The sequence below is a fragment of the Streptomyces sp. NPDC002057 genome (assembly GCF_040296665.1).
In the GTDB taxonomy this organism is placed as follows: Bacteria; Actinomycetota; Actinomycetes; order Streptomycetales; family Streptomycetaceae; genus Streptomyces.
In genome coordinates, this window is sequence record NZ_JBEOXR010000008.1 from 138,208 (window position 1) to 194,000 (window position 55,793).

Annotated in this window: 49 protein-coding genes and 1 other RNA gene (1 of these 50 running past the window's edge); 24 read left to right on the forward strand and 26 right to left on the reverse strand. The window is 74.2% G+C overall.

Annotation, left to right across the window (positions count from 1 at the left end):
* Positions 1-968: HtaA domain-containing protein (locus ABT129_RS09755; protein ID WP_351898823.1), on the reverse strand; the 968-nt coding region annotated here is incomplete at its 3' end.
* 80 nt (positions 969-1,048) lie between these two features.
* On the reverse strand, positions 1,049-2,494 hold the full coding sequence (locus ABT129_RS09760; protein ID WP_351898825.1) for an HtaA domain-containing protein: 1,446 nt from the start codon (positions 2,492-2,494) through the stop codon (positions 1,049-1,051).
* Between the two features lie 134 nt (positions 2,495-2,628).
* Here ABT129_RS09760 and ABT129_RS09765 point away from each other — a divergent pair, with 134 nt between their 5' ends.
* From ABT129_RS09765 to ABT129_RS09795, 7 genes are all read left to right on the forward strand, one after another.
* Entirely contained in the window at positions 2,629-3,642 is a 1,014-nt protein-coding gene (locus tag ABT129_RS09765) for a heme/hemin ABC transporter substrate-binding protein (RefSeq protein WP_351898828.1), read from the forward strand.
* A gap of 194 nt (positions 3,643-3,836) precedes the next feature.
* Positions 3,837-4,898: a FecCD family ABC transporter permease gene (locus ABT129_RS09770; RefSeq protein ID WP_351898981.1), complete on the forward strand. Its 1,062-nt coding sequence runs from the start codon at positions 3,837-3,839 to the stop codon at positions 4,896-4,898.
* Entirely contained in the window at positions 4,895-5,755 is an 861-nt protein-coding gene (locus ABT129_RS09775; protein WP_502981699.1) for a heme ABC transporter ATP-binding protein, read from the forward strand. The genes ABT129_RS09770 and ABT129_RS09775 overlap by 4 nt, the downstream gene beginning before the upstream one ends.
* A gap of 196 nt (positions 5,756-5,951) precedes the next feature.
* Positions 5,952-7,106 (forward strand): iron uptake system protein EfeO, encoded by a 1,155-nt coding sequence (gene efeO / locus ABT129_RS09780; protein WP_351898830.1) that lies wholly within the window; start codon positions 5,952-5,954, stop codon positions 7,104-7,106.
* Between the two features lie 17 nt (positions 7,107-7,123).
* Positions 7,124-8,383: an iron uptake transporter deferrochelatase/peroxidase subunit gene (gene efeB / locus ABT129_RS09785; protein ID WP_351898832.1), complete on the forward strand. Its 1,260-nt coding sequence runs from the start codon at positions 7,124-7,126 to the stop codon at positions 8,381-8,383.
* A gap of 30 nt (positions 8,384-8,413) precedes the next feature.
* Entirely contained in the window at positions 8,414-9,295 is an 882-nt protein-coding gene (gene efeU, locus ABT129_RS09790) for an iron uptake transporter permease EfeU (protein ID WP_351898835.1), read from the forward strand.
* Complete coding sequence (locus tag ABT129_RS09795; protein WP_351898837.1) at positions 9,252-10,292, forward strand: SCO2278 family lipoprotein; 1,041 nt, start codon at positions 9,252-9,254, stop codon at positions 10,290-10,292. The genes efeU and ABT129_RS09795 overlap by 44 nt, the downstream gene beginning before the upstream one ends.
* Positions 10,293-10,324: 32 nt before the next feature.
* Here the strand turns inward: ABT129_RS09795 and ABT129_RS09800 are convergent, their stop codons facing one another.
* Together ABT129_RS09800 and ABT129_RS09805 are read right to left on the reverse strand one after the other, a co-directional pair.
* Entirely contained in the window at positions 10,325-11,104 is a 780-nt protein-coding gene (locus tag ABT129_RS09800; protein ID WP_351898840.1) for a bifunctional DNA primase/polymerase, read from the reverse strand.
* A 103-nt stretch (positions 11,105-11,207) separates the two neighbouring features.
* Positions 11,208-11,828: a TetR/AcrR family transcriptional regulator gene (locus ABT129_RS09805; RefSeq protein ID WP_351898842.1), complete on the reverse strand. Its 621-nt coding sequence runs from the start codon at positions 11,826-11,828 to the stop codon at positions 11,208-11,210.
* 209 nt (positions 11,829-12,037) lie between these two features.
* On the opposite strand from ABT129_RS09805, the gene ddaH reads away from it, so the two are divergent.
* Positions 12,038-12,826 carry a dimethylargininase gene (gene ddaH / locus ABT129_RS09810; protein ID WP_502981703.1) on the forward strand — a complete coding sequence of 263 codons (789 nt, stop codon included), beginning with the start codon at positions 12,038-12,040 and terminating at the stop codon, positions 12,824-12,826.
* Between the two features lie 74 nt (positions 12,827-12,900).
* On the opposite strand, the gene ABT129_RS09815 is transcribed toward ddaH, so the two are convergent.
* The 3 genes from ABT129_RS09815 to ABT129_RS09825 all read right to left on the reverse strand — a co-directional run bounded on the left by ABT129_RS09815 (position 12,901) and on the right by ABT129_RS09825 (position 18,186).
* The gene (locus tag ABT129_RS09815; protein WP_351898847.1) at positions 12,901-15,624 is read right to left on the reverse strand and encodes a patatin-like protein; all 2,724 of its coding nucleotides are present in this window, start codon (positions 15,622-15,624) and stop codon (positions 12,901-12,903) included.
* A gap of 131 nt (positions 15,625-15,755) precedes the next feature.
* Positions 15,756-16,739 carry a small ribosomal subunit Rsm22 family protein gene (locus ABT129_RS09820; protein ID WP_351898850.1) on the reverse strand — a complete coding sequence of 328 codons (984 nt, stop codon included), beginning with the start codon at positions 16,737-16,739 and terminating at the stop codon, positions 15,756-15,758.
* Between the two features lie 88 nt (positions 16,740-16,827).
* Positions 16,828-18,186 carry a Bcr/CflA family multidrug efflux MFS transporter gene (locus tag ABT129_RS09825; RefSeq protein ID WP_351898987.1) on the reverse strand — a complete coding sequence of 453 codons (1,359 nt, stop codon included), beginning with the start codon at positions 18,184-18,186 and terminating at the stop codon, positions 16,828-16,830.
* A 50-nt stretch (positions 18,187-18,236) separates the two neighbouring features.
* Here ABT129_RS09825 and ABT129_RS09830 point away from each other — a divergent pair, with 50 nt between their 5' ends.
* The gene (locus tag ABT129_RS09830) at positions 18,237-19,271 is read left to right on the forward strand and encodes a Gfo/Idh/MocA family protein (protein ID WP_351898852.1); all 1,035 of its coding nucleotides are present in this window, start codon (positions 18,237-18,239) and stop codon (positions 19,269-19,271) included.
* 70 nt (positions 19,272-19,341) lie between these two features.
* Here the strand turns inward: ABT129_RS09830 and ABT129_RS09835 are convergent, their stop codons facing one another.
* A complete protein-coding gene (locus tag ABT129_RS09835; RefSeq protein ID WP_351898854.1) occupies positions 19,342-20,973 on the reverse strand; it encodes an alkaline phosphatase D family protein in 1,632 nt (543 codons plus the stop codon).
* 102 nt (positions 20,974-21,075) lie between these two features.
* On the opposite strand from ABT129_RS09835, the gene ABT129_RS09840 reads away from it, so the two are divergent.
* Positions 21,076-21,852 carry an SDR family oxidoreductase gene (locus ABT129_RS09840; RefSeq protein WP_351898857.1) on the forward strand — a complete coding sequence of 259 codons (777 nt, stop codon included), beginning with the start codon at positions 21,076-21,078 and terminating at the stop codon, positions 21,850-21,852.
* Between the two features lie 246 nt (positions 21,853-22,098).
* Here the strand turns inward: ABT129_RS09840 and ABT129_RS09845 are convergent, their stop codons facing one another.
* Complete coding sequence (locus tag ABT129_RS09845; RefSeq protein ID WP_351898859.1) at positions 22,099-22,422, reverse strand: nuclear transport factor 2 family protein; 324 nt, start codon at positions 22,420-22,422, stop codon at positions 22,099-22,101.
* 301 nt (positions 22,423-22,723) lie between these two features.
* Here ABT129_RS09845 and ABT129_RS09850 point away from each other — a divergent pair, with 301 nt between their 5' ends.
* Complete coding sequence (locus ABT129_RS09850) at positions 22,724-23,158, forward strand: ricin-type beta-trefoil lectin domain protein (protein ID WP_351898862.1); 435 nt, start codon at positions 22,724-22,726, stop codon at positions 23,156-23,158.
* Between the two features lie 52 nt (positions 23,159-23,210).
* Here the strand turns inward: ABT129_RS09850 and ABT129_RS09855 are convergent, their stop codons facing one another.
* A complete protein-coding gene (locus tag ABT129_RS09855) occupies positions 23,211-23,939 on the reverse strand; it encodes a response regulator transcription factor (protein WP_351898864.1) in 729 nt (242 codons plus the stop codon).
* Positions 23,936-25,234, reverse strand: a complete 1,299-nt coding sequence (locus tag ABT129_RS09860) for a sensor histidine kinase (protein ID WP_351898866.1) — start codon at positions 25,232-25,234, stop codon at positions 23,936-23,938. The genes ABT129_RS09855 and ABT129_RS09860 overlap by 4 nt, the downstream gene beginning before the upstream one ends.
* Before the next feature lie 166 nt (positions 25,235-25,400).
* On the opposite strand from ABT129_RS09860, the gene ABT129_RS09865 reads away from it, so the two are divergent.
* Positions 25,401-26,582: a serine hydrolase domain-containing protein gene (locus ABT129_RS09865; protein ID WP_351898869.1), complete on the forward strand. Its 1,182-nt coding sequence runs from the start codon at positions 25,401-25,403 to the stop codon at positions 26,580-26,582.
* A 29-nt stretch (positions 26,583-26,611) separates the two neighbouring features.
* Here the strand turns inward: ABT129_RS09865 and ABT129_RS09870 are convergent, their stop codons facing one another.
* Positions 26,612-27,073, reverse strand: coding sequence for a VOC family protein (locus ABT129_RS09870; protein WP_351898871.1), 462 nt, complete (start codon positions 27,071-27,073; stop codon positions 26,612-26,614).
* A 172-nt stretch (positions 27,074-27,245) separates the two neighbouring features.
* Here ABT129_RS09870 and ABT129_RS09875 point away from each other — a divergent pair, with 172 nt between their 5' ends.
* The 3 genes from ABT129_RS09875 to ABT129_RS09885 all read left to right on the forward strand — a co-directional run bounded on the left by ABT129_RS09875 (position 27,246) and on the right by ABT129_RS09885 (position 29,056).
* Entirely contained in the window at positions 27,246-27,797 is a 552-nt protein-coding gene (locus tag ABT129_RS09875; RefSeq protein WP_351898873.1) for an SMI1/KNR4 family protein, read from the forward strand.
* 127 nt (positions 27,798-27,924) lie between these two features.
* Complete coding sequence (locus ABT129_RS09880) at positions 27,925-28,455, forward strand: DUF1203 domain-containing protein (RefSeq protein WP_351898876.1); 531 nt, start codon at positions 27,925-27,927, stop codon at positions 28,453-28,455.
* A gap of 52 nt (positions 28,456-28,507) precedes the next feature.
* On the forward strand, positions 28,508-29,056 hold the full coding sequence (locus ABT129_RS09885) for a GNAT family N-acetyltransferase (RefSeq protein WP_351898878.1): 549 nt from the start codon (positions 28,508-28,510) through the stop codon (positions 29,054-29,056).
* A 111-nt stretch (positions 29,057-29,167) separates the two neighbouring features.
* On the opposite strand, the gene rnpB is transcribed toward ABT129_RS09885, so the two are convergent.
* Positions 29,168-29,566, reverse strand: an RNA gene (rnpB, locus tag ABT129_RS09890) — RNase P RNA component class A.
* 78 nt (positions 29,567-29,644) lie between these two features.
* On the opposite strand from rnpB, the gene ABT129_RS09895 reads away from it, so the two are divergent.
* Positions 29,645-30,415: a MerR family transcriptional regulator gene (locus ABT129_RS09895; RefSeq protein WP_351898880.1), complete on the forward strand. Its 771-nt coding sequence runs from the start codon at positions 29,645-29,647 to the stop codon at positions 30,413-30,415.
* A complete protein-coding gene (locus tag ABT129_RS09900; protein ID WP_351898883.1) occupies positions 30,412-31,494 on the forward strand; it encodes a hypothetical protein in 1,083 nt (360 codons plus the stop codon). Before ABT129_RS09895 ends, ABT129_RS09900 begins: the two co-directional genes overlap by 4 nt.
* Here the strand turns inward: ABT129_RS09900 and ABT129_RS09905 are convergent.
* Entirely contained in the window at positions 31,439-32,890 is a 1,452-nt protein-coding gene (locus ABT129_RS09905) for an RNB domain-containing ribonuclease (protein WP_351898885.1), read from the reverse strand. The two genes, ABT129_RS09900 and ABT129_RS09905, sit on opposite strands and share 56 nt — an antisense overlap.
* Positions 32,891-33,208: 318 nt before the next feature.
* On the opposite strand from ABT129_RS09905, the gene yaaA reads away from it, so the two are divergent.
* Together yaaA and eda are read left to right on the forward strand one after the other, a co-directional pair.
* A complete protein-coding gene (yaaA, locus tag ABT129_RS09910) occupies positions 33,209-33,976 on the forward strand; it encodes a peroxide stress protein YaaA (protein WP_351898887.1) in 768 nt (255 codons plus the stop codon).
* A gap of 64 nt (positions 33,977-34,040) precedes the next feature.
* Complete coding sequence (gene eda, locus ABT129_RS09915; protein ID WP_351898890.1) at positions 34,041-34,745, forward strand: bifunctional 4-hydroxy-2-oxoglutarate aldolase/2-dehydro-3-deoxy-phosphogluconate aldolase; 705 nt, start codon at positions 34,041-34,043, stop codon at positions 34,743-34,745.
* Positions 34,746-34,791: 46 nt separating this feature from the next.
* Here eda and ABT129_RS09920 read toward each other — a convergent pair whose 3' ends face one another.
* The 3 genes from ABT129_RS09920 to ABT129_RS09930 are packed head-to-tail and all read right to left on the reverse strand — an operon-like array spanning position 34,792 to position 37,840.
* Positions 34,792-36,267, reverse strand: a complete 1,476-nt coding sequence (locus ABT129_RS09920; RefSeq protein WP_351898892.1) for a bifunctional RNase H/acid phosphatase — start codon at positions 36,265-36,267, stop codon at positions 34,792-34,794.
* A complete protein-coding gene (locus tag ABT129_RS09925) occupies positions 36,267-37,010 on the reverse strand; it encodes a zinc ribbon domain-containing protein (protein ID WP_351898990.1) in 744 nt (247 codons plus the stop codon). The genes ABT129_RS09920 and ABT129_RS09925 overlap by 1 nt, the downstream gene beginning before the upstream one ends.
* Entirely contained in the window at positions 37,007-37,840 is an 834-nt protein-coding gene (locus tag ABT129_RS09930; protein ID WP_351898895.1) for a Nif3-like dinuclear metal center hexameric protein, read from the reverse strand. Before ABT129_RS09930 ends, ABT129_RS09925 begins: the two co-directional genes overlap by 4 nt.
* A gap of 423 nt (positions 37,841-38,263) precedes the next feature.
* On the opposite strand from ABT129_RS09930, the gene ABT129_RS09935 reads away from it, so the two are divergent.
* Together ABT129_RS09935 and ABT129_RS09940 are read left to right on the forward strand one after the other, a co-directional pair.
* Complete coding sequence (locus ABT129_RS09935; RefSeq protein WP_351898897.1) at positions 38,264-39,430, forward strand: hypothetical protein; 1,167 nt, start codon at positions 38,264-38,266, stop codon at positions 39,428-39,430.
* Positions 39,431-39,478: 48 nt separating this feature from the next.
* On the forward strand, positions 39,479-39,616 hold the full coding sequence (locus tag ABT129_RS09940; RefSeq protein WP_351898899.1) for a hypothetical protein: 138 nt from the start codon (positions 39,479-39,481) through the stop codon (positions 39,614-39,616).
* 176 nt (positions 39,617-39,792) lie between these two features.
* Here ABT129_RS09940 and ABT129_RS09945 read toward each other — a convergent pair whose 3' ends face one another.
* From ABT129_RS09945 to chsH3, 3 genes are read right to left on the reverse strand one after another with little or no spacing between them, the layout of a single operon-like run.
* Positions 39,793-40,767: a 3-oxoacyl-ACP reductase gene (locus tag ABT129_RS09945; protein ID WP_351898901.1), complete on the reverse strand. Its 975-nt coding sequence runs from the start codon at positions 40,765-40,767 to the stop codon at positions 39,793-39,795.
* A gap of 23 nt (positions 40,768-40,790) precedes the next feature.
* Positions 40,791-41,867, reverse strand: a complete 1,077-nt coding sequence (locus ABT129_RS09950; protein ID WP_351898903.1) for a Zn-dependent alcohol dehydrogenase — start codon at positions 41,865-41,867, stop codon at positions 40,791-40,793.
* Between the two features lie 42 nt (positions 41,868-41,909).
* A complete protein-coding gene (gene chsH3 / locus ABT129_RS09955) occupies positions 41,910-42,782 on the reverse strand; it encodes an enoyl-CoA hydratase ChsH3 (RefSeq protein ID WP_351898906.1) in 873 nt (290 codons plus the stop codon).
* 407 nt (positions 42,783-43,189) lie between these two features.
* Between chsH3 and ABT129_RS09965 the strand changes: the two genes are divergently transcribed.
* Complete coding sequence (locus tag ABT129_RS09965) at positions 43,190-43,795, forward strand: response regulator (RefSeq protein WP_351898908.1); 606 nt, start codon at positions 43,190-43,192, stop codon at positions 43,793-43,795.
* A 9-nt stretch (positions 43,796-43,804) separates the two neighbouring features.
* Here the strand turns inward: ABT129_RS09965 and ABT129_RS09970 are convergent, their stop codons facing one another.
* The 4 genes from ABT129_RS09970 to ABT129_RS09985 all read right to left on the reverse strand — a co-directional run bounded on the left by ABT129_RS09970 (position 43,805) and on the right by ABT129_RS09985 (position 50,222).
* Positions 43,805-45,115, reverse strand: a complete 1,311-nt coding sequence (locus tag ABT129_RS09970) for a phospholipase D-like domain-containing protein (protein ID WP_351898911.1) — start codon at positions 45,113-45,115, stop codon at positions 43,805-43,807.
* Positions 45,112-46,587, reverse strand: coding sequence for an MFS transporter (locus tag ABT129_RS09975; RefSeq protein WP_502981700.1), 1,476 nt, complete (start codon positions 46,585-46,587; stop codon positions 45,112-45,114). The genes ABT129_RS09970 and ABT129_RS09975 overlap by 4 nt, the downstream gene beginning before the upstream one ends.
* 71 nt (positions 46,588-46,658) lie before the next feature.
* Complete coding sequence (locus ABT129_RS09980) at positions 46,659-47,849, reverse strand: lipid-transfer protein (RefSeq protein WP_351898915.1); 1,191 nt, start codon at positions 47,847-47,849, stop codon at positions 46,659-46,661.
* 12 nt (positions 47,850-47,861) lie between these two features.
* On the reverse strand, positions 47,862-50,222 hold the full coding sequence (locus ABT129_RS09985) for an acyl-CoA dehydrogenase family protein (protein WP_351898918.1): 2,361 nt from the start codon (positions 50,220-50,222) through the stop codon (positions 47,862-47,864).
* A gap of 180 nt (positions 50,223-50,402) precedes the next feature.
* On the opposite strand from ABT129_RS09985, the gene ABT129_RS09990 reads away from it, so the two are divergent.
* Together ABT129_RS09990 and ABT129_RS09995 are read left to right on the forward strand one after the other, a co-directional pair.
* On the forward strand, positions 50,403-50,993 hold the full coding sequence (locus tag ABT129_RS09990) for a hypothetical protein (RefSeq protein WP_351898920.1): 591 nt from the start codon (positions 50,403-50,405) through the stop codon (positions 50,991-50,993).
* Positions 50,994-51,158: 165 nt separating this feature from the next.
* Complete coding sequence (locus ABT129_RS09995) at positions 51,159-51,563, forward strand: DUF4259 domain-containing protein (protein WP_351898921.1); 405 nt, start codon at positions 51,159-51,161, stop codon at positions 51,561-51,563.
* A 4-nt stretch (positions 51,564-51,567) separates the two neighbouring features.
* Here the strand turns inward: ABT129_RS09995 and ABT129_RS10000 are convergent, their stop codons facing one another.
* Positions 51,568-52,857 carry a hypothetical protein gene (locus ABT129_RS10000; protein WP_351898924.1) on the reverse strand — a complete coding sequence of 430 codons (1,290 nt, stop codon included), beginning with the start codon at positions 52,855-52,857 and terminating at the stop codon, positions 51,568-51,570.
* 115 nt (positions 52,858-52,972) lie between these two features.
* Positions 52,973-55,793 carry the 3' portion of an RICIN domain-containing protein gene (locus tag ABT129_RS10005; RefSeq protein WP_502981704.1) on the reverse strand. Its footprint extends 1,901 nt past the window's final position, so 2,821 of the gene's 4,722 nt are visible here — the last part of the coding sequence; the start codon falls outside the window, past its right edge; it ends in the stop codon at positions 52,973-52,975.

Below are 55,793 nucleotides of genomic sequence, written 5' to 3' on the forward strand. Positions count from 1 at the left end.
GGCTCGGTGGTCGGCGGGGCCGTGGTCGGAGGCTCGGTGGTCGGCGGGGCCGTGGTCGGAGGCTCGGTGGTCGGCGGGGCCGTGGTCGGAGGCTCCGTCGTGGGCGGCTCCGTCGTCGGGGGCGCCGTGGTCGGAGGCTCCGTCGTCGGAGGCTCCGTGGTCGGAGGCTCCGTCGTCGGAGGCTCCGTCGTCGGAGGCTCCGTCGTCGGAGGCTCGGTCGTCGGCGGCTCCGTCGTCGGCGGCTCCGTCGTCGGCGGCTCCGTCGTCGGCGGCGCCGTGGTCGGGGGCTCCGTGGTCGGAGGCACCGTCGGCGGCGGGGTCGTCGGGCGGCCGCCCGCCTTCACCGTGAGCGTGGCCGCGTCGAGCGCGTCACCCTCCTTGTAGAAGCCGGCGAACGCCGCCGCGCCGTCCTTCGTCAGCTTCGCCGGTATGTCCTTGAACACCATCGCGCCGCCGGCGCCCTGACCCGGCCGGATGCCCGTCATGTCGAGCGCGGCGAAGGCGATGTCGTCGCGGGTGCTGACGGAGCCGTCCTTCTCCTTGGTGACGACGTCGGCGGTGATCTCGCCGGTCGGCGCCGAGCCCTTCGTCGACAGCTTGACGTCCGAGATCAGGATGTCGAGGGCGCCCTCGTGGGCCTCGAAGTGGACGCTGCCCTTGAAGCCGGTGGCGGTGCCGTGGGTGCCCATGTCGTACGTACCGGTGCCGTCGACGAAGGTGAAGACGCCGTTGCTCGCGGCCTGTGTGGCGCCGCCCCCGACGGTGATCTTCCCGTGGGCGAAGGGCATCGCGAGGTACGAGCGGAAGGACTGCTTGATGCCCCAGTCCAGGGTGCCGTCGACGAGCGTCACCGGCGGCGCGCCCTCGGCCGCCGCGGGCAGGGCGAGGACGACGGCGCCCGTGCCCAGGGCGGCGGCCGTGGCGACGGCGGCGGCCAGGGTGACGGATCGGCGCAAGGGGATGGCCATGACGGGGTTCTCCTAGGTGGGACGCGGGGCGCAAGGGGGGTGCGCGGGAGATGTGGCGTGGGGGGTCCGACCCTGGAGGGTCAGGCCGAGGGGGTGCCGCCGGTACGACGACGGCGTACGGCGGCGAAGACGGCGAGCGCGGCGGCGAGCAGCACGCCCGCGCCAATCGCGAGGTACGTGCCCGTGGAGGACGAGGAGGACTCGGCGGCGGGTGCGGGGGCCGCGGCGGCGGAGGCGGCGGGGGTGGCCGGCTTCGACGGGGCGGCGGACCGGGTGGCCTCGCTGCCGAGGTCCGGGAGCGCGGGCAGCTTCGCCTTGGCGTCGACGGTGACGGCGAGGGACACCGGGTCCATCGCGGTCCCGGCCCTGTACATCCCGCCGAAGGCCTTGGCGCCGCCCTCGGTGAGGGTGGCGGGGGCCTCGGTGACGGCGGCGAGGCCGTTCTTCGGGGTGAGGTCACGGGCGGCGAAGGTGACGAGGGGGACGGCCTTGTCGGTCTTCCCGGTGCTCGTGACGTCGGCGCTGAGGGTTCCGGTGCCGCCGGTGACCTTCACGGTGACCTTGCCGAGAGTGAGGTCGAGGTGGGCGCCGGTGAAGCGGACGCTGCCCGCGAAGGCGGCGTCGAGGGTGCCCTTCCTCGGGTCGTACGTGCCCTTGCCGCCGGTGAAGCGGAAGAGCGCGCCGCCGTCCTGGGCGCCGTCGGCGAGCGTCCACTCGCCCTGGGAGATGGCGCCGGTGACGTACTCGCGGAAGGTGCGGCGCACCCCCCAGTCGACCGCCGCGTCGCGGAGGCTTCCGGCGGGGGCGCTCGTGGTGGCCGAGGGGGTCGCGGAGGCGCTCGCGGAAGGCTTGGTGGCGGGCGGCGCGGTGGTGGGTGCCGTGGTCGGCGGCGCCTGCCGCGGCGCCTCGACGTCGACGGTCAGGCTGACGGGGTCGAGGGGGGTGCCGGCCGGGTAGTAGCCGGCGAAGGCGGCGGCGCCCTGCGAGGTCAGGGTGGCGGGCACGCCGGCGAGCGAGACGGGGCTGCCTCCGCCGCGCATGTCGATGCCGCCGAGGCCGAGGGTGGCGAGCGGCACCTGGGACGAGGTGGTCACGCGGCCGCTGCCCTTGGCCTTGCTCGCCATGTCGGCGTAGAGGGTGCCGTTTCCGCCCTGGATGCGGATCCGCGGGCGGCTGATGGTGAGGTCGAGCTCGTTGGTGCCGTCGGCCTTGCGGTGGCCGGTGAAGCGGACGCCGCCGGAGAAGGCGGCTTCGAAGGCGCCGGTCGCCGGGTCGTACGAGCCCTGGGCGGAGTGGAAGCGGAACTGGCTGCCGCCGACCGTGGCGGCTCCGCCGGTGAGGCCCCAACTGCCCTGGGCGATGGGGCCGGTGACGTAACTCTGGAAGGAGGACTTGATGCCCCAGTCGAGCCGTCCGCCCTGCACGGTGCGGCTCTCCGCGTGGGCGGCGCTGGCGGGTACGAGGGCGGCGAGCAGCGCCGCGAACAGGGTCACGGCGAGCGCGCGGGCGGGTCTGGACAGCATCATGGAACCCCTCCGAGGGCTGGCAAGCGAGGTAAGGCTAACCTAAGCTACATCGAGCCTCGGAAGGTATCCCCACCGGGCCGAACCTTCACGTACCACCGCAGAACGCAGCAGAACGATCGACAGGACGGTGTCCGGTGCGCAGAACTCGCCTCGCGGGAGCGCTGACAGCAGTGCTCGCCCTCGCCCTCGGGGCGACCGGCTGCGGCGACGGGGGCGGCAGCGCGCCCGGCCCCGGAAGCGGCGCCTCCACCGGTGCTTCCACCGCGCCCGACCGGGTCGAGCCGCTCGCCGCCCCGGCCGTGCCGCGACTGCCCGTCACCGTCGCCTCGGCCGACGGGCGTCGGACCACGGTCACCTCCACCGAGCGGATCGTGCCGCTCAGCGGCTCCCTCAACGAGATCGTCTTCACCCTCGGCCTCGGCGGGCAGGTCGTCGCCCGCGACATCACCGCCACCTTCGAACAGGCCGAGAAGCTCCCGGTGGTGACCCGCGCCCACGACGTCTCCGCCGAGAGCGTGCTCTCGCTCAAGCCCACCGTCGTCATCGCCGAGGGCACCACGGGCCCCGCCGAGGCCATCGCCCAGATCCGGGACGCGGGCATCCCCCTCGTCGTCGTGAAGCCCGCCACGTCGCTCGCCGATGTCGGCACCCGGATCGACGCGGTCGCCGCCGCCCTCGGCGTACCGGACTCCGGCGCCGCGCTCCGCGAGCGCACCCAGGAACGGATCGACGCCGTACGGAAGGGGATCCCGGCCCGCGAGGAGAAGCCGCGCGTGGCCTTCCTGTACGTCCGCGGCTCGGCCGCCGTCTACCTGCTCGGCGGGGCGGAGTCCGGCGCGAGCTCGCTCCTCGAAGCCGCCGGGGCGATCGACGCGGGCAAGGAGTCCGGCCTGACCAAGGACTTCACCCCGATCACCAGCGAGGCCCTGGCGCAGGCCGCGCCCGACGCGATCCTCGTCATGAGCAAGGGGCTCGACTCCGTCGGCGGGATCGACGGCCTGGTGAAGGTCCCGGGCGTCGCCCAGACCCCGGCCGGCGCCGACCGCCGGGTCGTCACCGTCGACGACGGCGTGCTCCTCAACTACGGCCCCCGCACCGACCAGGTACTGAAGTCCCTGGTCGGCCAGTTGTACGGGGAGGGGAAGTGACGGCGCTCCAGAAGACCCCGCGGGAAGCGGAGACGGCCGCCCCGACGGACCCGACCGCCGACGCGAGCGCGGAGGGGAGCTCGGAGACGAGCGCGGAGGCGAGCGCGGAGGCGAGCGCGACCGCGGCGGCCGGTCCCGAGGCCGCCAAGCCCCACCCGACCCGACCGACCGGCCCGTCCGACCCCGAGGCCGGGGTGCCCGGCGCCACGGCGAAGCCCGCCCCCCGCCGCCGTGCCGCCGCCCCCGTCCTCACCCTCTGCCTCCTCGGCGCCCTGCTCCTGCTCGCACTGCTCTCCGCCGGCATCGGCGCGTACGAGATCCCGCTCGGCGACGTCCTCGCCTCCGTCCAGCACCGGATCGGTCTCGGCGGCCACGCGCTCGACCGCACCGCCGAGAGCGTCCTGTGGAACATCCGGCTCCCCCGGGTCGTCCTCGCCGTCCTCGTAGGCGCCTCGCTCGGCTGCGCGGGCGCCCTGATGCAGGGCGTGTTCGGCAACCCGCTCGCCGAGCCGGGCGTCATCGGCATCTCGGCCGGCGCGGCCGTCGGCGCGGTCGGCGCCATCGCGCTCGGCCTCACCTTCCTCGGCAACTGGACGATCACCGTCTGCGCCTTCGTCGCCGGGCTCGCGACCGTGCTCCTCGTGTACGCGATGTCCCGCTCCGGCGGCCGTACCGAGGTGGTGACGCTGATCCTCACGGGTATCGCGGTGAACGCCTTCGCGGGCGCCCTCATCGGTCTCTTCATCTTCTTCGCCGACAACGCGCAGGTCACCCAGATCACCTTCTGGCAGCTCGGCTCGCTCGCCCAGGCCACCTGGCCCAAGGTCCTCGCCGTCCTGCCGTGCGCGCTCCTCGGCCTGGTCGTCGCCCCCTTCTACGCCCGCCGGCTCGACCTCCTCGCGCTCGGCGAGCGGCCCGCCCGCCATCTGGGCGTGGACGTGGAGCGGCTGCGGGTCGCCCTGATCCTCGTGGTGGCGCTGCTCACGGCGGCCGCGGTGGCGGTGGCCGGCATCATCACCTTCGTCGGTCTGCTCGTCCCGCACCTGCTGCGGATGGTGAACGGACCGGGCCACCGCTTCCTGGTGCCGGGCAGCGCGCTGGGCGGAGCGGTCGTCCTCACCGCCGGTGACCTCGCGGCCCGTACGGTCGCGGCCCCGGCCGAACTTCCCCTGGGCGTCCTCACCGCCCTCCTCGGCAGCCCGTTCTTCTTCTGGCTGCTGCGCAGGACCCGTCGTAGGCAAGGTGGTTGGGCATGACGTCCGTACGGATTCGAGGACTGCTCCCGATGCTCCCGAACCGGCGCGCCCGCACGCTGCCCTCCCCCGCCACGCCCGGCGAGGTGGTCGCGGAGGCGGTCGGGGTGCGGGTCGAGCGCGGCGGCCGGCCGGTCCTGGACGGGGTCGGGATCGAGGTGCGGGCCGGAGAGGTGCTCGCCCTGGTCGGACCGAACGGGGCGGGGAAGTCCACGCTGCTCGCCGCACTCGCCGCCGATCTCGCGCCGAGCAGGGGAGAGGTACGGATCGGGGGCCGGCCGGCGGCCGGGTGGACGCCCGGTGAACTCGCACTGCGGCGGGCGGTGCTGCCGCAGGACGCGGCGCTCTCCTTCCCCTTCGCCGTGGCCGACGTGGTCCGGATGGGCCGGGCCCCCTGGGCGGGCACCGAGCGGGAGGACGAGGACGGGGCGGCGGTCGCGGACGCGATGGCGGCCACCGAGGTCGAGGCCTTCGCCGAGCGCCCGTTCTCCGCGCTGTCGGGCGGCGAGCGGGCCCGGGTCGCGCTGGCCAGGGTCCTGGCCCAGCGGACCGGTCTGCTGCTGCTCGACGAGCCGACGGCCGCCCTGGACCTGCGCCACCAAGAACTGGTGCTGCGGGTCTGCCGGGAGCGGGCCGCGGCCGGGGACGCCGTGGTGGTCGTCCTCCACGACCTCGGGCTCGCGGCCGCGCACGCGGACCGGGTCGGGGTGCTGCACGGAGGCCGGGTCGCGGTCGAGGGGCCGCCGTCGGAGGTCCTGGAGGAGGCGCTGCTGAGCCGGGTGTACCGGCAGCCGGTGGAGGTGTTCCCGCACCCTCGGACCGGTGTCCCGCTCGTCGTGCCGAAGCGGGCGGACAGGTAGCGGGAACCGGGGCGATTCCCCTCCCTTGACCCGCCCTTGACCGCCCCATGAGGACTCCGTGGAACCCCTGTGATCCCGCCGTGTCCGGTCCGCCGGATCTGAGAGCCGAATCACTGGACGGGTGGGTATGGCTGAGGTAAGCCTCGGTTAAGTTAGGTCCGCCTCAGTCCCCCGTACCCGTGTTCCTGGAGTCCTCATGCGCGCCGTTCGCCTCTCCGTCGTCACCGCCGCAGCGACCGCGGCGGCGCTGGCCGCCGTCACGGGCTGCACCGAGAAGAGCGACGCCAAGGGGGACGACGGCGCGATCACCGTCGTCGCCAAGGACGACTCCTGCGAGGTCTCCGAGAAGGAGTTCCCGGCCGGTCACCTGAAGCTGGCCGTCGAGAACCGCGGCTCCAAGGTGACCGAGGTCTACGTCCTGTACCCGGACGACCGGATCGTCACCGAGCGCGAGAACATCGGCCCCGGCACCAGGGCCACGATCACCGCCGAGATCAAGGCCGGCGACTACGCGATCGCCTGCAAGCCCGGCATGGTCGGCGACGGCATCCGTCAGCAGGTGAAGGCCACCGGCGGAGCCGCGGGCGCCAAGCGCTCCCCCGAGATGGACGCGGCCGTCGCCGCCTACCGCCAGTACGTCCAGGCACAGGCCGACGCGACCCTGCCCAAGGTGAAGGTCTTCACGGACGCCGTCCGCGCCGGTGACGTCGAGGGCGCGAAGAAGGCCTACGCCGAGTCCCGCATCGGCTGGGAGCGCACCGAGCCGGTCGCCGAGTCCTTCGGCGACATCGACCCCAAGGTCGACGTCCGCGAGGACGGCCTGGAGGCGGGCCAGGACCCGGCGAAGGACTGGACCGGCTGGCACCGCCTGGAGAAGGCCCTCTGGCAGGACAAGAAGATCGGCGAGCGCGAGAAGGAGCTGGCCGGCCTCCTCGACCGGGACCTCGCGGACTGGGTGAAGCGGGTCGGCAAGGCCGAGATCACCCCGACCTCGATGGCCAACGGCGCCAAGGAGCTCCTGGACGAGGTCGCCACCGGCAAGGTCACCGGCGAGGAGGAGCGTTACTCCCACACCGACCTCGTCGACTTCAAGGCGAACGTCGAGGGCGCGCAGAAGTCCTTCGACCTGCTCAAGCCGGTCGCGTCGAAGAACGACCCCGCGCTCGTCGCCGACCTGGAGAAGCGGTTCGCCGCGCTGAACACGCTGCTCGACAAGTACCGCACGGACAAGACGGGCTACGTCTTCACCTCGTACGAGAAGGTCGGCAAGCCCGAGCGCAAGGAGCTCTCCGACGGCGTCAACGCGCTGGCCGAGCCGCTCTCCAAGCTCGCCGCCGCCGTCGTCAAGTAGCGGACGGGCACCCGGACATGTCCGAGAAGCAGGAACAGCCGGCGCGGGGCGCCTCCCGCCGTACGGTCATCGCCTGGGGCGGTGCCGGGCTCGCGCTCGGTGCCGCCGCGGCCGGCGGCGCCGTCGGCCTGACCCGGGACGGGGACGCCTCCGTCCCCGTCTCCGACAGCGGCGCGGCCGTGCCGTTCCACGGCCCGCACCAGGCGGGCATCGCCACCGCCGTGCAGGACCGGCTGCACTTCGCGGCCTTCGACGTGACGACGACCGACCGGGCCGAGCTGGTCCGGCTCCTCAAGGACTGGACGCGGGCCGCCGAGCGGATGACGGCCGGCGCCGAGGTCGGCGAGGGCGCTTACGGCGGTCTGCCGGAGGCCCCGCCGGACGACACCGGCGAGGCCCTCGGTCTCCGGGCCTCCCGCCTCACCCTCACCATCGGCTTCGGCCCCTCGCTCTTCGACGGGCGGTTCGGGCTGAAGGACAGGCGGCCCGGGGCCCTGGTGGAGCTGCCCAGGTTCCCGGGCGACAACCTCGATCCGGCGCGCAGCGGCGGCGACCTGTGCGTGCAGGCGTGCGCGGACGACCCGCAGGTCGCCGTGCACGCCGTCCGCAACCTGGCACGGATCGGCTTCGGCAGGGTCGCGGTGCGCTGGTCGCAGCTGGGCTTCGGCAAGACGTCCTCGACGACCCCGGACGCCCAGACCCCGCGCAACCTGTTCGGCTTCAAGGACGGCACCCGCAACATCGCGGGCACCGAGACCGAGCGGCTGGACCGGCACGTGTGGGTCTCGGGCCGGGACGCCCGGGGCGCCGCCGCCTGGATGGACGGCGGCTCGTACCTCGTCGCCCGCCGCATCCGGATGAACGTCGAGACCTGGGACCGTACGCCGCTCGCCGAGCAGGAGGACATCTTCGGCCGCGACAAGCGCGAGGGCGCGCCGGTCGGCAAGGCGAAGGAGCACGACGAGCCGTTCCTGAAGGCGATGAAGCCGGACTCCCACGTCCGGCTCGCCCACCCGGACACCAACGCCGGGGCGACGATCCTGCGGCGCGGCTACTCCTTCACCGACGGCACGGACGGACTCGGGCGCCTGGAGGCGGGCCTGTTCTTCCTGGCGTACCAGAGGGACGTCCGCACCGGCTTCATCCCGGTGCAGACCTCGCTCGCCCGCGCGGACACCCTCAACGAGTACATCCAGCACGTGGGTTCGGCGCTGTTCGCCGTCCCGCCGGGCGTCCGCGACAAGGACGACTGGTGGGGCCGGGCGCTGTTCGCGTAGCTCTTCACGTATCCCAGGGAGGGAACCGACGTGTTCGGCAACTATCTGATCGGCCTGCGCGAGGGCCTTGAGGCCAGCCTGGTCGTCTGCATCCTCGTCGCGTACCTGGTGAAGACCGGGCGCCGGGACGCGCTCAGGCCGGTCTGGACCGGCATCGGCGTGGCCGTCGCCGTGTCCCTGGCCTTCGGCGCCGCGCTGGAGTTCGGCTCCCAGGAGCTGACCTTCGAGGCGCAGGAGCTGCTCGGCGGCTCCCTGTCGATCGTCGCGGTGGTCCTGGTGACCTGGATGGTCTTCTGGATGCGGCGCACGGCCCGGCACCTCAGGGCAGAGCTGCACGGCAGGCTGGACGCGGCCCTGCGGATGGGCACCGGCGCGCTGGTCGCCACCGCCTTCCTGGCGGTGGGCCGCGAGGGCCTGGAGACGGCGCTCTTCGTGTGGGCGTCGGTGCGCGCCTCGTCCGACGGCACGTACGCGCCGCTGACCGGTGTCCTGCTCGGCCTGCTCACGGCGGTCCTGCTCGGCCGGCTCTTCTACCGGGGCGCGGTGCGGATCAACCTGGCGTCGTTCTTCACCTGGACCGGCGGGATGCTGGTCGTGGTGGCGGCGGGCGTCCTCGCGTACGGCGTGCACGACCTCCAGGAGGCCCGCTTCCTCGACGGCCTCGCGAACAAGGCCTTCGACGTCTCGGCGACGATCCCGCCGGACAGCTGGTACGGCACGCTCCTCAAGGGCGTCTTCAACTTCCAGCCGAACCCGACGGTCCTTCAGGTCACGGTGTGGGCGCTGTATCTGGTCCCGACGCTCGCGCTGTTCCTGGCCCCGATAGGGTCGGGTCCGTCCGTGCGGGTGAAGAAGCAGAAGGCGACCGATGAGAAGGCTGACGCTGAGGCGAGCTCCGGGACGACCGCTTGAGCGGCTGTCGGCACGACGGCCCGCGAGGCTCCTCGCGGCGACGGCCGCGGCGACCGTCCTGACGCTGACGGCGAGCGGCTGTGTGACCGTGCACGGCGAGCTGGCGCTGATGCCCCCGGCCACGGAGGCCGAGGCCGCGCAGGCCCTCGCGGAGTTCACCGCCGCCTACAACAAGGCCGACAAGGCCTTCGACCCCGCCCTGGACGCGGGCCGGGTCACCGGTCCGCTCGGGGAGATCAACCAGGCCGGTCTGCGCGCCCGGGCGGTCACGAGCCCCGGCGGCAACAAGAACCACCGGCCCCTCGAACTGACGGACGCGCGGTTCGTCCTGCCCAAGAAGGCGGGCTGGCCGCGCTGGTTCCTCGCGGACACCGACTCCAACCGGGACACCGACCAGGGGGCCGGCGACAAGCGCTGGCTCCTGGTCTTCGTGCGCAACGGGCCCCAGCAGCTGTGGGAGGTGGCCCACCTGGTGATCCTCGGTTCGTCGCAGGTGCCCGAGTTCGCCGAGGAGGGCGGGTACGCGGTGCCGGTCGCCGCGGGCACCGACGCGCTGGCGGTCGCGCCCGAGGACCTCGGCGCGCGGTACGTCGCGTATCTGAAGGACGGGACGCCGGGGCCGTTCGCGCCGGGGGCGCACACGACCCTGTGGCGGGAGCAGCGGCAGAAGGGCGCCAAACGGCCGGGGCTCGCCACGCAGTACATCGACCGGGCGGCCGACCAGGGGGACTTCGCGCCGCTGGGGCTGCGGACGAAGGACGGCGGCGCGCTCGTCTTCTTCGCGACGCGGTCCTTCGAGCGGCAGACGGCGGCGCCGGGCTACCGGCCCAAGGTCGACCCCGCCGTCAAGGCCCTGCTGACCGGCGAGGTCAAGAACACGGTCACCAAGGAGTGGGTGTCCAACCAGGTGGCCCTGGTGCGGCCGGCGGGCGCGGCCGGCGACGGGGTCACGATCAGCGGCCGGCTGCAGGGCGTGGTGGGCGCGCAGGGCTCGTGAGCCGGGCGGGCTCCTGACGCGTGAGGCCGGCCTCAGCGGGTCAGGGGCCAGGCGATCTCGTGGGCCGTGTGCTCGCCGTCACCCTCCGCCTCGCGCGCCGCGACGTGGCGGGCACAGGCGTCCTGGAGGGTCTCCAGGAGGTTCAGCGGGTCGGGCAGCGGGTGCTCGGGGCCGCGGAGCCAGGCGACGACCGGACGGTCGTCCTCGTCCCCGGGAAGCCGGGCGGGCGGTACGAGGACGTAGCTGCCCCGGCAGTGCCAGCGGAGCCCCGGGTGCTCGTCCATCGTCTCGGGGTGGCAGTCCAGCTCACACGGCCACCACTCGTCCTCGTCCTCGGGGGTGCCGCGGGTGGCGGTGAAGAAGAGCATCCGCCCGCCGACGGTGTCGACGTCGGCGGACTCGGCGACCGGCCCGACCTCGACGCCCTCGGCGAGGAGGCGCTCCAGGGCGGCGCGGCCGGCGGCCATCGGGACGTCGAGGACGTCGTGGACCATGCCGGTGGCGGTGATGAAGTTCGCCTCGGGCTCGTTGCGGGCCCAGCGCTCGATCTGGGCGCGGTCGGTGGTCGACTGCGTCTGCCAGGCGAAGGAGACGGGGTGCCGGGCGGGGGTGGGACAGCCGATCCGCTCACAGGAACAGCTGTAGCCGACGGGGTACGCGGCGGGGGCCAGGGGCAGCCCGGCGGCAGCGGCGGCCAGGAGCAGCGTCTCGCGGTCGTTCTCGTCGTCGGCCGCGGTGCGTTTCGGGCGCCTGCGCAGCCACTGTGCGAGTTTGCTCTCCGTGCCGCGGTAGCGGCCGATACCGTCGCCCATCTATCCCCTCACACCTCATGCTCGCCCGTTCGGCTCTGCCCATGGTCCCACCATCCTGCGCTTCGGGTGACCGGAGTGCGGAACCGGGGTGGGCAGAGACGTTTCAGCCCTTGTGCGCGAGGCCCCGTAGGGCCAGGTCGACGAGGGTGTCGGCGTAGGCGTGGGTCAGGGGAAGGGTGCGGTGGATCCACCGGTGGTGGAGGGGGCCGACCAGGAGTTCGAGGGCGACGCGGGGGTCGACGTCCGGGTCGACGTCGCCGGCCGCCTGGGCGGCCTCGATGCGGCGGACGTAGTGCTGGAGCTGGGGTTCGAGCAGCGCGGCGGTGAAGCGGGCGCCGAGCTCGGGGTCGACGACGCCCTCGGCGGCGAGGGCGCGGGTGGGCCCGTCGACGGTCGGGTCGTTCAGTTCGTCCACGGTGGCGCGCAGGACCTGCTTCAGGTCGGCGGCGAGGTCGCCGGTGTCGGGGATCCCGCTGTCGGCGTCGCCGCCGAGCGCTTCGGCGGTCCGGGTCTGGAGGTCGAGGAAGGCGTCGAGGAGGACGGCCGCCTTGGAGGGCCACCAGCGGTAGATGGTCTGCTTGCCGACGCCGGCGCGGGCGGCGATGCCCTCGATGGTGGTCCTGGCGTAGCCGGTCTCGGTGACGAGGGCGAGGGCGGCGTCGAAGATGGCACGGCGGGAGCGTTCGCTGCGGCGGGAGGCGTCGGGGGCCTTGGTCTCGGACATGGCCCCAACCTAGCAGCGTACGAGACGCCGCGTCTCGCATGAGGGTGGCCGAAGCCGACGGACCCCCCTGGCCGGTTCCGAACCACCCGAACGGTCCACTGCGCGCAGGGCCCGGAAGGCGGACCATGGGGTCCATCCAGTCCCGCCCCTTCCGTGAGGAGCCCTCATTGCGCACCACTCCGCGCACGTCCTCGCCCCGCCGTTACCTGATGTGCCCACCCACGCACTTCGCGGTGACGTACTCCATCAACCCCTGGATGGACCCCACGAAACCGGTCGACCTGCCGTTGGCCCTCACCCAGTGGGAGGACCTGCGCGACCGCTACCGCGCGCTCGGCCACACCGTCGAGCTGCTCACCCCCGACCCGGCGCTGCCCGACATGGTCTTCGCGGCGAACGGCGCCACCGTCGTCGAGGGCCGGGTCCTCGGCGCGAGGTTCGCCCACCGCGAGCGCGCGGCCGAGGCCGAGGCGCACCTGGCCTGGTTCCGGCGGAACGGCTGGGCGGAGGACGACGTACGGGTCCCGGAGCACGTCAACGAGGGCGAGGGCGACTTCGCCGTCACCGCCTCCTGGATCCTCGCCGGGCGCGGCTTCCGCTCCAGCCCGCTCTCCCACGACGAGGTGCAGGAGTTCTTCGGGCGCCCGGTGATCAGCCTGGAGCTGGTGGACCCGCGGTACTACCACCTGGACACGGCGCTGTCCGTCCTGGACGACGCCACCGACGAGGTCATGTACTTCCCGGACGCCTTCTCCCCCGGCAGCCGCAGGGTGCTCGCCCGGCTCTTCCCGGACGCCCTGATCGCGACGGCCGAGGACGCGGCGGCCCTCGGCCTCAACGCGGTCGGCGACGGCCGCAACGTCCTGCTCCCCCAGGCGGCGGTGGGCCTCTTCGACCCGCTGCGCGAGCGGGGCTTCGAGCCGATCGGCATGGACCTGGGCGAACTGCTCAAGGGCGGCGGCAGCGTGAAGTGCTGCACCCAGGAGCTGCGGCCCTAGCGCCCGCCCGCCGGGCCCTTCCCGGGCCCGGCGGGATGCAGGAGTCAGTCCGCGGTCGGCCTTCCGGGCGCCGCCTAGGGGGCGTCCGGGTCCGGACCCGCCGTTCGGCCGTTCTTCCTCCCGGGCCGGCGCGTCCGCCGTCGCCGCCGCGCGGTCCACCAGCTGTGGACCGCGGTGCCCATGAACTCCAGCAGGAAGACGAGGGGCACTCCGAAGCCGACGACGAGCAGCAGCAGCCAGCCCCACGCCTCCTTCCAGGACAGCTTGATCAGGAGCGCGATCGCCATCGTGCCGACGACGGCGGCGAGGTACGTCACGACGGCCGTCAGCATCGTCCACAGCAGGATCCCCGAGGGATTCCTGGTGGCCTGCCGCCACCACAGCCGCCGTCCGGGCAGGCCGGCGAAGCGGGAGGGCCAGGGCCTCTGCAGCGGGGGCACCTTCCGGCCGAAGGCCCGCCAGAACATGGTCCGGCCCGCCTCGGCCCACGGTCCGCTGATCGGCGATCCCTTGCCCACCAGGATGCTGAGCACCGCTTCGAGCATCCTTCCCGCGGTGTGCCGCCCCTTCTCGGTCTTGAGGTAGTTCGTGAAGAGCTTCGTGTCGTCCGGCTCGGCGAGCTCGTCGAGGTTCCGGCGCATCCGCTCGTCGCCGATCTCGGCCGCGAGGATGGCCTCGTGCAGCTCCAGTTCGAGGGCGCGCCGCTCCTGGTGGCCCGCGACGAACAGCCGCAGCAGGTGGTGCGCTCCGTCGAGCCGCCCCCAGGTGAAGTCGGACTCGCGCCAGCGCGGGTCGACGAAGGCCCCGAAGTGGTCGAGGCGGATGCCGTACAGCTTGCGTTCGCCGAGGGGCGCGTACTTGTCCAGGGGGAAGAGCGGACTGTGCTCGTCGGGTCCCAGCCGCAGGAACTCGAACGGGGGCGTGTGCTCCACCAGCTCCTCCGGTGAGGAGAAGGCCTGTGCCACCACCTCCGCGACGAGGCAGGCCTGGAGGATCGTCCGCTCGCGCTCTCCGTCGGGCTCCCCGGGGCCGTCCCCACCGGGATCGGCCGTCGCCGTCACGTAGGCGCGGACGGCTTCCTCGACCTGTTCGCCGAGGATGCGACCCAGGCCGAGTTCCGCGTAGATCGCGTTCATCGTGGCGATCGGCCCCCGGTCGGCCCCCTTCCGGCGCGCGGGGTCACCGCCGGCCGTCTCGACGTTGCGCAGCAGTCCGAACACCCGGTCGGTCACGGCGTGCACGCCCCGTACGCGGGAACTGAGCGCGTCCAGGGCCTCGGCGAGACGGCGCTCCTCCCGCTCCCGTTCCCGCGCCGTCTCCTCGGTCGGGGCGCAGGGCGGCGCGTTCGCCCCGCGCCGCGTGGCCTTCAGCCGCTTCTCGATGTCCGCCGCGAGCGTCCACAGCAGCCGTTCGACACCGTGGACGCCCCACCCCCACGTGCTGTGGTCCGGCGTCGTCAGCGCCGTCGCGGACTCCGGCACCCAGCCTTCGGGCGACGCGCCGTTCTTCAGGATGGCCAGGGCGTTCTCGTGCGGGATGCCGGTCAGGGAGCGGATCCCCCGCCCCTCCTCCCGCAGTTGCCTGATCTTCCACGCGGCGGCCACGATGCGGCTGTCCCGGTATTCGCCGAAGAGCTTCTGGGCGACGTCGAGCAGCTCCACCCGCAGCGTCCTACCCGACTCGGGGTGGAGCTGGCGCTCGAAGAGTTCCTGGTGGCGGGTGTGGGAGTGCCGGCCCATGTGCTCGCGCAGCTCGGCCGTACCGGTCCGGAAGTCCGCCTCGCGCGGGTAGTTGACGGCCGTGCCGAGGACCGACGGCCATTCGGTGGCCTTGGACGGGGCCAGGCTGTCCACGTGCCGCTGGGCCACTCCGGACGAGGGGACCACGAAGACGAGCACCCGCCGCACCGGGCCGTCCACCCGCCGGTCCGAGATCGCTTCGAGCACCGGCCCGAAGGGGGCGTTGTTGAGGAGGCCCCCGTCGACGATCCAGCTGGCCCGGTCCCGGCCGCGGCTCGGGATCTGGGGGTGCGGCCGGACCCGCTGCTCCAGCAGGGGCGACTCGTCGACGGGGGCGAAGGCCAGCGGGAATCCGGCGGAGGCACGGGCGGCCAGGTCGAGCCGGCCCAGGACCTCGTCGTCCAGGAAGTCCTTGCGGCTCCGGGGCTCGATCTTCCAGATCTCGCAGGGGGCGGTGGCCTTGCGGAAGACGACCGCGTCGGGGTCGTGCTGGAACTTGTAGATCCTGCGGTGGTCGGCGACGTCGAAGCGTCCCCCGAAGCCGTCCTGGAAGTCCTCGGGCACGCCGTCGAGCGCCGTCGCGGTGACGAAGAGCGTCACGGGCTCGGCCTTCTTCTCGTTCCCCTCCACGTCGCGCAGGATGTCGCCGATGGTCTCCTGGAAGAACCGCCCGTCCAGGACGCTGTTGTACGGCGGGTTCTTCAGCAGCTTGTCGTCCGTGAGCGCCGCCGCGTCCAGCCAGGTGTCGCGGAGATTCGGCAGCGCCGCGCCCCGGCCGATGGCGGCGGCCAGCAGGGAGCCGTTGAGACCGCCGGCCGACGTGCCCGCGATGACGTCGACGAGGACCTGTGTGTTCGCCTCGCGGACGACGCGCTGCCAGAGCGTGAAGACGGCCCGGTCGGCCGGGTCGACGAAGTTCGGTTCCGAGCTGTCCGCGTGGACGGCCCGGGAGGCCCGCCGGAGCAGGTCGATCTCGTGTGTCACCCCGCCCATCCAGACGGCCAGGCTCACACCGCCGTTGAGGACGAGGGCAAGACGTGTCTGCTCAAGGGCCGCCATGTCCGCAGAGTATGCAGGTGGGCGCGGGTGCCCGGGTCATACCCACGGCGTGTCCGCCGCTCCGGGTCGCCCGACCGGCGGCAGGGGCCCGCCGTCGCCCGACCTGCGGCGGCAGGGTGACGCGCGGACCCTCAGCCCTGGTCCTCCGGCGGCCAGGGGTCGCCCCACGCGGCATCACGGGCCTGCTTGTACAGGGGCCCGTGGCGCTTGGTGACCGTGTCACGGGTCAGGCCGTCGGGGCCGCACAGTTCGAGCAGGACCAGGCCCTTGCGGATCTGGGGCCTGCGGGTGATGCGGGAGGCCGCCGGCGCCGGCGGGAAGCGGGTCGCCGCCACGTAGCTGTACTTCTCGTCCTCGTACGGCAGCGAGCCGCCCTTCACCTGCCGGTGCAGCGAGGAGCGGCTCACCCGGGCCGAGAAGTGGCACCAGTCGGCGCCCGGCTCGATCGGGCAGGCCCCGCTGTGCGGGCAGGGCGCGGCGACGGTGAACCCGGCCTCGACGAGCAGCGTGCGGGCCGCGATGATCCGCTCGTAGCCGTCGGGGGTGCCGGGCTCGACGATCACGACGGTCCGCGCCACCCGCGCCGCCTCCGCCACGAGCGCCGCCCGGTCCGCCGGGGTCAGCTCCTTGAGCACGTACGAGACGGTGACGAGGTCGGTCTCCGCGAGCTTCAGCGCGCCGCCGATCCGGGCGGTGCGCCACTCGGCGTCGAGGGCTCCGGCCGCCAGCTCGCGGCCGAGCGCGAGGGCGGGCTCCGCCCAGTCGAGGACGGTGGTGCGGGGCGGCTCGTCCGCCCAGGCCTCGGCGACGGCCCAGCTCGCCGCGCCCGTGCCGCCGCCGACGTCCGTGTGGGTACGCGGCTCCCAGTCGGGCGCCGCCTCCCGCAGCGCGTCGAGGGCGCCCCGTACCGCCTCGTAGGTCGCCGGCATCCGGTACGCGGCGTACGCGGCGACGTCGGAGCGGTCGCGCAGCACGGGGGCGTCCGTCGGGGTGGTGCCCCGGTAGTTGGCGATCAGCCGGTCGACGGCCTGGGCGGCCTGGCGGGGCGGCAGCCCGTCGAGGAGCCCGGCGAGGGCGGCGCGCAGGGAGTCGGCGGAGGGAGCGGAGGCGTTCACCGCGACAGTCTAGGCGGCCGGATCGGCAGCCCCAGGCGGCTCGGTCCCGGCCGGTCCGGGGCCCCGGTCCCGGCTCCGGCCCGGGCGCTCAGGCGGTCTCGGGCCCGGCCGGGGTCTTTGCCGCGGCCGACTGCCACGGTCGGCAGAGGCCCAGGAAGCAGGCCAGGGCCAGGACGGCGCAGGTCAGCTGGACGACCGCCATGGGGACGGCGGTGTGCTCGCCCGCGATGCCGACGAGCGGGGAGGCGACGGCGCCGACGAGGAACGAGGTGGTGCCGAGGAGCGCGGACGCCGAACCGGCGGCGTGCGGGGTGCGCATGAGGGCCTGGGCGTTGGTGTTCGGCATGGCGAGGCCCATCGCCGACATGAGGACGAAGAGTCCGGCGGCGACCGGGACGAGCCCGACCTCCCCGAAGACGCCGCTGGTCATGAGGAGCAGCGCGAGGGCGGAGACGAGGATCGTGCCGAGGCCCCAGCCGAGCGCCTTGTCGAGGCTGACGCGGCCGATGAGCAGCTTGCCGTTGATCTGGCCGACGGCGACGAGCCCGATCGAGTTGAGGCCGAAGAGCAGGCTGAAGGTCTGCGGCGAGGCCCCGTAGATCTCCTGGACCACGAACGGCGAGGCCGAGATGTAGGCGAAGAGGGCGGCGAAGGCGAGGCCGCCGGTCAGCATGTACCCGGCGAAGACGCGGTCGGTGACCAGCCCCTTCATGGTGCGCAGGGCCTCGCCGACCCCGCCCTCGTGCCGCCGCTCGGCGGGGAGCGTCTCGTCGAGGAAGCGCCAGACGACGAGGGTGAGGAGGACGCCGATCACGGTGAGGACGTGGAAGACGCCCCGCCAGTCGGTGATCCGCAGGATCTGGCCGCCGATGAGGGGCGCGATGATCGGGGCGACGCCGGAGATCAGCATCAGGGTGGAGAAGAACCGGGCCATCTCCACGCCGTCGTACAGGTCGCGGACGACCGCGCGGGCGATGACGATGCCGGCGGCGCCCGCGAGGCCCTGGAGCAGCCGGAAGCCGATGAGGAGTTCGGCGGTGGGCGCGAGGGCGCAGACGGCGGTGGCGAGGACGTACACGACCATGCCGATGAGCAGCGGGCGGCGGCGGCCCCACTTGTCGCTCATGGGGCCGACGACGAGCTGACCGAGGGCCATGCCGGCGAGGCAGGCGGTGAGGGTGAGCTGGACGGTGGCGGCGGGGGCGCTCAGCGCGCCGGTGACCTCCGGCAGCGCCGGCAGGTACATGTCCATGGAGAGCGGGGGCAGGGCGGTGAGGCCGCCCAGGACGAGGGTGACGAGCAGCCCCGTACGGCGGGCGGCGGCGACGGCGGGGGTCGCGGCGGGTCCGGGTGCGGTCGCGGCGGGTCCGGCGGCGGTCGCGGTGTCGGGACCCGAGGCCGTTTCGGTTATGTGCCCTTGTGTTGTTTTCTGGCCGCTCTCCGGCATCGACAGCTCCATTTCGTTGAATCCGCGCCTATGCTCTCAGCTCGATCGGCATGATCGAGACCTCTGTGGGACGGGTGGGGAACGTGGGAGAGACGATTCGCTGGGGAATCCTGGCGACGGGCGGCATCGCGGAGCGGTTCACGACGGACCTCCTGACGCTCGACGGCGCCGAGGTCGTCGCCGTGGCGTCCCGTACGGAGGCCTCCGCGAAGGCCTTCGCGGACCGGTTCGGAATCCCCCGGGCGTACGGCGGCTGGGACGGACTCCTCACCGACGAGGAGGTCGACGTGGTGTACGTGGCGACCCCGCACCACGCGCACCGGGAGGCGGCCGGCCGCGCCCTGGAGGCGGGCAGGGCGGTGCTCTGCGAGAAGGCCCTCACCCTCAACGCCCGGGAGGCGGAGGAACTCGTCGCCCTCGCCCGGGACCGCGGCCTCTTCCTCATGGAGGCCATGTGGATGTACTGCAACCCGCTGGTCCGGCGGATCGCCGGACTCGTCCGCGACGGAGCGATCGGCGAGGTCAGGACCGTCCAGGCGGACTTCGGGCTCGCGGGCCCGTTCGCGGCGGACCACCGGCTGCGGGACCCGGCGGTGGGCGGCGGGGCGCTGCTCGACCTCGGCGTGTACCCGGTGTCGTTCGCGCAGCTCCTCCTGGGCGAGCCCGACACGGTCCACGCGCACGCGCTGCTCTCGCCCGAGGGCGTCGACCTGAACACGGGCATGCTGCTCGGCTGGGACTCGGGGGCCTCGGCCCTGCTGTCCTGCTCGCTCGTCGCGGACACGCCGCTGACGGCGTCCGTGACGGGGACGCTCGGCCGCATCGACGTCCCGCGCGGGTTCTTCTTCCCCGAGCGGTTCACGCTGCACCGCGCCGGCCACGAGCCGGAGGAGGTCACGTCGGACGACGACCCGCACTCCTTCCGGCACGAGGCCGCCGAGGTCATGCGCTGCCTGCGGGCGGGCGGGACCGAGTCCCCGCTCGTCCCGCTCGACGGCTCGCTCGCGGTGATGCGGACGCTCGACGCGGTACGGGACCGCGTCGGCGTCCGCTACCCCGGCGAGACGCCGGTCGCACGGGCCTGATCGCCCGGGCCCGATCACGCGCGCCCGACCGCACGCGCACGATCACGCGGGCCTGATCGCCCGGGTCCGGTCACGCGGGCTTGAGGCCCGGATCGCCCGCCTCCGTGACGAAGGAGGCGGCCGTGGTGACGGGGGCGCCCGGGGTCGTCACGTACGGCACCGTTCGGAAGTCGGCCCGGGCGCCGTCCTCGCCGAGGGCGACCTTCACGTAGCCGCGCCGCCCGTTGAAGAACCTCAGGTGCGGGTTGGCCTGGAAGAGCCGGTCGTAGTTGGACGGCTTGTCGGCACCGTCCTTGCCGCTGGTGATCGAGGTGGCGACGATCTCGGTGCCGACCGTCCGGGAGGCCGGATCGCGGAAGTCGGCCTTGATGTCGAGGCCGTAGCCGACGTGGACGTCCCCGGTGAGCACCATCAGGTTCTCGACCCCGGCGGCCTCCGCCCCCGCGAGGATCCGCCGCCGGGATGCCGGATAGCCGTCCCAGGAGTCCATGGAGAGGGTGAAGTCGGCGGTGGGCCGGTCGCGGCGCTCGGCGAAGACGACCTGCTGCGGCAGGACGTTCCAGCGGGCCCGGGAGTGGCGCCAGCCGTCGAGCAGCCACCGTTCCTGCGCGGCCCCGGTCATCGTCCGCGCCGGGTTCTCCGACTCCGGGCCCGGGACCCGCCAGCCGTCGCCGTACGCCTGGTCGGAGCGGTACTGCCGGGTGTCGAGGATGTCGAACTGGGCGAGGCGCCCGAAGCGCAGCCGCCGGTAGAGCCGCATGTCGGGGCCGTCGGGCCGCTGCGGCGCGCGCAGCGGCTGGTGCTCCCAGTAGGCGCGGTAGGCGGCGGCGCGGCGGAGCAGGAACTCCTCGGGCGGGACGCTGTTCTCGGGGGTGCCGCCGGCGTAGTTGTTCTCGGTCTCGTGGTCGTCCCAGGTGACGACGAAGGGGTGGGCGGCGTGCGCGGCCATCAGGTCGGGGTCCGACTTGTAGAGGCTGTAGCGGAGCCGGTAGTCGTCGAGGGTCAGCGTCTCCCGGTTGAACACGGCCGGGAGGGTGCGATCGGTGTAGGCGCGGGCGCCACCGGTGGCGTTGACGGCGTACTCGTACAGGTAGTCGCCGAGGTGGAAGACGACGTCGACGTCCTCCTGGGCGAGGTGCCGGTAGGCCGTGAAGTACCCGTCGTGGTACGCCTGGCAGGAGACGGCGGCGAGCTTGAGGCCGCTGGTGCGGGCCCAGGGCGCGGGCGCCGTGCGGGTGCGGCCGACGGGGCTGGTCCAGTCGCCGACGCGGAAGCGGTAGAAGAACGGGCGGCCGGGGTCGAGGTGGTCGACCTCGACGTGGACGGTGTGCCGGAACTCCGGGTGGGCGGTGGCCCGGCCGCGCCGCGCGATCCGGGTGAAACGCTCGTCGCGGGCGAGCTCCCAGTGGACCGGGACGCGGTGGGCGGGCAGCCCGCCGTCGGGCTCGAAGGGGCGGGGCGCGAGGCGCGTCCAGAGCAGGACGGAGCCGGGCAGCGGGTCGCCCGACGCCACCCCCAGGGTGAACGGGTCCTCGGTGACGCGCCGCCCGTCGAGCTCGGCGGCGGCGGCCGCGCCGGCGGCGGGCAGCTGGGTGGCGAAGGCGAGCGCGGCGGCGGCCCCGGTGACGGTGAGGAACCCGCGCCGTCCGAAGTGCCGTGCGGCGGCGCGGAGTTCCTCCGAGTGCTGGTGTACGTGGTCCATGTGCCCCTCCCCAGACGGATGCTGTCCGTCCGCCATTCGAGGGGGGTGGGGCGACCGCGTGTTGTCGGGTACAGAACATCCACGTGTCGGAACGATGAGTTCATGGGACACGCGTCTCGCGTACGCTGCGCGCCCATGAGCATCGCAGTGGTGACGGGAGCGGGATCGGGCATCGGCCGGAGCGTGGCCATCGCCCTGGCGGCGGCCGGCTGGTCGGTGGCCCTGGCGGGGCGCCGGGCCGGCGCGCTGGAGGAGACGGCGGCGGCCCTGCCGGCCGGCGACTTCCTGGCCGTCCCGACGGACGTGACCTCGGCCGAGGAGGTCGCGGCCCTCTTCAGGGCGGTGCGGGACCACTACGGCCGCGTCGACCTGCTCTTCAACAACGCCGGTACGTTCGCGGGCGGCGGCGTCCCCGTCGAGGAGCTGGACCCGGACACCTGGCGCGCGGTCGTCGACGTCAACCTGACGGGCGCGTTCCTCTGCGCCCAGGCGGCCTTCCGCACGATGAAGGAGCAGGACCCGCAGGGCGGCCGGATCATCAACAACGGCTCGATCTCCGCGCACGTACCGCGCCCGCACTCGATCGCGTACACGGCGACGAAGCACGCGATGACGGGCCTGACGAAGTCCCTGTCGCTCGACGGACGCCCGTACCGGATCGCCTGCGGTCAGCTCGACATCGGCAACGCGGCGACGGAGATGACGGCCCGCATGCAGACCGGCATCCTCCAGGCCAACGGGGAGCTGGCGGCGGAACCGGTGATGGACGCGGCGGACGTGGCGGCGACGGTGGTGCACATGGCGGCCCTGCCGCTGGAGGCGAACGTGCAGTTCGCGACGGTGATGGCGACGGCCATGCCGTACATCGGCCGAGGCTGACGGCCCGGGCGGTCGGGGCGGTCGGGGCGGTCAGGTCGGGGCGGTCAGGTCGGGGCGGTCAGGTCGGGGCGGTCAGGTCGGGGTGGCCGGGCCCTGACGGGTCAGGGCCGGGCCGGGGTGGTGCCGCCCGCGCCGGACCCGGCGGGTCGGGGCCGGGTCCGGGCGGTCAGGTCGGCGGTCGTCGGACCCTGACGGGTCAGGCCCGCGCCGGGCCCGGCGGGGTCGGGCCCGGCCCGTCGCGGCCGGTCAGGCCTGGCCGGTCTCGAAGCGGGCGACCTTGCCGCCGTCGACGGTGAAGCGCCAGCGGGTGCGCATCTCGCCCCAGGTGTCGTTGCGGTAGCGGGCGACGAGGTCCCGCCCGCCCTCCTTCTCGGACTCGATCTCCATGTGTCCGCGCGAGGAGAAGACCTCCTTCTCCGTCCACTCCTCCAGGTCCCGGTCGGACCCGTCGTCGGACATGGTCGCGCCCGGAGTGAGGGCCGCCTGGAAGGCCGCCTGGTCGTTGGCGTTGAGGGCCGTGACGAACGCGCGCACGGCCGGATCGGTGAGCCGGTCCACGGGGATGGTCATGCCCTACCCGTACACCGCACCGGCCCGCCGGCGCGTGTCGCGCGCCGAAGGAACCCGGCGGGCTGCCCCGGATGACCGACACCGGACGGGGTGGACCCGGTCGCGGGCCTCGCCCCCGCCGCCACGACCGAGCCCCGGCCCGGCCCCGGCCCCGATGCTGCTCCACGGCGCGCGGAACCTGCCCCTCCCTGACGACTTCTCAGCGCCACACAGCCTACGAACCGCGTGTTCTCCGGCGCCCGGCACAGGGCGGTCGGGCATGGTCCCGGTGGCTCCCCGCACACCCACCCCAGGAGGAGAGATGGCGCACGCCGGCAAGGTCGTCAAGCTGTACGCGAAGGGGGCCCCGGTCGGGGTCGAGGACGGAGCGCTGGTCGGCTTCCTCACCGACCCGAAGCAGGCCGGGGAGTGGCTGGTCACCCGCGCGGACGAAGGCTTCCGCCTCACCGCGAAGGGCACGGAGGAGACCATCGCCTCGGCGGGCACCGAGCGCGCCCCCGCGGTCGTGCGCCCCGACGACTCCCCCGCCTCGGTCTGGCGGCTCCAGCGCGTCGACGGCGACGGCTCCACCACGGTCACCTCGCTCGCCGACCTCCGGGACGGCACCTACGTGATCGACCAGAACGGACTGGCCCTCGGCCGGGACCTGTTCGAGGACCGGTCCCCGCTCCCCAAGCGCGTCTTCGTCCGTACGGACGACCGGGACCCGCAGTGGACGATCGAGGTCCTGGCCTGACCCCCGTGCCCCCACCCCGGCCACCCCGGCCACCCCGTCCACCCCACGCGCCTCAGCCGGTGAACCCCGGGACCACCAGACCGGACTCGTACGCGATGACGACCGCGTGGGTCCGGTTCTGCGCGCCGAGCTTGGTCAGGACGTTCCCGACGTGTGTCTTCACCGTCTCCAGGCTCACCGTGAGCGACTCGGCGATCTCCGGGTTGGACAGGCCGGTGGCCATCAGCCGCAGGACCTCCTCCTCCCGCCCCGTGAGCGCCGCCCTGGGCAGCGCCTCCGCCGAGTCCAGCGGACGGGCGGCGACCATGCGGCGCAGGGTGGTGGGGAAGAGGATCGCCTCCCCCGCCGCCACCACCCGTACCGCCTCCGCGATCTGCCGGACCGGAAGCCGTTTCAGTACGAAGCCGCTGGCCCCGGCGCTGAGCGCGGCGGTCACGTAGTCGTCGTTCTCGAAGGTGGTGATCACGACGACCTTGGGCGGTCCGGCCGAACCCGCTTCGGGCGGTCCGGCTTCGGGCGGTCCGGTTTCGGGCGGTCCGGCCGGCTCGGCGAGGAGGTGACGGGTGGCCTCGATCCCGTTGCGGCGCGGCATGCGTACGTCCATGAGGACCACGTCGGGACGCAGCCGCCGCGCCTGTTCGAGCACCTCGACGCCGTCGGCGGCCTCACCGACCACCACGATCCCCGGCTGCGCGGCGAGCAGGGTGCGCAGACCGCTGCGGGTCACCTCGTCGTCGTCCGCGATCAGGAGGGTGACGGGTGCGCCGCCGGGGCCGCTCATGCCGACAACCGTACGGGCAGCCTGACGGCCAGTCGCCAGCGGCGCGGCCCGTCCGGGCCGGCGTCGAACTCCCCGTGCAGCAGCCGTACGCGCTCGGCGAGGCCGGGCAGCCCGTGACCGGACGTGGGGAAGGCGCCCCGACGGCCCGGACCCGGGCCGGCACCCGCCCCGGACCCGGTCGCGGTCTCGTTGACCACACCGAGTTCCAGTGCGTCCGGCGCGGCCGCCACGCGGACCTCGACCGGGCCGCCGGCCCCGTGCCGCATCGCGTTCGTCAGCCCCTCCTGGAGGATGCGGTACGCGGCCCGGGAGAGCGTCCCCTGGACCTGCGCCAGGTCCCCGGACAGCTCCAGCTCCACCACCGCGCCCGTGTGCCGCAACCGGTCGAGCAGCTCGGGCAGATCGGCCAGGGTGCGGGCCGGTGCCGTCTCGGCGTCCCGTTCGCGCAGGACACCGAGCACGTAGTCCAGGTCCTCCAGGGCGGCCCGGGCCGACTCCTCGATGCTGCGCAGGGCGGCCCGCGCCGCGACGGGGTCGGCGGAGAGCACCTCGCCGGCCACCGCCGCCTGGATCGTGGTGGTGGTCAGCGTGTGGCCGATCGAGTCGTGCAACTCGTGGGCCAGCCGGTTGCGTTCGGCCAGCCTCAGCTCGCGTTCGGCCGCGAGGGCGAGCCGTTCGGCCGCGGACGGCCCGAGCAGTCGGGGCGCCGACCACCGCAGGGCCTTCGTCACCAGGGCGCACACGGCCGCCGCGAGGAGCAGACAGCCGAGGGCGACCGCCCAGCTCTGCCAGCCGCCGTCCACCCGCACCGAACGTCCGAACAGGTGCAGTCCCAGCTCCGCTTCGAGCCATCCCCCGGGGAGGGTCAGGCCCACGAAGAGCAGCACGCCGCTCGCCAGGGCGCCCGTCCATCCGAGCGTCACGTGGAGCAGCAGCCAGAGGGGGGTGCGCCAGCGGTCGGCGCGGGACGGCGGAGCGGGAGCCGTTCCGTCGCCGGACGGGCCCACGGACGGGGCCCGTACGGCGACGGGCTCGGGCAGCGACACCCTCAGCAGCCGCCGCGCGGACGCGACCAGCACCCGCCGCGTGGTGCGGGCGAGGCCGACCAGGCCGATCAGTGCCGCCCAGATCAGCAGGGCCACGCCGATCTGCACGCCCTCGGAGGCGGACCGCCACGCCAGCGCGGGCAGCAGCGCGAAGGACAGCAGGGGCAGGCTCGCCAGAACGGCGCCGTAGGCGAACAGCGCACCCGTGTACGTGGAGCGGCGCAGCAGCGGCCGGAGTCCCTTGATCATGATCAACCAGTATGGACGGGCCGTTCGCACGGGGCCTCCCCCGATCGGGGGAGGTGTTTCTCCCGCCTTCCCGCGATGTGCGACGGAGCTGCCGGAATCCATGATCGTGTCCTGCCGGCCGATCCACCGGACCGACACGTTCCCACGACTGCAATGGAGTTGAGCCATGCGTGAGCAGACCTGGCACCAGCACGGCACCCGTTCGTCCGAGCGGCGGCGCGGCGGGCGGCGCGGGGCGTCGGCGGCCGTGGCCGCCGTGGCCGTCGCCCTCGTGACCGCCGGCGTCCTGGCACCGCCGACCGCGTCCGCCACCGCCCGCCCGGACAGCGTGCAGCAGGGCCTGAACGGGCTGGTGCGCGACGGCCGGCCCGCCGCGCTGGCGTCCGTCAGGGGCGAGGACGGCCGCACCCGTACCTACACGGCGGGCGTCGGCGACCTGGCCACCGGCGCGAAGGTGCCCAGGGACGGTCAGGTGCGGGCCGGCAGCAACACCAAGACGTTCGTCGCGGTGGTCGTGCTGCAGCTGGTCGCCGAGGGGAAGATCGGCCTCGACGCCGACATCGACACGTACCTCCCGGGGCTCGTACGCGGCGAGGGCATCGACGGACGGAACATCACCGTCCGTCAGCTCCTCCAGCACACGAGCGGACTTCCCGAGTACGGGAACCACATCAGCGACGACGTGCTCCCGCACCAGTACTTCGAGCCGCGCGACCTCGTCGACATCGCGCTCAAGGAGAAGGCCGTGTTCGAGCCCGGGAAGAAGTGGTCGTACAGCAACACGAACTACGTCCTGGCCGGCCTGATCGTCCAGAAGGTCACGGGCCGCCCCCTCGCCGAGGAGATCGACCGGCGCGTCGTCCAGCGCGTCGGGCTCCGCCACACCTACTTCCCCGCGCCCGGCGACCGGACCCTCCGGGAGCCCCACCCGAAGGGCTACCGCGAGATGACGGCGGCGGGGCCGCTGGTCGACTACACGCGGATCGATCCGTCGGCGGGCTGGGCGGCGGGGCAGATGATCTCCACCGACTCCGACCTCAACCGCTTCTTCACCTCGCTCCTCCGCGGCGACCTCCTCGACAGGGCCCGGCTCGCCGAGATGCGCACCACCGTCCCCGTCGGCGACACCGGCGCCCACTACGGCCTGGGGCTCATGAGCAGGAAGCTGACGTGCGGCGGCGTCTACTGGGGCCACGGCGGTGACATCGTGGGCTACGAGACCCGCGGCGGCGTGACCGCCGACGGCAGCCGCGCCGCGAACGTCACGGTGACGAGCATCCCGACCGACATCGCCGGCACGAGGCGTGTGGAGGCCGTCGTGGACACGGCGCTCTGTCACCGCGGCTGACGCGCCGTCCGGCGGGCACCCGGCACCCGTCAGTCCAGGCAGAACTCGTTGCCCTCGGGGTCGGCCATCACGAGGAAGCCGGTGCTCATCGGAGGCTCGGGCTCGAAGCGGCGCAGCCGCTTCGCCCCGAGCGCGACGAGCCGCTCGGACTCGGCTTCGAGGGCGGCCATCCGCGCCTCTCCCTCCAGTCCGGGAGCGGCGCGGACGTCGAGGTGCACCCGGTTCTTGGCGACCTTGCCCTCCGGCACCTGCTGGAAGAACACCCGCGGGCCCCGCTCGTCCGGGTCCTCGATGGCCGACCGGGTGTTGCGCTCCTCCTCCGGCACGCCGATCCGCGCGAGGAAGTCGTCCCACGCGGCGAGCGGGTCGGCGCCCTCGGGGAGCTCGACCCCGGGCGGCCCCGGATGCACGTACCCGAGCGCGTCCCGCCAGAAGGACGACAGGGCCCGCGGGTCATGGGCGTCGAAGGTGACCTGGAATTGACGGCTCATCGTGCTGCTCCGTTCGTACGGGTCGCGTGGCGCGGACTGAGGACGGCACCGCTCGGACGGCCGCCGCCCGGCTCCAGTCGAGACCGTCCGCGTCCACGAGTCCACCCTGACACCCCCTGCGGACAGAATCGGTCCGCCATCCCCGCTGAGCCACGGGGGGTACGGTCGCCGGATGAGCGGTTGGGACGGGACCGGCGTCCGCGCGCGGATCCGGGACATGGCGGCGGGGGACCCGGAGCGGACACGCTTCGGAGCGAACACCCACCGGTACGAGCTGGCGCCTCCGCTCCCGGCCTCGGCGGTGGGCGGGTTCGAGGCGGAGCACGGCGTCCGACTCCCCCCGGACTACCGGTCCTTCCTCACCGAGGTGGGAGACGGCCCCGCCGGCCCCGCCCACGGATTGATGCCGTTGGCCGCCCCCCGTACTCAGGTGGACGAGGACTGGGCCGTGGACGACGTATGGAGAGAGGACCGGCAACCGGGCCGCCTCGCCACACCGTTCCCCCTCGCCGAACCCCTGGGCGGCGCGCTCGGCGCTCCGGTGGAAGAGCTGACCCCGGGCACGCTCATGCTGGCCGAGGAAGGCTGCGGCATGTATGTCCGGTTGATCGTGACCGGCCCGCGAGCGGGCGAGATCTGGCGCCTCGACCCGGACTGGGGCGGCTTCGTCCCCACCAGCCCCAGCTTCCGCACCTGGTACGCGGACTGGCTGCGAGGCCGGTGACCCCGCGGGGGAACGCACACGACGCCGCACCACCCGGGTGCCGCGCCCCCACACCGCATCCCCCACCGAAGACACCGCGTCCGAATACCGCCAGCGCCCCGGGGCCGCCCCGCGTGACCCTGACCGTATGAGCACCCACACCGCCACCACCTACGCCGCCCGCCCCATCCCGCCGTCCGCGCTCGCCGAGCTGCGGGTCGCCGACGACGCCGGGCGGGCCTGTGTGCCGTTCGTCGTGCCCGTCGACGACGGGGGCGATCCGCTCCGTTGCTGCCTGCGGCCCTCCGCCCCCGGCGAGCGGATCGCGCTCGTCGCGTACGCGCCGCTGCGGCGCTGGGCCACCGAGACCGGGGCCGAGCCGGGTGCGTACGACGAGCAGGGGCCCGTCTTCGTCCACGCCGAGGAGTGCGGCGGCCCCGCGCCCTCGGAGGCGTACCCCTTCACCCGGCCCGGGGCGCTCCGGACCCTCCGTCGCTACGACGCGGCGGGCCGGATCGTCGGGGGGCGCCTCCTGGAGATCCCGGAGGCGGCCGAGGAGGGCTTCGACCGGGCCTTCGCGGAGGCCTTCGCGGAGGCCTTCGCCGACCCGGCCGTGGCCCTGGTGCACGTCAGGGCGGTCGAGTACGGCTGCTTCCACTTCGAGGTCCGGCGCCCCTGACGAGACCGTAAACCCGTGGACACTCCGTCGGCCCCGGGCGACCATCTCCGCGATGGACAACGAACCCCTCCCCACCACCAGACGCGTCCGCTTCGTCGAACTCAACGCCAGGGCCCTGCGGGCGCTCGCCGACGGTGACCTCGCGGCCGGCAGCGCCGAGGCCGGGATCGCCCTCGACGAACACTTCGTCGGCGACCGGGCCCGCTGGATCTTCGGATACCGCGCGAAGCAGCTCGCCGAGGACCCCTCCGCCGCACCCTGGCTCGCGCGGGCCGCCGTGTCCGAGCCGGACGGGGTGGTCATCGGCGACGCCGGGTTCCACGGCCCGCCGGACGAGACGGGAACGGTCGAGGTCGGCTTCACCGTCGCACCCGGCCACCGCCGCCGGGGCTACGCCCGCGCGATGCTGCGGGCGCTCCTCACCAGGGCCGCCGCCGAACCCGGCGTCAGGACGGTACGGGCCCGCGCCAGGGCCGACAACGAGGCCTCCCTGGCCACCATCGCGGGCTTCGGCTTCACCCGCGTCGGCGAGCAGGGCAACGAACAGGACGGACTCGTTCTGGTCTTCGAGCTCCCGGCGACCGCGATACGACCCGACTGACATCGAGGCCACCCCCGGACGAACACCCGCCCACCCCGCCCCGCCCACCCATGGGAAAGGGCCCCCGAACAGGCAGAAACCTGGTCGGGGGCCCTTTCCCACGTGGGCCGACAGACGAGTCGGGCTGTACGCCGGGTTCTGTGCCCCGGGACCTCGCGGTCGTCGGGGCGACGGCCATCCATCTAGGACCGGCGTTGCCGCCGGCCTCCTGCGGTCTACCCGCGGACTCGGGCGAGCAGCCCTCGAACATCCGCGCAGGGACACCGAGGTGTCCCCTCTTGACCTTGCTCCGAGTGGGGTTTACCTAGCCGCCTGAGTCACCTCAGGCGCTGGTGGTCTCTTACACCACCGTTTCACCCTTACCGGGGACCGAAGTCCCCGGCGGTCTGTTTTCTGTGGCACTGTCCCGCGGGTCACCCCGGGTGGCCGTTAGCCACCACCCTGCTCTGTGGAGCCCGGACGTTCCTCGGGAAGATCCGAGGATCTCCACGCGGCCGTCCGCCCGGCTCGTCTGCCGTGCCGACCATGCTACCCGCCGCGCCGTCCCACCCTTGACCTTGCCGCAGCGTCAGGGTTTCTACTGGGCGCATGCGTATCGGCGAGATCGCCGCCCTGGTCGGGGTCACCCCCCGGGCCGTGCGGCACTACCACCAGTCGGGCCTGCTGCCCGAGCCCGTCCGGCGGGCCAACGGGTACCGGGAGTACGGCGTCCGGGACGCCGTCCTGCTCGCCCGGATCCGGCGGCTCACCGCACTGGGCCTCGGGCTCGACGAGGTCCGGGACGTGCTCGCCGACGACGAGGGGCGGGGGCTGGTGGAGGTGCTGGAGGAGCTGGCGCGGGACCTGGCGCGCCAGGAGGCCGTGATCCGCGAGCGCCGCGAACGCCTCGCCGCCCTCCTCGACGAGGCGCGGGCCGGGCGGCTGCCCGCCGACGGTCCCCTGTCGCCGGAGCTCGCCGCGCTGCTCTCGGGTCTTGGCGAGCTGCCCGAGTCCCCGATGGCGGCGAGGGACCGGGAGATCCTGGCGCTGCTCGACGCCGTCGTGCCGGACGGGGAGCGGGCGCGGCTGATGGAGCTGATGCGGGGAACGGCGGAGCACGCGCACGAGGTGTACCCGCTGCTCGACGCCCTCGCCGGGGCCGGTCCCGACGACCCGCGGGTCGCGGAGGCGGCCCGGGTGCTGGCCGCCTGTCTGCCGGACGAACTGGGGGTGGAGATCCCGACCGCGGAGTCGCGGGGGGCCGGTCCCTCCGACGTCTCCCTCGCCGACGCCCTCTTCGCGGACCTCGCCCCGGCGCAGTCCGCGGCCATCCACCTGGCGATGCGCCTGGTCCGGGAGCGACGGGAGCAGAGCCGGTGACGGACCTTCAGGACAGTGGCGCCGCGGGCCCGGGCGGGGTCCGTGCGGCTGCCGGTGCTCCGGTCGCCGGGACGGCGGCCGGGGCGGCTGCCGGTACTCCGGTCGTCGGCGGTCCGGTCGCCGGGGCGGCGGCCGGGGCGGCGGCCGGGGCGGCGCCCTCGGCGCCGGCCGCGCCGTCGGAGGGCGCCGGGCGCGCCCGTCCCCGCTCCCTCCGTCTGCTCCGCCTCCTCGCCTACGTCGTCCTCCCGGCCGAGGTCGTCCTCGCCGTGCTCCTCCTGGGCGGGGTCCGGATTCCCGGGGCCGTGTGGGCCGTCGCCGAGCTGCTCGTCGTCGTGCTCCTGCTCGCCGAAGCCCTCTCCTATCTGCGGCTGCGGCGGCGGGGCCTCTCCCGGCGGGAGGCCGTGGCCGAGTTGGTGCCCCTGCCCGTGCTCCGGATCATGGGGCACGAGCTGCGGATCATGACGAGCCTGGCGCGGTGGGTGGCGCGGCGGCAGCACGGGGTCGACGGCGCGGACGGCGTGTTCCCGCACGCGCGGGACCAGGCGGCGCTCATGTACGGCTTCACCTTCGTGTGCGTGGTCGAGTCCGTCGGCATGTCCTACCTGCTCGCCGACTGGCCGCTCGTCCACGCCATCGTCCTCGTCCTGGACGTGTACACCGTCCTCTTCGTCCTCGGTCTGCACGCCGCCTCCGCGACCCGCCCGCACACCCTCACCGGGGACGTCCTCCGGCTGCGGCAGGCCGCGCACGTCGACGTGCGGGTCCCGCTCGACCGGATCGCGGCCGTCCGCCACGAGCCGCTGTTCTCGCACGAGAAGGCGGAGGGCGAACTGAACCTCGCCGTCGGCTCCCAGACCTCCGTCACGATCGAGCTGACCGAGCCGGTGGACGCGCCCCGACTGCTCGGCGCGCCCCGGCCCGTACGCACCCTCCGCGTCCACGCCGACGACCCGCGCGCCCTGTACCGGGCCCTGACGCGGGCCCTCGGGCGGGCGCGCACGGAACCACCGGCCCCCCAGCCGCTCACGCGGGCGCGAACCGCACCTTCGCCGTCCCCGGGTCCGCCTCCGCCAGTCTGACCCGCAGCCACTCGCCCAGCGGCAGCCGTGTGTCGCCGCCCGCGATCCGGGCGACGACCGCCGGATCGTCCAGGTGGACGGTGCCGACCGAGGGCTCGCGCTCCTTCACGTCGATCACGTACGCGTCGAAGATCTCGCCGATCCGTTCCCGCAGCAGCGCCGCCTCGACGATGTCGACGCTCTCGCGCTCCACGGTGTTGGCGCGGCGGGCGCCCGTGGCCATCTCGTCGGGGAGGGCGGGCAGGGCGGCCCGTACCCACTCGGGCGGTTCGTCGCCCGCCACCGCCGCCACACACAGCTCGCCCGCGTACCGGTCGACGAGCCGGCGCAGCGGCGCGGTGCAGTGGGTGTACTCGTCGGCGACGGCGGCGTGCATCGCGGGCGTGGGGACGAGGCCGTCGGTGAAGACGGTGTACCCGGCGCCGCGCAGCAGGGTGGTGCACTCCTGGAGGAAGGCGGCCTGGCGCGGGTCGGTGGGGTCGGCGGCGCGGACGACGTCGGCGTACGAGACGTGGTGCGGCCAGTCGACGCCGAGGGCCCGCGCGGAGCGGCGCAGACGGGCGACGGCGCCGTCGGGGGCGGTGGGCAGGGTGCGCAGGATGCCGGTGCCGGCGGCGGTCATGAGGTCGGCGGCGGCCATGCCGGTGAGGAGGGAGATCTGGGCGTTCCAGCCGTCGGCGGGGAGCGGGGCCCGGTAGGCGAGGGAGTAGGTGTGGTCGTGCTCGACGATCTCCTGCTCGGGGACGTTGAGGGAGATCCCGCCGCGTTCGGCTTCGAGGGCCTCGCGGAGGCGGCCGATCTCACGGAGGAGGGCGAGCGGCTCCTCGGCCGTGCCCGTGTCGATCCGCCTCTGCACGCCCTCGTAGTCGAGTTTGGCGCGGCTGCGGACGAGGGCGCGGCGGACGTCGGTGGCGACGCGGCGCCCTTCGGCGTCGAGGTCGATCCGCCACAGGAGGGCGGGGCGGACCTCGCCGGGGAGGAGGCTGGCGGCGCCCTCGGAGAGGACGGTGGGGTGCAGGGGCACCCTGCCGTCGGGGAAGTAGAGCGTGAGGACGCGCCGGTGGGCCTCGGCGTCGAGGGCGGAGCCGGGGGCGACGAAGGCGGCGACGTCGGCGATGGCGTAGTGGACGCGGTACCCGCCGTCGGCCCGGCGGGCCAGGTGCATGGCCTGGTCGAGGTCGGTGGAGGTGGGCGGGTCGACGGTGAAGAAGGGCAGATCGGTGGCGTCGTGCGCGGGGAGCCGGGGGGCCTTCGCGGCGGCCTCCGCCTCGGCGAGGACGGCGGGCGGGAAGTCCTCGGGCGACTCGGGGATCCCGAGCTCGGTCCGGAGTGCGCGCAGGGCGGCCCGCAGCGGAGCCTCGGCTGCGCCGGTCACGTGGATGTGGCGGCGGGGCATGGACCGAGCGTATGGGGAGGGGAGGGGGGCGGCACGTCGTGGCGTCCCGCGCCGCGGGTGGGGGAGCCGTCCCGGACGCCCTCACCCGTACGGGACGGCCGCCCCGTCCCGGACGGGTGACCGGCCCTGCGGGTACGGGCAGGGTGGCCTCCCCCGTACGGGCATCCCCCGACAGGCAGGTGGCCTCCCCTGTACGGGCAAGGGCGCCTCGCCCCGTACGGGCCACCGGGTCCCACCTCGTACGCTGGGCTCTTGGAGTCGCGCCGCTGGGCTCCGGGGGCCGCACCCCCATCCCCGTACGGACGAAGGAGAACCACCGTGCTCGTGCTGTTGCCGCCCTCCGAGGGCAAGGCCTCCTCGGGGCGCGGGGCGCCGCTCAAGCCGGAGTCGCTGTCCCTGCCGGGGCTCGCGGAGGCGCGGGCGGCCGTCCTGGACGAGCTGGTCGAGCTGTGCGCGGCCGACGAGGAGAAGGCGCGCGAGGTCCTCGGTCTGAGCGAGGGCCTGCGCGGCGAGATCGCGAAGAACGTGGAGCTGCGGACGGCGGGCGCGCGTCCGGCCGGGGAGATCTACACGGGCGTGCTGTACGACGCGCTCGGTCTGGCGACCCTGGACGCGGCGGCCGGGAAGCGGGCGGGGCGGTCCCTGCTCGTGTTCTCGGGGCTGTGGGGCGCCGTGCGGGTGACCGACCGGATCCCGTCGTACCGCTGCTCGATGGGGGTCAAGCTGCCGGGGCTCGGCGCGCTGGGCGCGCACTGGCGGGGTGCGATGGCCTCCGTCCTTCCCGAGGCGGCCGAGGACGGTCTCGTCCTGGACCTGCGCTCGTCGGCGTACGCGTCGGCGTGGAAGCCGAAGGGGGAGGTGGCGGCGCGGACGGCGACGGTGCGGGTGCTGCACGCGCCGACCCGGAAGGTGGTCAGCCACTTCAACAAGGCCACGAAGGGCCGGATCGTCCGGAGCCTGCTGGAGGCGGGCGCGGCCCCACGGTCGACGACGGAGCTGGTGGAGGCGCTGCGGGACCTGGGGTACGTGGTGGAGGAGAGCGGGAAGCCGGGAGCGCTCGACGTTCTGGTGGACGAGATCCACTAGGGGTTCGTTGCATGCTCCGCAACGCTCGTTGCGGTTAGCGCTCACCGTGGGCAGGATGAGGCCCATGACGAGCGTGTTCGACCTTGCCTCCGAAGCCCTCGGAGCCTCCGGAGCCCTCGGAGCCTCCGAGGCCTCCCCCGGCTCCCCCGCCGTCCCCGTGGTCCCCGTGGTGGTGATCGAGGACCTCGCCGACGCCGTCCCGCTGGCCCGCGCCCTGGTGGCCGGCGGGCTGCCGCTCGTCGAGGTGACCCTGCGGACCCCGGCGGCGCTCGACGCCGTCCGGGCGATCGCGGACGAGGTGCCGGGCGCGATCGTCGGCGCGGGCACGGTCGTCTCGGCGGCCGGGGTCGCGGACGCGGTACGCGCCGGGGCCCGGTTCCTCGTCAGTCCCGGGTGGACGGAGCGGCTGCTCGGCGCGATGCGTGACTCCGGCGCGCCGTTCCTGCCCGGGGTGTCGACGACCTCGGAGGTCGTGGCGCTGCTCGAACAGGGCGTGGACGCGATGAAGTTCTTCCCGGCCGAGGCGGCGGGCGGCGTCCCGTACCTGAAGTCCCTCGCGGGACCGCTCCCCCAGGCCCGGTTCTGCCCGACCGGCGGCGTCTCCCTCGCCTCCGCCCCCGCCTACCTCGCGCTGCCGAACGTCGGCTGCGTCGGCGGTACGTGGATGCTGCCGCCCGACGCCCTCGCGGCCCGCGACTGGGCGCGGGTGGAACGCCTGGCGCGCGAGGCGGCGGCGCTGGCGGACACCGGGGCCCGGCCGGTCTCGTAGTCCCGGTCCGGCCGGGGCCTCGTGGGCGAGGGCCCGACGCCCTCGGCTACCGCAGGTGGGAGGTGTCGTTGAGGAGCCGTACGGACGCGTTGCCGTCTGCGTAGTACGCCACCGCCGAGATCGACGCCGCCGACAGCTCCATCCGGAACAGCGACTCCGGCGGGGCGCCGAGCGCGAGCCGGACCAGGGTCTTGATCGGCGTGACGTGGGTGACGAGGAGGACGGTCCGGCCCGCGTGGGCGGCGGCCAGGCGGTCCCGGGTCGAGGCGACCCGACGCGCGACGGTCGCGAAGCTCTCGCCCCCACCGGTCGGCGCGGCCTTCGGCGAGGCGAGCCAGGCGTCGAGGTCCTCGGGGTGGCGCTCCCGCACCTCGCCGAAGGTGAGCCCCTCCCAGGCGCCGAAGTCCGTCTCGCGCAGCCCCTGCTCGACGCGCACGTCGAGCCCGAGACGGGCGGCGACGGCGGCGGCGGTCTGGCGGCAGCGGGTGAGCGGCGAGCTGACGATCTCCTGGATCGTGCCGCGCGCGGCCAGCGCGACGGCGACGGCCTCGGCCTGCCGCAGCCCGGCCGCCGAGAGCTCGGGGTCGGTCCCCCCGCTCCCGGAGAACCGCTTCTCGGGGGTCAGCGCGGTCTCGCCGTGCCGCAGGAGTACGAAGGTGGCGGGCGCGCTCATGTCGGGCCCGCCGGACCAGCCCTGGCGGGGGGCGGTGGCCGGAGCGAAGGCACGCGCGGCGCTGTCGGTGGCGGTCACCACGGGCGCGGCGCTGTCGGTGGCGGTCACCACGGGCGCGGCCCCGGAGGACGCCACGTCGGCGGACCCGGCGGGCGCGTCGGCGGACCCGGTCGTGGTCGCGGTGACCTCGGTCGGCGCCGCGAGGCCGGCCGGTTCCGGGGCCCGGACCCCGGCCGTACCCGGCGCGCCCGTTCCGCCCGGCCGCGTCCCGAGCGCCGCGCGGGCTCGTGCCGCGCCCGCGGTCGCGTCGCCGGGCGGGCCCGACGGGGGCGGGGCGGCGGCGTTGCGGGCGGCGGAGGCGTCCAGGCCGGCCGTCGACGCGGACGGCTCCCACTGGCGGCCTCGCTTGCCCGCGTCCATCGCCTCGTTGGCGAGCCGGTCCGCGTGCTTGTTGCGCTCGCGCGGGATCCACTCGTAGCGGACCCGGCCCGCCGGGAACACCCGGCCCGCCTCGGCCGCCAGCGGCTTCATGTCCGGGTGCTTGATCTTCCAGCGGCCGGACATCTGCTCCACGACCAGCTTGGAGTCCATCCGGACGTGGACGGTGGCGTCGGGGAACAGCTCCCGCGCCACCTTCAGGCCCGCGACCAGGCCCTTGTACTCGGCGACGTTGTTCGTCGCCACGCCGATGTACTCGGCCGCCTCCGCGAGCGTCTCGCCGGTGACCGGATCCAGGACGACCGCCCCGTAGCCGGCGGGCCCCGGGTTGCCCCGGGAGCCCCCGTCGGCCTCGACGATCAGCTCACGCGGGGCCGCGGACGACCCGGACGCGGACGACGACATCGTCATTACAGGCCGGACTCCGACGTGCGGACCAGGATGCGGCGGCAGTTCTCGCAGCGCACGACCGTGTCACGGGCGGCGGCGCGGACGTCGTTCAGCTCGGTGATGTTGAGCTCGATGTGGCAGCCCTCGCACTTGCGCTGGTACAGCCGGGCCGCGCCGACGCCGCCCTGCTGCTCGCGCAGCTTCTCGTACAGCTTCAGGAGGTCCGCCGGGACGGAGCCCGCGACGAGCTCGCGCTCCTTCGTCACGGAGGCGGCCTCGGCGTCGAGCTCGCCCTCGGCGGCGTCGCGCCGGGCGGTCGCGTCGTCCGTCTTGGCCTGGACGGCCGTGACCCGCTCGGTCAGCTCGGCGAGGCGCTCCTGGACGGACTCGCGGCGCTCCATGACCTCCAGGACGATCTCCTCCAGGTCGCCCTGGCGCTTGGCGAGGGAGACGAGCTCGCGCTGGAGGTTCTCCAGGTCCTTCGGGGAGGAGACGGCGCCGGAGTCGAGGCGCTGCTGGTCGCGCACGGCCCGCTGGCGGACCTGGTCGACGTCCTGCTCGGCCTTGGTCTGCTCACGGCCGCAGTCGCTCTCCTCGGTCTGCGCGGCGACGAGCAGGTCGCGCAGCTGGGTGAGGTCCTTGGTCAGCGACTCGATCTCGGCGTGCTCGGGCAGCGACCGGCGCTTGTGCGCGAGCTGCTGGAGGCGGACGTCCAGCGACTGGACGTCGAGGAGGCGGATCTGGTCGGCGGGCGCGGCGTTCAGTTGGGGGCTCCAGGAGAGGTGTGGTGGGAGGACCAGGGGTCGGTGACCGTCTTCGAGACGTGGACGCGGAGGTCCCAGCCGTGACGGTCGGAGATCGCGTCGAGCTGGGCGGCGGCCTGCTCGCACCAGGGCCATTCGGTGGCCCAGTGGGCGGCGTCGACGAGGCCGAGCGGGCCGGCGGAGGTGTGCGCGGCCTGGGTGGCCTCGGAGACGGGGTGGTGGCGCAGGTCGGCGGTGAGGAAGGCGTCCACGCCCGCGGCCCGTACGGCGTCGAAGAGGCTGTCGCCCGAGCCGCCGCTGACGGCGACGCGGCGGACGGTCATGGTGGGGTCGCCGGCGACCCGGATGCCCTGCGCGGTGGCGGGCAGCCGCTTCGCGGCGCGCGCGGCGAACTCGGCGAGGGTCTCGGGGTGGTCCAGCTCGCAGATCCGGCCGAGGTTGTTCTCGGGCACGAGCGGGCCGGTGACCCGGAGGTCGAGCGCGCCGGCGAGGGCGTCGGAGACGCCGGGGTCGGCGGTGTCGGCGTTGGTGTGCGCGACGTGGAGGGCGATGTCGTGCTTGATGAGGGTGTGCACGACCCGGCCCTTGAAGTGGCCGGCCGCGACGGTCGTCGTCCCGCGGAGGTAGAGCGGGTGGTGGGTGACGATCAGGTCGGCGCCGAGGGCGATCGCCTCGTCGGCGATCTCCTGGACGGGGTCGACGGCGAAGAGCACGCGGGTGACCTGGGCGTCGGGGTCACCGCAGACGGTGCCGACGGCGTCCCACGACTCGGCCCGCTCGGGTGGCCAGAGGGCGTCGAGCGCGGCGATGACTTCAGACAGGCGGGGCACGAGGAAAGGCTACCTGTCCCCGGTGCCCCACGGTCCGGCCCGGTGCCCGACCCGACGCGGGCCCTGCCCCGGGGCACCGGCGGCGGGGTGCCCGGCCCGACGCGGGCGCGGTGCCGGCGGCGGGCCGTCCCCGCTTCCGGCGGCCGGCGCCCGGACCGCCGTGGTCGTCCCCCGCCCCGCCCGACGAGGGCTCCGACGGGGGCCCGACGGGACTCGGTGGGAGTCGACCGGGCGCCGGCCGGGCGGAGTACGAGACTCCGTTTAGGTTCGGCTTGCCTAACTCGTCTTCGGAAACTCCAGCACAACCGTCCCCCGCCCCTCAGCCGAAACGCCGCGGGGCCACCCTTATGTGTGAAGTGACCCTGCTCGTGTTGTTCGGCTGGAAGTGCGAAAACTAGCTTCGTGGCCGGAGGTGACGAGTCGATGACAGCGTGTGCCATCGAGACCACGGCCGAGGACGACGACCGCGACGGGGAGTGCCCCGGCGGCGACGCCTGGCCGACGGGGTTCACGATCACGGCGAACGGCGCGTACGCGGCCAGGCTCGCGGGCGCCGGGGACGCCCTGTACGTGGAGCGGTGGACCCTCGACGGGCCGGAGCCGTACGCCGTGCCGCTCCCCCTCGCCCAGCCGGAGGAGCCGGGCACCCAGGTGCTGCCGCTCGCCGACGGCCGGGTCCTGGTCGCCCGCCGCGTGGACGGGCGGCGGAACACGTTCTCGCTGCTCTACCCCACCGGCCCGGAGACCGGGGAGCTCCAGATCGGCGCCGTGGAGGCGCCCGGTTCCGAGCGCCTGGTGCTGCTCCCGCCCTCGCCGGACGGCATCTGCGCGTACGCGATGTGCGTCGGCCCCGACACGACCACGCTGTGGCTGGTCGCGGGCGGGGCCTTCGGCCCGGAGCAGGTGGCCGAGGTCAGGGGCGGCTGCGCGGGCGGGGTGTGGCTCGACCGTACGGGCCGGATGCTCGCGCTCGACCGGCGGCTCGGCGACGGGCCGGTGAAGGCGGTCGCCGTCGACCTGGAGCGCGGCGGGGAGGTGACGCCGCTGCTCCAGATCACCGAGGACAGCAACGACCGGCTGCTCCTCGCGGACCCGGACAGTGGTCTGCTCCTGATCCGTTCCGACGCTCCGGGGCGCGACCGGCTCGGCTGGGGCGTGCTCGGGAGTCTGCTGCCGGTGCGGTTCCCTGAGTGCCTGCGGCTCGACGACGCGGCCGTGACGCCGTTCGCCGTGCAGCCGGGGCAGGTGCTGATGCCGGAGACCTGCGCGGTGGCGCTGCGGATCGACGCGGCGGGGGGCAGCTGGGTGGGGACCTGGCGGCCCTCGGCCCGCCGGTTGGGCCAACTGGCCGGTCCCGTGGGCTGGCTGCCCGGGGCGGGCCTGTGGACGGCCGGGGGCGTGCTCCGGCTGCCGTACGCGACGGCCGGGGCGCCGTGCGGTCTGGCGGACGTGGAGCCGCCGGAGCCCGGACCCGAGCCCGCGCCCGGGGCGGCGGCGACGGCGGTCGCGGCGGTCGTCGAGGAGCCCCGGGTGTGCCGTCCGGTGCCACTTCAGCAGGCGCCTCTCACCGACGGGAAACCCGCTGGCTAGAATCTCGGGCTGCACAGCAGGACCGATGTCTACGGGGTGAGTTCGACCATGTCGGAAAACAGCACGGACGGGCAGGAGCCGAACGGCTCCGGCAAGCACCGCGGTGAGGCCTCGCCGACGGAGGACTCCGCGTCCTCCCCGCACGGCCGTCACCGTCGCGAGCCCGCCGACGCGCACGCCCGCTGAGGGCGACGAGGTACGCCCGTCGAGGGCGGTCGGGCCGGCCCGTGGGGTCGGACCGGCGAGAGGTACGGCGAAGGGCCCCGGGTCTCCCCGGGGCCCTTCGTCCTCCCCACCCGCCCCACCGGCAGAGCCGCACCCCGGCCGGGGGGGCGCCGTCACGGCCCCGTCCGGGCCCGGCCTCACCCCTTCTTGAGGCCGAGCACCTCCGAGGCCGCGAAGGTCTCGCCCGCCGGGCGGGACGCGTAGTGCGGGGTCAGCAGGCCGTCCAGTTCCTCGTACGTGAACGCCTCCTTCGCCGTGTCGAACTTGGCCGACACCCGCGGCCGGTCGACGACCGCCACCATCCCGCCGTGCACGACGAGCAGTTGGCCGTTGACCCCGGCCGCCGCCGGGGAGGCGAGGTAGCCGACGAGGGGTGCCACGTGGTCGGGGGACAGCGGGTCGAGGTCCCCCTCCCCCGGCTCCGAGAAGCCGGCGAAGACGTCCTCGGTCATCCGGGTCCTGGCCCGGGGGCAGATGGCGTTGGCCGTCACCCCGTACCGGGCGAGCGCGAGCGCCGTCGAGGTGGTCAGGCCCACGATGCCGCCCTTGGCCGCCGCGTAGTTGGGCTGACCGGCCGAACCGGCGAGGAAGGCCTCGGACGAGGTGTTGACGATCCGGCCGTAGACGCCGGTCTCCCCCGCCTTGGCGCGGCCCCGCCAGTGCACGGCGGCGAAGTGGGTGGTGTTGAAGTGGCCCTTGAGGTGGACCCGTATGACCGAGTCCCACTCGTCCTCGGTCATCGAGAACACCATCCGGTCGCGCAGGATGCCCGCGTTGTTGACCAGGATGTCCAGCGCGCCGAACTCGGCCACCGCCAGGTCGATCAAGCCCCGTGCCGTCTCGAAGTCGGCGACGTCGCCGAGGTGCGCGACCGCCCGGCCGCCCGCCGCGCGGATCTCCGCCACGACCTCCTCGGCGGGCGCGGCGGAGGCCGTGCCCGAGCCGTCGCGGCCGGGCTGCCCGTAGTCGTTGACGACGACGGCGGCGCCGAGCCGGGCCAGTTCCAGGGCCTCGGCACGGCCGAGCCCCCGCCCGGCTCCGGTGACGATCGCGCTCAGGCCCTCCAGCGGAAGGGCGCTCGTTCCCGGGGTGGTCGTTTCCGGGGTGGTCATGGCCGTCTCCCGTTCCTCTCGGGTCAGATCTCGATGCAGGTGCGGAGGGCGGCACCGGTGCGCATCTGCTCCAGCGCCTCGTTGATGCCCGCGAGCGGTACGCGATGGGTGATGAGCGACTCCAGGTCGATGCGGCCCGCCCGCCAGAGCGCGATGGCCCTCTCGTACGAGCGGAGCACGTCCCCGCCGCCGTACATGGAGGGCAGGATCCGCTTCTCGTCGAAGAACAGCTCGAACATGCTGAGCTGGAGGTGGTCGTCGAGGGCGCCCGCGCCGACGACGCAGAGGGTGCCGCCGCGGCGGGTCGTCTCGTACGCGGTGCGGGCGGTGGCGGACCTGCCGACGACCTCGAAGACGTAGTCGAAGCCCTCTCCGGCGGTGATCCGCTGCTTGGCGTCGGCGAGGGCGTCGGGGGCGACGGCCTCCGTAGCTCCGAAGCGCAGGGCCGCCTCGCGGCGCGACTCGACGGGGTCGACGGCGATGATCTGGGCGGCGCCCTGGAGCCTGGCGCCCTGGATCGCGGAGATGCCGACGCCTCCGCAGCCGATGACGGCGACCGACGAACCGGCCTCCACCTTGGCCGTGTTGATGGCCGCGCCGAGGCCGGTGGTGACGCCGCAGCCGATGAGGGCGGCGATGTCGAAGGGCACGTCGTCGGGGATCGGGACGGCGCAGCCGGCGTCGACGACGACCTCCTCGGTGAAGGTGCCGGTGCCGGCGAAGCCGAAGACGTCGCCGCCGGGGCGCTTGAAGTTGGGGGTGCCTGCGTTCATGAACCCGGCGAGGCAGAGCTGGGTCTGGCCGCGCTTGCAGGCGGGACAGCTGCCGCAGGCGGGCAGCCAGCAGAGCAGCACCCGCTGGCCCTGGTCGAGTCCGGTGACGCCGTCGCCGACGTCGAGGATCTCGCCGGCGCCCTCGTGGCCGGGGATGAAGGGGGCGGGCTGCGGGAGGACGCCGCTCATCGCGGAGACGTCCGAGTGGCAGAGGCCGGTGGCCCGGACCCGGATCCGCACCTTGCCGGGGCCGAATCCCACCGCCTCGACGTCGTCGAGGACCTCCAGTTTGTCCTGGCCGATCTCGTGCAGTACGGCTGCGCGCATGGTGCGGCTCCCTCCGGTGCGGATCCGACGGATCCCATGGGTCTACGAGTGTTCGACGACGGTGTCGGCGAGGACCGGGGCGTTCTCGCGCTCCACGGCCGACACCGCCACCTGGACGTGGCCGTCCCCGGTCCACATCCGGATGCGCAGGGTCTCGCCCGGGTAGACGACCCCGGCGAAGCGGGTGCGGTAGGCGCGGACGCGGGTGACGTCCCCGCCGAGCACCGTGTCCACCACCGCCTTGAGGGTCATCCCGTACGAGCAGAGCCCGTGCAGGATGGGCCGGTCGAATCCGGCGAGCGCGGCGAACTCGGGGTCGGCGTGGAGCGGGTTCCAGTCTCCGGAGAGCCGGTAGATCAGGGCCTGTTCCTCGCGGATCGGGCGGTCGGCCGTGGCGTCGGGTTCCCGGTCGGGGAGGGCGAGCCGCTCGGAGGGTCCCCGGTCGCCGCCCCAGCCGCCCTCCCCGCGGACGAAGATCTGGGCGTCGCTGGTCCAGAGCGGCCCTTCGGCGTCGGAGACCTCGGAGCGCAGGACGAGGACGGCGGCCTTGCCCTTGTCGTGGACGGCGGCGACACGGGAGGTGGAGACGGCGCGGCCGCCGGTGGGCACGGGGCGGTGGAGGGTGATCGACTGGCCGCCGTGCAGGACGGCGGTGAGGTCGATGTCGATGCCGGGGGCGGAGAGCCCGCCGACGACCCCCATGCCGGCGCCGGCGACGGTGGCGAAGCTGGGCAGGACGTGGAGCCGGGACTCCAGGGTGTAGCGGAGTTCGTCGGGGTCGGTGGCCGGGTTGGGCCTGCCCTGGTACGAGCCGGCGCCGAGGCCGAGGTGGTAGAGCTGGACGTCCTTGTGGTCCCAGGAGATCTCGGCGCTGCGGGGTTCGGCGGCGACGGCCTTGACGGGGTCGATGGGCATCGGGCTGCTGCTCCTCGTGGCGGGGAAGACCTCGGCGCGGCCGTCCGCACCGTCGGCCGCACCGAGGCCGTGCGGGGACCGTCCCGTGACGCGGCCGTTCTAGAACGCGTTCTAGGTCGGTGATCCCCATGTATAGCCGAGGCGGCAGGAGTTGGGAAGGCTCCCGGCAACCACGACCTGACGCTACGTCAGACATGGCGGCCGGGGCATCCGCCACCGCCGGGTCCGTGCGTCCGCGCGTCGCGGTCCGGCCGCCGACGCCCCGGGGAGCGGTTGCCGCGCCTGCGCGAGCGGGTCGCGGCCGCAGGCGGCACTCTTGACTCGGGACCGGCTCCGCGGGGCGGGTTCCGGGCCACCGCGGAGCCCCCCGTGGAGGCCCCCGGCCCGCACGAGGGGGAGCCGACGGAATGATCAGACTGCTGCTGGCGGAGGACCGGGGCACGATGCGCGGGGCGCTGGCCCTGCTCCTCGGCATGGAGCACGACATGGAGGTCGTGGCGCAGGTGGGGCGGGGTGACGAGATCGTGGACGCCGCCCTGCTGTCCCGGCCCGACGTGGCGCTGCTCGACATCGACCTGCCGGGGCGTTCGGGGCTCGACGCGGCGGCCGATCTGCGGACGGAGTCCCCGGAGTGCCGGGTGCTGATCCTCACGACCTCCGGCCGCCCCGGGTACCTCCGCCGCGCGATGGAGGCGGGCGCGGCGGGGTTCCTGGTGAAGGACGGGCCGGTGGAGGAGCTGGCGGAGGCGATCCGCCAGGCCCTCCGGGGCGAGACGGTCATCGACCCGGCGCTCGCGGCGGACGCGCCGGGCACCGGGCCGAACCCGTTGACGGCCCGTGAGCGGGACGCGCTGGCGGCCGCGGTGGACGGGGCGACGATCGCGGACGTCGCGAAGGCCCTGGACCTCCCGGAGCCGACGGTCCGCGACCACCTGTCGTCGGCCATCGGCAAGACGGGCACCCGCGACCGCGTGGAGGCGGTGCGGGAGGCCCGTCGGCAGGGGTGGCTGTAGGGCGGGGCGCTACAGGCCCTCGGTCTGCGCCGCCGTGCGCTGGGCCTCGAAGTTGCGGACGTACGCGTCGAAGACCGTCGGGTCCTGGTTGTCCTCGTACTTGAGGAGCGCCTCGTCGTTGTACCTGAGCGCGGTCAGCGTGTAGGTGTGGCTGCCGGTGAAGACGATCCGCTTGTCGACGCCGTTGAGGTACGTGCCCTCGATCAGCAGGTACTTGGTGTGGGAGTCGGTGCCGCCCCGGGCGTCGTTGTCGAGCTGGTGCAGGACGATGCGGCCCTTCCCGGTGGTGGGCCTGGTCAGCCAGTTGGCGACCTGTGAGGCGGGGACGCCGTCGGTCGGCCAGTTGTCGAGCGAGCGGTAGACGATCTCGACGTGGCAGCCCGCCTCGGCGAGTTCCCACAGCTGCCGGGCCACGTCGGTGCGGGTGATGTGGCCCTGGGCGACGCGGATCCTCGTACGGCCGTCGGAGGTGCCGAAGCCGGGCCCGTTGCCCGCGCAGGGGTGGGTGGTGCCCGTCGGTGCCACCGTCCTGAGGATGTTGACGACCGTGTCGGAGGCCGAGCGGGGGAAGAAGTAGACCTTGGCCCTGCCCGCCTGGGTGTCGTGCGCGTAGTCGGCGACCTGCGGCGTCTGCCCGATGGCGGCGGCGGCCTGATCGGTGAAGTACGAGCCGTACGCGTCGAACAGTTCCTTGTTGTCGGCGACCGTCAGGGCGTCGTTCCACCAGGAGTTGAGGTCCTGGCCCGTGAGGTTGCCGGAGGACTGCACGACGACGTCGTCGACCGCGACGGTGCCCTTGCCCTTGGTGCGGGAGAACAGGAAGAACTTGTTGTGGTTGACGTTGTCGTACCAGCCGTCGGGGTCAGCCGCCGTGGTCCCCGGGTCGAGGGCGAGACAGGCCTCCATGTTCTTGCAGCTCCGCACCCAGGAGTCGGCGGCCCCGGCCGCCGCCAGCTGGGTCCGCAGGCTGTCGGCCCCCGCGGACCTGCTGTCGTGGTCGAGGACGACCTGCACGGTGACGCCCCTGCGGTGGGCGGCGCCCAGCTTGTCGGCGAGGTACTGCGACTGGAACAGGTAGAGCGAGATCCGGATGGAGGAGCCCGGCTCGGCGCCGTCGACGAGGCCCGCGAGGTGGGAGAGGATCCGGTTCCGGGCGGCCGTGTCGGGGCTCGACGGCTCGTTGAAGACGGCGCCGGTGGTCACGGCCAGGACCGGCTCCGCGGAGGCCGAGGGCGCGACCAGCAGGGAGGCGCCGACGGCGAGCGCCGTGGCGGCCGTTCTGAACCTGTTCTTGATCGATATGTTCTTGATCGATTTCACCTGGGCATTGTCGCCTCCGGCGACCGGCGGCCGGCCGCCCTGGGGAGCCAGAGGAGCATCAGCACCGCCGCCGCGACCAGGACCGCCGTCGAGACCCGGAAGGCCATGGCGTACCCGGGGACCAGGGACGACGGGTCCGGGACGCCGGAGGGGACGGCCGCGGGGGTGGCCGCCGCCGCGACGGTGGAGAGGATCGCGAGGCCGAGGGCGCCGCCCATCGTCCGGGAGGTGTTGACCAGGCCCGAGACGAGTCCCGCGTCGCCCGGGGAGGCGCTGGAGGTGGCGAGGGCGGCGAGCGGGGTGGTCGCGAGGCCGATGCCGGCCATCATCAGGATGCCGGGGCCCAGGATCGTCCCCAGGAAGGTGCCGTCGGCCGTGAGCGCCGACTGCCAGGCGAAACCGGCGGCGGCGATGAGCGCGCCGAGGACGGCGAGGTTCCGGGCGCCGACCGCCGGCATCAGGTGCGGGGCCGCCTTGGAGCCCACGATGACGCTGAGGGAGCTGGGGACCAGGGCGAGACCCGCCTGGAGCGGGGTGTACGCGAGGACGCTCTGCGCGTAGTTCGTCATGAAGAACCACATGCCGAAGGAGGTCGAACCGCACAGCAGGATCGACACGTTGGCCGCCGTCACCGCCCGCGTCCGGAAGATCTTCAGCGGCATCAGCGGCTCCGCCGTGCGCGCCTCCACCACCACGAAGAGCGCCAGGAGGGCGAGGCCGCCGAGGAGGGTGAGCAGCGTCGCCGGGGCGGTCCAGCCCGCCTCCTCGGTCTGGACGATGCCGTACGCGAGGGTGGCGAGGCCCGCCGTGACGAGGACGGCGCCGGGCAGGTCGAGGCGGCGGCCCGCGGCGGCCCGGGACTCGCGGAGCCAGAGCAGCGCGCCCGCGAGGACCAGGACGCCGACGGGGACGTTGATGAGGAGGACCCAGCGCCAGGACAGCAGGTCGACCAGGACGCCGCCGACGAATCCGCCCGCCGCGCCGCCGGCCGCGCCGACCGCCGTCCAGGTGCCGATGGCCCTGGTGCGGGCGGCTCCGGCCGGGACGGCGCCGGTGACCAGGGTCAGGGTGGCGGGTGCGAGGACGGCGGCGCCGAGGCCCTGCACGGCGCGGGCGGCGACGAGCTGCCAGCCTTCCTGGGCGAGACCGCCGGCGACGGAGGCGGCGGTGAAGAGCCCGAGGCCGAGCAGGAACATCGCCTTGCGCCCGTAGAGGTCGGAGGCCCGGCCGCCGAGCAGCATGAAGCCCGCGAAGGCGATCGCGTAGGCGTTGAGCACCCATTGCAGACCGAGGGCCGAGAGTCCGAGCTCGCTGCGCATCGACGGCAGGGCCACGTTCACGACGGAGACGTCGAGAACGACGAGGAACTGGCCGGCGCAGGCGATCAGCACGACCGCCCACGGACGTGCCCTGGGTATCGGCGGGGTGGCGGAGGTGCTCGTGGCGGAGTCGGTCTGCGGCATGGATGTCATGGTCGCAGACCGATTCCGCCCCGTACATGGACCTACGGCCCCAGGACCTGGCGGGAATGGCCGGACCGGCCCTAGGACCTGCGCAGGAGCGTGACGACCGCCGCGCCGCCGAGCCCGATGTTGTGGGCGAGCCCGACCCGGGCCCCGGTCACCTGCCGCGCGCCCGCCTCGCCCCGGAGCTGCCAGACCAGTTCGGCCGCCTGGGCGAGGCCCGTCGCGCCCAGCGGGTGGCCCTTGGAGATCAGACCGCCGGAGGGGTTCACGACCCAGCGGCCGCCGTAGGTGGTGGCGCCGGACTCGACGAGTTTGCCGGAGGCGCCCTCCTCGCACATGCCGAGCGCCTCGTACGTGAGGAGTTCGTTGACGGAGAAGCAGTCGTGGAGCTCGATCACGTCGACGTCCTCGATGCCGAGCCCGGAGCGCTCGTACACCTGCCGGGCGGCGGCCCGGGACATCGGTCGGCCGACGGCGTCGATGCAGGAGCCGGAGGCGAAGGACTCCCCGGTGTCGGTGGTCATCGCCTGCGCGGCGATCTCCACCGCCCGGTCCCGCAGCCCGTGCGCGTCGACGAAGCGCTCGGAGACGACGAGGGCGGCCGCCGCGCCGTCCGAGGTGGGCGAGCACTGGAGCCTGGTGAGCGGCCGGTGGACGGTCTTCGCGGCGAGGATCTCGTCGACCGTGTAGACGTCCTGGAACTGGGCGTTGGGGTTGTTCGCCGAGTGCTGGTGGTTCTTGGCGCCGACCGCCGCGAGCTGCACCTCGGTCGTCCCGTACCGCTCCATGTGCTCGCGGGCCGCGTTGCCGAAGATCTGGGCGGTGGGCGGGGACATCTCGAAGCCGTGGGAGGCGGCCATGATGCCGTAGTGCCGGGCGACGGGCGAGGTGGCGAAGTCGCCGGCGCCCGAGCCGCCGCCGAGCGCTCCCCGCGTCATCTTCTCGAAGCCGACGGCGAGGACGCAGTCGGCGATGCCGCCCTCGACGAACTGGCGGGCGGTCATGAGGGCGGTGGAGCCGGTCGCGCAGTTGTTGTTGAGGTTGTAGACGGGGATGCCGGTCAGCCCGAGTTCGTAGACGGCGCGCTGTCCCGCGGTGGAGGCCTGGAAGCAGTAGCCGACGGCGGCCTGCTCCACGCGCGCGTAGGGGACGCCCGCGTCGGCGAGGGCCGCCGTGCCGGCCTCGCGGACCATGTCCCAGTACTGCCAGTCCCGGGTCTCCGGCTTCTCGAACCTGGTCATCCCGACGCCGACGACGTAGGCCTTCATGACGTGTCCCTCTCAGTCCCTGGGAAGGCCGAGCAGCCGCTCGGCGACGACGTTGAGCTGTACCTGTGTGGTGCCGCCCGCGATGGTGAGGCAGCGGGACATGAGCAGTCCGTGGACGGCGCGTTCGCCGGGGCCCTCGCGGACGGCGCCCTCGGGGCCGAGGAGTTCGAGGGTGAGTTCGGCGAGCCTCTGCTGGTGGAGGGTCTGGACGAGCTTGCGGACGCTGGCGCCCGCGCCCGGTTCCAGGCCGGACACCTGGAGCAGGGTGGTGCGCAGACCGATGCACGCGAGCGCGTGCGCCTCGGCGAGGAGGGCGCCGATCCGGACGCGTACGGAGCTGTCGACCCGGTCCGCGTGGGCGATGACGGCTTCGAGGCCGGTGTCGAAGGCGACCTGGTCGGCCATGTGGACGCGTTCGTTGCCGAGGGTGTTGCGGGCGACCCGCCAGCCGTCGTTCACCTCGCCGACGACGGCGCCGGCGGGGAGGATCGCGTCGTCGAACCAGACCTCGTTGAAGAGGGAGTCCCCGGTGATCTCCTTGAGCGGACGGATGTCGATCCCGGGGGTGTTCCGCATGTCGACGAGGAAGTAGGTGAGCCCCTGGTGCTTGGGGGCGGCCGGGTCGGTGCGGGCGAGCAGGATGCCGTGGTGGGCCCACTGGGCGGCGCTCGTCCACACCTTCTGCCCGGTGATCCGCCAGCGCCCGTCCTCGGTCCGCTCGGCGCGGGTGCGGAGGGAGGCGAGGTCGGAGCCGGCGCCGGGTTCGGAGAACAGCTGGCACCAGAGGCGTTCGCCGCGCAGGGTCGGGCCGAGGTGCTCGGCCTGCTGGGCCGGGGTGCCGTGGGCGAGCAGCGACGGCACGACCCAGGTGGCGATGGAGAGCCCGGAGACGGTGATCCCTGCCTCGTCCAGCTCGCGCTGGACGGCGAGCTGCTGGAGGGGGCCCGCGCCGAGTCCGTACGGCTCCGGGAGGTGCGGGGCCGCGTAGCCGGTGGGCGCGAGCGCGCGCCGTGCGGCGGCCGGGTCGAGTCCGGCGGCGGGGGCGACGGCCTCGCGGGCGGCGACGCGGTACGGGTCGGCCTCGGCCGGCAGGTCGAGGCGGAGGGCGCGCCGGACCCCGGCGGCGGCGTGCCGGAGCGCGGCGAGCCGGTGGTGGTCGCCGGTGCCGAGGAGCTGGCGGGCGACGAGGGCGCGGCGCAGCAGGAGGTGGGCGTCGTGCTCCCAGGTGAAGCCGGTGCCGCCGAGGATCTGGATGCAGTCCTTGGCGCAGGTGTACGCGGTGTCGAGGGCGGTGGCGGCGGCGAGCGCGGCGGTGAGGGAGCGGACGGCGTCCTTCTCGCCACGGCCCCGGGCTGCGGCGGCGTCGTCGTGCTCCCGGGCTCCGGCGGCCTCGCCGTGCTCCCCGGCTCCGGCGGTCTCGCCGTGCTCCCCGGCTCCGGCGGCCTCGCCGTGCTCCCCGGCTCCGGTGTCGGCCGCCGCGCGGGCGGCGTCCCAGGTGAGGGCGCGGGCCTGTTCGAGCCGGACGAGCATGTCGGCGCAGAGGTGTTTGACGCCCTGGAACTGTCCGATGGGCCGGCCGAACTGTTCCCGGGTCCGGGCGTGTTCGGCGGCGGTCTCGACGGCGCGGGCGGCGGTGCCGCAGGCGTCGGCGGCGAGGAGGACGGCGGCGAGGTCGTGGACGAGGGCGGAGTCGAGGGCGAGCTCTCGCGCGGCGGGGACGTGGAGGGCGCGGGCGGTGATCTCGGCGGTGGGCCGGGTGGGGTCGGCGCTCTCGTGGGGCCGGACGGCGAGCCCGTCGGTGTCGACGGCGAGCCAGACGGAGCCGTCGGCGGTGGCGGCCCGCAGGAGCACGAGGTCGGCCTGGGCGCCGCAGAGGACCGGGGGCGCGGCGCCGTCGAGGAGGTACCCGCTCGCGGTTCGGACGGCGGTGAGGGTGCCGCTTCCGGTGGCGCTGCCGACGCCCGGCGGGCCGGCCGTGCCCGGCCCGGCCGCCCCGCCCGGCCCGTCGAGAACGACGGCCCCGATCCGCTCCCCGCGCGCCAGGGCTCCGGCCAGCTCCGGGCGTCCGGCCCGGTGGAGGAGTTCGGCGGCGAGCACGGAGGGCAGATGGGCTCCCGGCAGCAGGGCCCGCGCGGCCTCCTCGACGACCACGACGAGGTCCCCGAGGTCGCCGCCCCCTCCCCCGTGCTCCTCGGGCAGGTGCGGTCCGAGGAGCCCCTGCTCGGCGGCGGCGTCCCAGTACGGGGGCCGCCCGGTGGCGGTGTCGGGGACGTCCAGGTGCTTGCGGACCTCCTCGGGAGGTACGGCGCGGGCGAGCCAGCCCCGGACGGATCGTGCGAGCTCCCGCTGTTCGTGCGTGATGGCGATGCCCATGCGCGGCAGACTAGAACACGTTCCATTCTGACGGAAGGTCAGATACGGGACGGGAATCTCACCGCGCCGCGGATCGCGCGCCGCCCGGCCCGGACCGCCGCCCCGGACCGCCGCCCCGGACCTCCGGGCGCGCCCTGTGGCAGCATCGTCGGGAGGACGGAGCCGTACGCAGGGGGGAACATGGGCGCGAGTTGGACGGCGTTGCTGATAGCCGTGGTCGGCGTGGCGGGGACCCTGGGGGCCGCGCTCCTGACGCAGAGCCGCGCGGACCGCACCAAGCGCATGGAGCTCCAGGCCGCCGCCGAACAGCGGCGCGAGGAACGCGGTCACGCCGAGGAGCTGCTCCGGGCGGAGCAGGCCCGGCAGGGGCGGCACGAGAGCCTGGAGCGCCGGCGCGCCTGCTACATCACGCTGAACACCGCCGCGCGCCAGTACCTGACGGAGATGACCAACCATCTCCACGCGCTGGGACGGGACGAGGGCGTCGCCACGTCCCTGGAGAACCTGGAGGCGGCCAGGCTGGCCTACCGGGACAGCTACGCGGAGTCCCAGATGATCGTCCCCAAGGTGGTGTCGCGTCCCGCCGGCGCGGCCAAGGAGCGCTTGAACGAGGCCTACGGGAAGCTCCGCAGGTACGCGGGGGACCCCACGACGTACGCGGCGGAACTGTCGACGATGGAGGCGGAACTCCACCAGGAGGTCTGGCCCTACGTCGGCGCGATGAAGAAGGCCATGCGCGCCGACCTGGGCGTCGAGGACGGAGAGGCCTGAGCGGTCCGGCTCAGGGTCGGGGAGATCCTGGAGGTCCGTGGCGAGCGGCCCGGGGGGCGCGGGAGGAGCCGGGCACACCCCACCGGCACGCGGCGGCCCGGGCGTTGTCAGTGGCGGGTGCCACGCTGTGGGGACAGCCGGACGACGCGAGAGAGCGAGCACGCCATGGGCACCTGGGACATCGGCCCCTTCGACAGCGACACCGCCGCCGACTTCTCCTACCGGGTGGACGAGGCCCCGGCGGAGAGGAAGGCCGAGGTGCTGCGCGCGACCTTCCGCGACGTGACCGGGACCGGGGCGGAGTACCTGGACGCCGACGTGGCCGTGGAGGCGATCGCCTCGGCGGCCCTGCTGGCGGCCCAGTGCCCCGGCGGCGACCCGGTGACCACCTCGTACGCCCCGAAGGACCCGCTGCCGCCCCTCCCCGCCGAACTGCGCCCGGAGGCCGTCGCGGCCCTGGACCGCGTCCTCGTGGAGCCGTCCGAACTCCTGGAGCTCTGGGAGGAGTCGGACGGCGAGGCGTGGAAGGCGGGCGTACGGAAGCTGCGCGGGGTCCTGGCCGGAGCCTGACCCGTCAGTTCGCGGGATCCGGCAGGTGGTCCTCGACGTGCTCCGGGCCGTAGCCGAGCCGTTCGGCCAGCTCCAGCAGGCGCGCCCGCCGGGCGCCGGTCACGGGGACCGCGTACGCCGAGAGGAGCTGGAGGAGGAGACGGAAGCCCAGGTCCGGGTCCACCGTCGTGACGACGTCCTCGAGAACGGGCGCCACGGCCCGCACCTCGGCCACGTCGGTGCGCGCGGCCTCGCGGACCTCCCGCAGCACGGGTTCCGCCAGCTCCGTCCGGGCGGACGAGACGTACGGCAGGTAGCAGGGATCGATCCGGGCCAGGTGTGCCCGGCACTCCCCGGCGACCCGCTCCAGCCAGGCCCGTACGTCGGCGTCGAACTCGTCCTCCCCGGTGACCCGCACCCGCCGGGAGGCGGCGCGCCACAGGGCGGCGACGGCCTCGTCGGAGAGAGCGGAGTCGAGGAGACGGCGCACGTCCTCCAGGAGCACGGCCGCGTACGAGCCCGGCACCTCCCCGTGGTCGGCGTCGAACACGCGCAGGATGTTCTCCCGCACGGTCCCCTCGTGGTGCCAGTCCGTGCCCCGGAAGACGGCCGCCAGCATCTGCACGCCGAACCGGCCGACACCGAGGTCCCGCCGCCCGGGATCGAGGGGCGGCCAGTGGACCTCCAGCCCCTCGTGGACGGCGTCCGGCGGATAGGCCAGGCGCCGTCCCAGCGCCGTCAGCCGGTCGTACGACTCCTTGCCGAGCGGTACGGAGTAGGACTTCGCCACCCGCAGGAAGAGCCTGAGCCCCAGGTCCGCGTCCACCTCCCGCACCACCCGCAGCAGCGCCGGCACGGCGTCCGGCACCGCGACGGCGCGGGCCAGCCCGGCACCGTTCGCGGCGATCTCGGCCGCCACCACCCCCCGCAGCTCGTCCTCCGCCACCGTCGGCCGCACCTCGTCGAGGCTCCTCTCCTCGTACGGGTCCCGCTCCAGGGCACGGGGCGGGCACGCCCCGGAGACCCGGCGCATCCACGCGCGCACGTCCGTGCCCTCCTCGGCCGGGTCGAAGCGGCGGCGCACGGCGGCCAGCCACACCGCGTGCAGCGCCTCGTCCGGAAGCCCGGAGTCCAGGAGGAGCCGCACGTCCCGGCCCAGCGGGACGTCCTCGTCCGCCGCCCGCCTCGCGGCGAGCGCCAGCGTCACGCCCTCGTCGAGGCGGAGCCCCGTCCGGCCGGCCAGCGCCCCGGCGAACCCGCTGAGTCCGAAGTCCGTCCCATGGTCGTAGTAGTAGACCTCGCGCACGCGCGCCATCGACCTCTTCCTCCGTGTCCCTGTCCGTTCACGTGCGAACGGGCACCCCTCGGGAGGAAGGGTGCCCGTTCCTTGTCACCGCGTCAGCCTGCCGGACGGGTGTCCGGCCACCGCGCTACTTCTTCTTCGGAAGCGGGTACGACGTGAACACGACGTACTTGCTCGGGTTGTGCGGTCGGGGCTGGGCGGACTTCGGAACGTACCGGAGGACCACCCGGACGCTGTTGCCCGCCGCTTCCCCGGCCTCTTCCCCGCCGGCGCGCCACACGGTGCCGAGCGAGCCCTTGTCCTTCAGCGTCCAGTCGAAGCGGAGGCAGTCCCGTTCCGCGACGAACCCGTTCTTGTTCTGCGACTGCTTCCGCTGCCAGTTCTGGAACGTCGTGGCGTTGTCCCCGTGCTTGATCCACTCCTCGATCGCCTGCTTGACGGCTTCGGCGGCCGTCGCCTCGTCGGTCCACTTGCCCGCGATGCCGTCGACCTCGGCCTTGGCCCGCATCAGATCGTCGGACTGGCGGACGTGGGTCCCGAGGGTGTGCGCGCCGAACAGTCCCTCGTCCGCGACGATGTTGGTGCAGTTGTGGACGAGGACGTCCTGGGGCCGCTCGCCCTGCGGACGCACGTAGAACGTGTGGGTCCCGTCGACCGTCAGGTCGAAGACCGTGCGCGGCGCGAGACCCGACCGGTCGCGCAGCGCGGTGACGGTCTGCTCCGTGCCCTGCGGGGTACGCAGCCGGTCGCCCACGCGCAGTTCGGCCACCGTCGTCCAGCCGCGGCCGAGGACGAAGAACCGGTGGCCGATGGTGCTGGTGAGCAGACCGCCGTCGACGGAGATGTCCACCAGGCGCCGGGTGTCGTGGCGGAAGGTGTCCGTCACGTCCTGGGGTCGCAGGCCGCCCGTCCGGGGGTCGGTGGTGAGCACCCGGTCGCCGATCCGCACGTCGCGGATCGCACGGTGGGAGCCGTCGGCCATGAGGACGCCGGTGCCGCCGGGGAAGCTGTTCCGCCGGCAGGCGACGAACACGTCCTCGTAGACGTTGACGGTGTCCTCGAGCCGGGCGATCGTGGCCGGGTCGAGGTCGAGGGCCCGCAGCGCGGCGAACGCCTCGCGGACGCCGACGCCGGTGTGCAGGGAGGCGTTGAACGCGTGGAGCGCGTCGCCGATCGCCTTGTACGCCTTGCCGGGGATGAACCAGGTGGCGGCCCAGGCGCATCCGGCCCAGCTGCCCGACTCTCCCCCGGGTGCGATCTTCTGGGCGCACTCGATGAAGTCGCCCAGGAGGATCTTCACCGGGTCGATGCCGGAGTTGAACTCGACCATCGACAGGGTGTGCGTGACCTCGGTCTTCTGGTTCTTCAGGACGTCGGATCCGAGGAAGACGACCGCCTCCGCCGGGCACCCGGCCTCGGTCGCGGGCATGTCCTCGGCCGTGCACAGGTACAGGTCGATGTAGGCGTCGAAGTGGATGACCGCGGTGATCACGCAGTCGCCCACGTGGATGATGACGTTGCAGTTCTCCTTCTTCTTGATCTCCGGATCGCCGACCGGGACCATCTTGTCGACGACGTAGAAGACACCGCCGACACCGGTGGTGCCGCCGTCGGCGATGGAGTTGTTCTTCTGCGCGGCCTCGGCCCGGTCGGCCGCCTCCTGCGCCTCCTCGGCGTACTTCAGGGCGTCCTTGGCCGCCTCCTCCGCCTCGGTGGCGGCGGTGTCGGCCCGGTCGGCGGCCGCCCGCGCGTCCTTGGCGGACTGCTCGGCACGGGACGCGGCCTCACGGGCGGCCTGGGCGTCGAGCGCCGCCTGGTCGGCGGAGTCGCGGGCCTGGGCGGCGTAGCCCTCCGCGCGGCCGGCCGCCTTGTCCGCCGCCGCCGCGTCCTCGGCGGCCTTGCGGTCGTACTCGGCGGTGCGGGCCAGCGACTGCGTGGCCTTCGCGGCCGCGGCGGCGGCGTCGGCCGCGTAGCCGAGGGCCTCCTTCGCGTATCCCCGCGCGGTCGCCGCGTGCCCGGCGGCGCCAGCCGCGTGCTGGTGGGCGATCTTCGCGTCACCGACGGCCTGGTCGGCGATGCTCTTGGCCGCCACCGCCTCCGCCTGGGCGTTCTTGGCGTGGGCGTCGGCGACGGCTTTCTGCTGGTCGGCGATCGTCTTGGAACCCTGCCCGGTCAGGACGACGAGGCCTGCGGCCGAGTCGGTGGCGGCGTAGGGCGAGCCGAGCTGGATCGCGTCGTTGGCGGGCTTGGCGACCTGTACGGCGGCGTTGCCCGCGTCCACGGCGGCCTGCGCGGTGACGTGGGCGAAGCCCGCGGCCTTCGCGGCGGCGGCGACGGCCTTGGCGGCCTCCTTGCTCGCCGCGTCCGCCTCGGCCTTGGCGGTCTTGGCGAGCTTCTGTGCCTCGTCCGCGAGCCGGACGGCGGTCTGGGCCTCGGCGGCGGCGTGCTCGGAGGCGTCGATGGCGTCCGCGGCGGCGCTGGTCGCGGTCCGCAGGGCGGCGTCGGCCTTCAGCTTGGCGGCCTGGGCGGCGTCCGCGTGGGCGCGGGACCGCTTGGCGGCGGCCTCGGCGCGGGTGGCGGCGGCGTCGGCCTCCGATGCCGCCCGGGTGGCCGCGTCGGCCTCACCGCGGGCCCGGCCGGCGGCCGCCTCCGCGGCGTCGGCGTGCGCCGAGGCGGCGTCGGCCGCGTCGCGGGACTCCTTGGCGTACGCGTCGGACTCGTGCGCCTGGGCGTACGCCTCCTTCGCGTCGGCCTTGGCACGAGCGGCGTCGGCCCGCTGCTCGGCCTCCCAGGCGTCGTCCCGCTTGGCCTTGGCGTTGTCCCGGGCCTTGACCGCGGAGTCCTTCTTCGCGACCGCCGTGCTCTCGGATGCCTCGGCGGCCTTCCGGGCGTCCTCGGCCTTCACGGCCTCCGCGTCGGCGTTCCTCCGGTGCTGGGCCGCCTCGTTC

Coding starts and splice junctions, on each gene's coding strand:
- ABT129_RS09980 (WP_351898915.1), bottom strand. CDS start 47,849: ATGAAGGCCTACGTCGTCGGCGTCGGGATGACCAGGTTCGAGAAGCCG.
- ABT129_RS09895 (WP_351898880.1), top strand. CDS start 29,645: ATGCGTATCGGCGAGATCGCCGCCCTGGTCGGGGTCACCCCCCGGGCC.
- ABT129_RS10000 (WP_351898924.1), bottom strand. CDS start 52,857: ATGGCGCGCGTGCGCGAGGTCTACTACTACGACCATGGGACGGACTTC.
- ABT129_RS09870 (WP_351898871.1), bottom strand. CDS start 27,073: ATGAGCCGTCAATTCCAGGTCACCTTCGACGCCCATGACCCGCGGGCC.
- ABT129_RS09815 (WP_351898847.1), bottom strand. CDS start 15,624: ATGGCGGCCCTTGAGCAGACACGTCTTGCCCTCGTCCTCAACGGCGGT.
- ABT129_RS09875 (WP_351898873.1), top strand. CDS start 27,246: ATGAGCGGTTGGGACGGGACCGGCGTCCGCGCGCGGATCCGGGACATG.
- ABT129_RS09945 (WP_351898901.1), bottom strand. CDS start 40,767: ATGACCACCCCGGAAACGACCACCCCGGGAACGAGCGCCCTTCCGCTG.
- ABT129_RS09880 (WP_351898876.1), top strand. CDS start 27,925: ATGAGCACCCACACCGCCACCACCTACGCCGCCCGCCCCATCCCGCCG.
- ABT129_RS09905 (WP_351898885.1), bottom strand. CDS start 32,890: ATGCCCCGCCGCCACATCCACGTGACCGGCGCAGCCGAGGCTCCGCTG.
- ABT129_RS09830 (WP_351898852.1), top strand. CDS start 18,237: ATGATCGAGACCTCTGTGGGACGGGTGGGGAACGTGGGAGAGACGATT.
- ABT129_RS09975 (WP_502981700.1), bottom strand. CDS start 46,587: ATGACATCCATGCCGCAGACCGACTCCGCCACGAGCACCTCCGCCACC.
- ABT129_RS09885 (WP_351898878.1), top strand. CDS start 28,508: ATGGACAACGAACCCCTCCCCACCACCAGACGCGTCCGCTTCGTCGAA.
- ABT129_RS09840 (WP_351898857.1), top strand. CDS start 21,076: ATGGGACACGCGTCTCGCGTACGCTGCGCGCCCATGAGCATCGCAGTG.
- ABT129_RS09760 (WP_351898825.1), bottom strand. CDS start 2,494: ATGATGCTGTCCAGACCCGCCCGCGCGCTCGCCGTGACCCTGTTCGCG.
- ABT129_RS09850 (WP_351898862.1), top strand. CDS start 22,724: ATGGCGCACGCCGGCAAGGTCGTCAAGCTGTACGCGAAGGGGGCCCCG.
- ABT129_RS09775 (WP_502981699.1), top strand. CDS start 4,895: ATGACGTCCGTACGGATTCGAGGACTGCTCCCGATGCTCCCGAACCGG.
- ABT129_RS09860 (WP_351898866.1), bottom strand. CDS start 25,234: ATGATCAAGGGACTCCGGCCGCTGCTGCGCCGCTCCACGTACACGGGT.
- ABT129_RS09865 (WP_351898869.1), top strand. CDS start 25,401: ATGCGTGAGCAGACCTGGCACCAGCACGGCACCCGTTCGTCCGAGCGG.
- efeB (WP_351898832.1), top strand. CDS start 7,124: ATGTCCGAGAAGCAGGAACAGCCGGCGCGGGGCGCCTCCCGCCGTACG.
- ABT129_RS09985 (WP_351898918.1), bottom strand. CDS start 50,222: ATGGGCATCGCCATCACGCACGAACAGCGGGAGCTCGCACGATCCGTC.
- ABT129_RS09805 (WP_351898842.1), bottom strand. CDS start 11,828: ATGTCCGAGACCAAGGCCCCCGACGCCTCCCGCCGCAGCGAACGCTCC.
- ABT129_RS09940 (WP_351898899.1), top strand. CDS start 39,479: ATGTCGGAAAACAGCACGGACGGGCAGGAGCCGAACGGCTCCGGCAAG.
- ABT129_RS09800 (WP_351898840.1), bottom strand. CDS start 11,104: ATGGGCGACGGTATCGGCCGCTACCGCGGCACGGAGAGCAAACTCGCA.
- ABT129_RS09855 (WP_351898864.1), bottom strand. CDS start 23,939: ATGAGCGGCCCCGGCGGCGCACCCGTCACCCTCCTGATCGCGGACGAC.
- ABT129_RS09845 (WP_351898859.1), bottom strand. CDS start 22,422: ATGACCATCCCCGTGGACCGGCTCACCGATCCGGCCGTGCGCGCGTTC.
- ABT129_RS09935 (WP_351898897.1), top strand. CDS start 38,264: ATGACAGCGTGTGCCATCGAGACCACGGCCGAGGACGACGACCGCGAC.
- ABT129_RS09920 (WP_351898892.1), bottom strand. CDS start 36,267: ATGACGATGTCGTCGTCCGCGTCCGGGTCGTCCGCGGCCCCGCGTGAG.
- chsH3 (WP_351898906.1), bottom strand. CDS start 42,782: ATGCCCATCGACCCCGTCAAGGCCGTCGCCGCCGAACCCCGCAGCGCC.
- ABT129_RS09995 (WP_351898921.1), top strand. CDS start 51,159: ATGGGCACCTGGGACATCGGCCCCTTCGACAGCGACACCGCCGCCGAC.
- eda (WP_351898890.1), top strand. CDS start 34,041: ATGACGAGCGTGTTCGACCTTGCCTCCGAAGCCCTCGGAGCCTCCGGA.
- ABT129_RS09965 (WP_351898908.1), top strand. CDS start 43,190: ATGATCAGACTGCTGCTGGCGGAGGACCGGGGCACGATGCGCGGGGCG.
- efeO (WP_351898830.1), top strand. CDS start 5,952: ATGCGCGCCGTTCGCCTCTCCGTCGTCACCGCCGCAGCGACCGCGGCG.
- ABT129_RS09825 (WP_351898987.1), bottom strand. CDS start 18,186: ATGCCGGAGAGCGGCCAGAAAACAACACAAGGGCACATAACCGAAACG.
- ABT129_RS09990 (WP_351898920.1), top strand. CDS start 50,403: ATGGGCGCGAGTTGGACGGCGTTGCTGATAGCCGTGGTCGGCGTGGCG.
- ABT129_RS09950 (WP_351898903.1), bottom strand. CDS start 41,867: ATGCGCGCAGCCGTACTGCACGAGATCGGCCAGGACAAACTGGAGGTC.
- ddaH (WP_502981703.1), top strand. CDS start 12,038: ATGTGCCCACCCACGCACTTCGCGGTGACGTACTCCATCAACCCCTGG.
- ABT129_RS09835 (WP_351898854.1), bottom strand. CDS start 20,973: ATGGACCACGTACACCAGCACTCGGAGGAACTCCGCGCCGCCGCACGG.
- ABT129_RS09795 (WP_351898837.1), top strand. CDS start 9,252: ATGAGAAGGCTGACGCTGAGGCGAGCTCCGGGACGACCGCTTGAGCGG.